The organism is Nitrososphaerota archaeon (genome assembly GCA_027887005.1).
Taxonomy (GTDB): domain Archaea; phylum Thermoproteota; class Nitrososphaeria; order Nitrososphaerales; family Gagatemarchaeaceae; genus UBA183.
Genome location: JAPCJI010000004.1, coordinates 1 through 57,671, shown reverse-complemented (window position 1 = coordinate 57,671; position 57,671 = coordinate 1). Strand labels below are relative to the sequence as shown.

Here is a 57,671-nt window from a genome sequence, read left to right as displayed (position 1 = left end):
TGAGCGATGGCAGGAACTGGAAGTTGCCGCTGATGCCGGTCATGTTCACCTGCCCTGATTGGAGAAGTTGTACCGCGGTGTTGGGTTGGGATACGAACTTGATGAAGACCTGGCTGAACTGGTTTGGCTGCCAGCCTCCCCAGTACTTGGTGTTTGCCCACAGGGTTATCCCGGTCGCAAAGGCGGACTCGTTTGTCACGATAATGTACGGCCCACTCCCATCGTCGTGGTACCTGCCGAACCAGAAGGACAGGCCTGTTTCGTTCCCTGCTTTGACGCCAGAGTAGGTCCAGATGTGCGGGCTGAAAATGAAAGCGGAGTAGCCGGCTCCCACTATGGCAGGGACGTTTGCAGGGAAAGTCCAGTTGATCTGGACGGTGTAGGGGTCGACGGCTGCAACGCTCGCCAGTCCGTTCCAGACGTCAGGTGCATCTCCCTGCCCCAGATGTGCCGTGTTGGTTATAGAGAAGACGACAGCGGTGGAGTTGAACGGAGTCCCGTCGTGGAAGGTGACCCCCTGCCTCAGCTTGAAGGTCCATTGCGTGTAGTTGTTGGCCGAAGTCCAGCTCAACGCGAGCTGTGGAACCACCGTCTGGTTCGGCTCAACTAGGGTGAGCCTGTCGTAGACGTTCTGGACCACGTCGATGCTCGAAGTTTCCCGCGGGTCCATGTCGCTTGTCTGGGCGTTCCTGATTGCGACCAGAACCTTCCCCTGGGGGTGATGGTTGCTGACTGTTGAGGGGGCGAAGATTTCGTAGGCGGCAACTGCCACTACTGCGATGAGCACAATAACAATGATCGTCAGAATCCGGGAAATCGCACGTCTTTGACGAGAATAGAAAATTCTCATCCAAGAAGAAATCCAGATGTGGCCGTTATAAGGTTTGGCGACGTTGAAGATAGAAAGACAACGGTCGGTTCGGGTGATAAAAGGGAGGGAGGAAGGAGAGCCTAGCTTGCCGGAGCCGGCATTGCCTTTGGCTTCCTTCTCATCATGTAGACTGCTGCGACTGCGATGATGACGATTGCTGCTGCGACCCCGCCAATGATGAGATAGGAGGTGTAGTTGGTGGGGACACTCTCAGCGGTCGTCCCCCAGTTGACAGCGTTCACGACGAACTTGTACCCATCGTAGGTGACGTTCTGTCCGAACTCCGTTGTGGCCGAGGTGATGTATGAGCCGATGAAGCCAGCGCCCCCGAGCACGACCTTGCTGTAGGTGCTCCCTTCGGGGACCTTCTCTGCTGCGGAGAGCGTCCACTGACCGGGCGCCCCACTCGGAGTCACTAGGGTGTTTGCGGCTCCCTGAGCCTGGAGAGTTCCCTGCGGACTGGTGCGGTAGAGCCAAGCCACAGTGTCTGTGGGGAGCTGGTCGAAGGAGACGTACTTGCCATTGAGGTAGCCGATGACGTTCGTGGTCCCGTGGAATCTGACCTTGGACGTGCCGCTGGTCAGGGTGGCCGCCCATCCCTGCGTGTTGATGCCGTTGTCGCCAGCGTTCGCGTATACCCTGAAGCCCGCCCCTGCAGCCCCGACTCCTGGCTGGTCCGTAACCTCGCCGTAGTCGAGACGCAGCGACGAACCTATGGCGCCCAGAAGCATGTTGGGGACGGCTAGTTGCAGGCTGAAGTTCGCGGTGGCGTTGCCGGAGGCGTAGTTGCTAGTCCCGCTGACCATGATGAGCTTGCCTCCGGTCTGGAACCAGCTCTTGATGGCCGCGACCTCGGACGGGGTGTAGTTCCAAATCGCATTGCCGTGATAGATCTGGCCGATGAACAGGACGCTGACTCCGCTCAGATCGCTCGAAGATATGGGAGTAGTCTTGTTGAGCAGCTGTGTGTTGACGGTGTAGCCCGCTGCAGTAAGGTTGCCCCACATGTTCTTCATGTCGGCCTGCTGGTCCGAGTACTGCGGGGGTATGCCGTCGGCTCTGTAGCTTGTCATGTTACCTACCGTGACATGATAGTAGTCGACTGCGACTACTCCGCTGCTTGCCTTCGCCACGCGGGGAGGGAAGAAGACGATGAACCCTGATGTGATGATGAGACTAATGAGTAGAATTACTGACAGATTGGACCTTTTCATATCCAATTGCAACCCGCGGCCAGATAGCCTGTTAAAAGTCTTCGGAATATCGCGCCGTGCACAATAGGTCACAGTATTCACCATAGCCGCGTGGCGTCCTTGGGTTGACTAGTTGAAGAACTCGAACATGCTCGGCGCGTTGACGTCGTTGGAAGTGAACGGGTGAAGGCCCCAGTTCTGCTCGATGGTGGCCAGGAACGAATATTGCGAATATTGGACCGAGGACCGGTACCCCGTCTTCACGTGCGGGCCGGCCCAGACTGCGTAGATCAAGTCGGACGGGTAGGGGTTGACCCCTTCGTCGAAGACGACAAACAGAGCTGCGTTCTGTGTTCTGAACAGGGTACTGTTCAGAATCTGAGGGACGACATTAGAGAGGTACTTGTTACCGAAGGCGGCCGTGGAATCGTGCATATCGTCGAGCAGGTTCGGGGTGAGCCACATGAAGTTCGAAGCGGTTGAGACCGAATTCAGATCCTTCAGGAACAAGTCGTCGGTCTCCTGGCTGGTGCTCATCACTGAATTGGCTGGGACGACCCTTGAGCAGCGTGCGGGGCTGTCTATGATGTCGTTGAAGTAGAGGAAGGGGACATGCCTGGCGATGAAGTTGCCAGGTCCCTCTTCTGCCAGGTAGCATCCCCCGGACGAACGGGCCTTCGTAACATTCGCAGGGTAGTCTTCCACGTAGGCCTTCCAGGTCAGGTGGTGGGCTTCAAGTCTGTCAACCAAATTCGTGGCGTTGTTGGCCGTGCACATGCCCGTGTCCCCGGTCGGTCCGCAGTCAGCGGTGGCCCAGTTGATGAAAGGTTGCCCGGACAGAAGAGCGAGGTAGTTGGGAAGGCTTGGATGGGCTACCCCAGTATAGTGGGTCGCCAGGGAGAAGTTGTTTGCGAGGCCTTTCATGAAGGGGGATGACGAGCCTTGCATGATCGAATTCAGGGCCTGGTTTTCCATCAGAATCACGACGACGTAGTCGAACTTGTGGTTCATGGGGGCGAACGCCACCACGTTCGCGTTGCTCGTGATTGCCAACGAAGACGTGGATGCAGATACGACTGAAGTAAGGAGCAGGACGATGACCACTGTGGGGAGTAGTCTCTTGATCAACTCTTCGCACCTACTGTTATGGTGAATGTCGAGACCGGCCCCGCCTGTACGCTCGAAGTGAGCCACAGATCCAGCTCAACTTCGATGATTCCTCTGCCGTTCAGGACCGTTCCGGAGTTGGGGGAGGTGACTCTGCCGACGGAGGGTGAGAGGGTCGAGCCGACGGTGATTGTGACAGGCGTGGTCCCGGTGTTCTCTAGACAGAGGTACTGGATTCCTTCGGTGGTTGGGGCGAGGTTCCCCCAGTTGATAGTAAGAGAGGAGTTGCTATAGGGTCGCCCGGCGCAGGCAGTCTGCGAAGTTGGCTCAATCGCTGCCATCAAATTCGCGGGCGTGCTGATGGTGCTGGTGGTCGATGACGTGCTGGACGGCCGGAAGGGAGACCAGACGAAGACGAAGTACCCCGCCATAAGGGCCACCAACACGACGACAACGGCCGCGACGAGGATCTTGGAGAATCCGCGACGTGTCCTCATCTTCGTCTGGCGATGTCGGTCCGTTATTTAACCCCCTTCGAGCCTTCTGATTTCAACTAGTCTCAACGCCGGTCCACCAATCCACATGAGACGAAGAACCCGGAGATCAAGTCAAAGCTGCTGAGCAGAATTGAGAGTTTCAAGAAATCGGCCGGCGATGGTCCTCATCAGTAATCCTTGACCTGGGTACTTCTCCGTCGGGTTCAACCCTTCGGGGGCTTGGAAACCAACCTTTGCATTTTAGCTTCAGAGAGCCGCCAGAGTGGACGGAGCGATGATTACAACCGTGCCAAGGGCGAAGAAAATCCCCGCCGAGAGCCACTTGAACCATGCGGCCTTGCCTACGAAGGCCTTCTCGACGATGATCAGGCCTGAGAGTAGGATCATGGAGACTAAGCTCATCGCCGCGACTGCCAGCATCACGAGCATGTACAGACAGCAGCACCCCACGCAGTAGACTCCGTGTTCCGCTCCCATCCGAAACGCCCCAGAGAGTCCCTTCTTCGTATGGGTTACGAAGAACCCCATCGGGGAGATGCACTGGCCCAGCATCTTCTCCTTCAGAGGGGTCAGCTGCCAGACCCCGGTGGCGAAAAGGACGGCCGCCACGCCGATGACTGATAACGGCGACAACCAGGGCAGGATAAGACTCAGCTGGAAGACTGCATAGACAGCGGCGAACAGGCCTGCCCCCAGCAAGAGGTAGAGCGAAAGATAGCCACTGAGGAATGCCGGAGGCCCCGCCAATCGAGAAAGCCTGGGCCTTTTCTCCTCCTTGGTTGTCAGCCGGGAATAGAACGACATGACTGGGACCATGGCAGGGAACATCATCGCTATCATCCCGACCAACCAAAGCACGAGGAAAGATGCGATTATGCCGGTGTCCGGGGCGGTGAACATGCTTGACATTGTGATGATTGGAATTGTAGGGGCCATGGAGGCCATCCCCAGGGGCGAAGAGGCCTGGTAGAGGATGGCTGAGAGGTACCATGCCCCGATGGCTACTACTAGCAAGGGTACGCCAATCGAGAGCTTGAAACCGAGATTAGAGGTGGCAGTCTTGGACATCGGCCCCAAATGGGAGCTATGGCAGGCTTAAATCCTAACCTGTTAGGGAAGAATGCGGTTGACGAAGTGGGAGCTGAAGGGAGATTACTTCGAGGCGTGCAACTGCGAGCTTACCTGCCCATGCATATTCCTCAGCCCTCCGACTGGAAGCGATTGCACGGTCCTTCTGGCGTGGCACATCGACAAGGGGAAGTTCGGTGACACCAAGCTGGACGGGCTGAACGCTGCCTTGGCTGTGTACTCTCCGGGCCATATGCAGAAAGTGAAATGGAAGGCGGGCCTGTATCTTGATTCAAACGCGAGCAAGGCCCAGGCTGAGGCTCTGGGAGGGATATACGGAGGAAAGCACGGAGGAAACCCTGCAGGCCTCGCACCGCTAATAGGCGAGATCCTGGGGGCGAAATCACTCCCAATCAGGTACAAGATTAGTGGCAACAAGCGGAGCCTGAACATATCCAACGTGTTGGACCTCGAGGTCGAAGATGTGATGGGGCCGAACGGCAAGGTCAGCGCGATTGAGAACTCGCCCTTCGCCGAGCCCCTGGTCTACGTAGCGAAGTCGAGGAAATTCACTTACGGCGATTACGGAATGAACTGGGAGATCTCCGACAAGAACGGCTTCCATTCTCCGTTCTCCTGGAAAGGCTCTTAGTACAGAACCCCTGTCCGATGCCCTGGACCTATGTTGAATCGAGTGGCCCAGCGGAGAAGGGGCTAGCGCCAAGTTCAAAACGAACCCTCTGCGATGACAAGGGAGATGTCTCATGGTTGAGGTCGGGAAGGTCATCAAAGTCGAAGGCCTGACGAAGTCATTCGGGGAGAACGTCAAAGCCGTGGACGGGGTCAGCTTCGATGTGAATGAAGGAGAGATTTACGGGTTCCTGGGTCCGAACGGGGCAGGGAAGAGCACCACAATCAACATGCTTACGACTCTGATTCCTCCAACCTCGGGGACGGCAACGGTGTGCGGCTTCGACCTTCACAAGGACGCGAACGAGGTGCGAAGGAGCGTCGGGGTCGTGCCTCAGGATTACACTGCCGACGAGGACATGACAGGCTATGAGAACATACTGCTCTGTGCGGACCTCTACGGCATCCCCCGGAGCGATTCCAAGCGCCATGCGGTCGAGCTCCTCCAGCTGGTCGAGCTGCAAGACGCAGCCAAGAGGAAGGTGAGCACCTTCTCAGGAGGGATGAGGAGGAGGCTGGAGCTAGCCTGCGGCCTAATCAACTACCCAAGACTCCTGTTCCTCGACGAGCCGACCCTCGGTCTTGACGTCCAGACTCGCGCGGCCGTCTGGAAGTACATCCGTCAGCTCAAGAAGGACTACAACATGACCCTGTTTGTGACGACCCATTACCTCGAAGAGGCCGATTCCCTCTGCGACAGAATCGCGATCATCGACCATGGACACATTGTCAAGATCGGCACCCCGGACGAGCTCAAGGCTGCGGTCGGGGGGGACGTGATAGTCGTCGGTGTGAGGGAGTCGGAGCCCGACATATCCTCAGACATCGCGAAGATCGGCCTGGTGAAGTCGGTCAGGAAGACGGACAACGAGTACCGTATCAAGGCGGAGGCGGGAGAGGAAGCGTCCCCGCAGATCATTGACGTGATTCGGTCGAAGGGACTGCATGTCTCTAAGATCTCTCTGACGAGGCCAAGCCTGGATGAGGCGTATCTAGAGCTGACGGGTCGCACTTTGAGGGAGGAGGAGACCAACAAGTGGGCGATGATGAACCAGAGGAGGACGATGCGGGTATCGAGGTCGTAGGGGAGAGAATTGGTGGATAAGGAACAGCTGGCAGTGAAGGAAGCGAGCGCCCAGACCCCTGTGTTGGAGCGCCCGACGCCGGTCGTAGAGGGCCAGAAGCTGGCGGCGATGCCGAGCCCCAAGCTCAACACGAGCCCGTTGCATGGGTTGTGGGCCCTGACCCATAGGGACCTGAGGAAGTGGTACACGAACCCGTACCAGCTGATAATCTCGCTCATCCAGCCGGTGATCTGGATGGGACTCTTCGGCAAGGCCCTGAACTTCAGCTCCTTCATCACGGCGGGGGCTCCGAGCGGGGTCAACGCCAACGCGATACTGCTGGGCTTCTTCGGGACCACCAGCTACTTCTCGTACCTGGTGTGCGGGATGCTCGTCTTCATCGTACTCTTCAGCTCCACCTTCGCAGGCATGTCGGTGGTTTGGGACAGGAGGTTCGGCTTCATGAACAAGGCGCTGAGCACCCCGGTTAACAGAGGGGCGATTGTGATGGGCAAAATCCTCCAGAGCGTGATAAGGTCGCTCATCCAGGCTGCGGTAGTCCTGGGGATTGGCATCGCCCTGGGAATGGATACGAGCAGCCTCACGGTGGTGGGGCTCGCCGGGACGTTCGTGGTCATATTCCTGGTCGCCATGGGCCTCTCCGGGCTCTTCGTCATGCTCTCGCTGAGGTCGAGTAACTGGCAGACGCAGATGGCGATAATCAACCTGCTCAACCTGCCTCTGCTCTTCGCGAGCAACGCCCTCTTCCCAGTGAAGATCATGCCGTTGTGGCTGCAGGACGTCGTGAGGGTCAACCCTGTGAGCTACGCCATCGATGGAATCCGGCAGCTGCTGATAGGAGCGACCGGATCCTATGCCCTCTGGCTCGACTTCACGGTAGTGCTGGGGTTCGCGACCTTCTTCTCCGCGGTGGGAATCGTGATGTCGTGGCGGTTGCTCAGCAAGTAGCGCGGCGTAGCCATCCCATGGAAGTCGCCACAAGTCTTCGGTTCAGCTAGAATCTCCGTCAAACCCTGTTTTTCCTTCTCGCCTTAAATACCCTCCAGGGGTCTCCCTAACCATGGATTCAGTAGTTCACTTCGAGCTACCTGCCAAGGACCCCAAGAGAGCGTCTGCTTTCTACAACAAGGCCTTCGGCTGGCAGTTCAACCAGTGGGAAAACATGGAGTACTGGATGGTCGGCACTACGATGTCAGACCAGAACGGTCAGCCCACCTCCCTAGGCGCCATCAACGGTGGCATGGGGAAGAAGGGCGGAGCACTCCAGGCACCAACGGTCACCATCAAGGTGGCCGACATCGACGCGACCATCATGAACGTGTCCAAGCTAGGCGGGAAGGCCGTCGGCAAGAAGAACGCAGTGGGAGACATGGGCTTCACCGCCTACTTCAAGGACACGGAAGGCAACGTCGTCGGTCTCTGGCAAGACAAGGCAAAGTAAGCTTCGGGTCGATTGACCCGGACCTCTCTTTTTTGCGATGGTTCTACTCTACTCACAGGCTCGAGCCCTGGGCGGCGATCTCGGCGAGCGAGCGGTTGCTGACGGCCGAGAAGTCATCGTCTTTGGCGTCGTAGCCTTCCTTTGAGAACTCGTCCCTGTGCTTGATCAGGAGCCACGACTCCCTCCCTCCAAGTAGATTTGTGCGGACGAGCGCGAACGAGCCCTTGAGCTTCTTCCCGTAGAGCCGGAACTTCAGATTCCCGTCCTTGAGGCTCTTCCGTGCGACCTCGTCGGCCTCCTTTCCCGTCACCTCCTTCCTGAGGCCCTTGCCAACCTCGAGCTCGGGGTTGTAGGTCCCCTCGTCCCATATCATGACGGGCCCTCCCCCCACTTGGCCCTTGGGGATGACCCCCTCGAAGTGGCGGTAATCCAAGGTGTGGTCTCCTGTCGGAAGGGCGAGCCTCCTGACCTTGCTGTCGAGGGTGGGGCCCTTGGGGACGGACCAGGAGGGCATCACACTTCCGATCTCGAGCCTCAGGTCGTAGTGGAGGGAGGTGGCCTTGTGCTTGTGGACGACGAAGGCGAGGCCGCTCAAACGGGGAGTCCTACCTTGCGGCAGAACTCTGGGAACCTTGGGTCCTTTCTCAGCTCCTCAAAGATGGCGGCAAGCCTTCTTTCTCCTGACACAGTGGTACCTTGCAATGCGAGGATGCCTACGAGATAAACCCGATGAGGGCCTGACTAGACCTGAATTTGTTCTCTACAGCGGAGTTTGGTACGGAGTTGCGACTAGGTCGGTTCGGGACCGGGGTTGCTTACGACGAATGAATTCTGACCGACCATAATACACCATCCATGGAATAGTCCCGATGCTAGCGGAGGCGTCAGGGCGCAGTTTCTGTCAGGAATGCTTGCGTTGTAGTAAGGGAACCATATGGTAAGATTGTAATTCCATTCTTGGTCGTACACGCTGACCACAGTCGTCCTGCATCCGGAGGGAGAAGCCGCTTCTCTCGCGCAGTTGAAAACGACCGCGTCTGAAAGAGCCCCGAAGCACAACTCGCCCGATGATTGGGTACCGTTGGAGACAGTGCATCTGCCCCATTGGTTCGCGGCGGGGACCAAATAAGCAGGATTACTGAACGGTGGAGCACTGGACTGGGGTTGAGATAGCGACGAAATGAGCCCCAGTGTAACTACGAGACCAGAGGCGAGGAGGACGAAGGCAACGTTTGGGCCTTTCGGCCCCGGAGGCTTGCGAGTTTCCACGATGCCATTGCGCAGAGGCGCCATATTTGACGCTACCCTAAGAGGCGGGCTTCAATCGGAAAGGTTCTTGTTCTGGCTGTCCAATTCGGAGGTGTAGGTAATGAATCCAGAGGACGTTGAGACGTGGAACCGAGCCCTCCTTAGGTTCCGGGAACAGAAGGACGAGCAGTTCAGGACGGACCATGACTCGCCCCTGGGGCATGAGGGCCAGGCCAATTTCCAGGGCCTGAAGTACTTCGACACGGACCCCAGTTTCAGGTTCGAGACCTCGCTCCGTCGGGACCCCCTGACCCGGAGTGTGATCATGACCACCAGCAAGGGGACGAGGCAGCTGTTCAACGACATAGGCCGATTCGAGCTTTCCGTCGGCGGACAGGCGGTGGTGCTCCATGCTTACCAGTCGGCAGAAAGACAGGACCAGAGCATCTTCATCCCGTTCAGAGATGGCACCTCAGGGAAGGAGAGCTACGGAGCCGCCCGTTACCTAGACCTAGAGGTGCAGCATGACGACAAGTACGCCGTAGACTTCAACTACGCCTACAACCCCTACTGCGCCTACAGCGACGCATACATCTGCCCGCTGCCGCCGGCCGAGAACTGGCTCAAGGTCCCGATTCCAGCGGGCGAGAAGAAGTATCACGACTGAACGTTCGCATTTCAGCGTCTAGCTCCATCAAGTTGATATGGCGATAGGCTTGGGTGGGCTCCAGGGTTTCTGATTTGTCGAGCCAGCTCTTTGAAACCAAGGCCAACCAGCCGGTCGGCGGAATCCACATTCTTGGAATCTCTGGGAGTGCCCGCAGAGGCTCCTTCAACACTGCCATCCTGCAGGCCGCGAAGGAATTGGTTCCTCCGGGCGTCGCACTGGAGATCTTCGACGTTTCAGGCTTCCCGATCTACAACCAGGACCTGGAAGCGGAGATGCCGGCCGAAGTGAGGCTGTTCAAGGAGAAGATCAAACAGTCGGACGCGGTGCTCTTCTCAACCCCGGAGTTCAACTACTCCATCTCAGCACTGCTCAAGAACGCCATCGAGTGGGGGAACAGGCCCTCGGACGACAATTCCTGGGAAGGGAAGCCAGCGGCAATCATCAGCGCCTCCGACGGCCCCAGGGGAGGGGCCAGGGCCCAGCTCCACCTCAGGCAGATCATGGTGGACCTGAACATGCATCCGATCAACAGTCCTCAGCTCTACGTGGCGAGGGCCCAGGACAAGCTGGACAAGGACCTGAAGCTAATCGATGAGAAGACCCGGGAGACGCTGAGGAAGCTGCTCGAGGCTCTGGTCGAGTGGGCCGGAAAGGTCTGAAGCAGGAATCAGGTGCCCGTCGGGGCCGGCGCTGAGGCCTGTTGGGATGACTTCCTTCGGCCCGGCCGTTCCTGGACCCAGATTCCCGCCAGGGTCAATACGACTGCCAGGACAATTGATCGAGTCGAGCCCAGGCCGTAGAGCGTCAGCACGTCGAAGAAGAGGAGGCCCCCTGCGACCGCGGTGATGAAGCCGAGTATCCTGTTATAGAAAGCTGCACCAATAATGAAGAAGACGAAGCCGACAATGAGGGGTATCGTGTTGCCTGAGACGAACGTCGTCGTGAGCACGTAGGCGGCGTAGCCAATGGCCAGTCCTATGCCCAATCGGATCAGGAGCAGCCCGATGAGGCCTCCGAGGAGGAAGCCGACGAGGGCCCCGATCGAAGTCCCCAGAGCGCCTGCGAGGTATTGTGCTGCTAGAATGCCGCCCACGGAAGCGCCTATCAGTCCCACCAGCAGGAATGCTAGAACCTTGACGACACGCCTGCCCGCGAAGGCCAGGGCCAAAGATACCAGCAGAAGAGAGAGGAGAAGAGCCCATTCCGGTACCGTGTTCAGGAACGGCTGCAGCTGGGTTGGTATCGACATCTAGTTTGTCCCCTACACTTCCGTTTCGGCGGACGAGGTCTGGCCCGAGGGAACTTAATAGTTCACCTTTGAACAGCAGTCGGCTGATCGTGGGGGAGGAACTGCCCTTCCACTCTAGTCCTCCTCCGACTGAAGCGACCCATCTCTTTCGTCTTCGATAGCTTGTCGTGATTGCTACCAGGAGAAGAACAGTCACGGTCAACGCTTCTGCGAAAGGAGTTGGGCGGCCACGGCCTCAGGAAGTGCCGTCGGTGGTCGCGGGAAAGGTCAATAAATCATGAGCCCTTTTTCCTCAAGCATCACGTGCAGGTTGTTCACTGCCCTGTAAACGTCACCCTCCCGCTTGGCTCCGGTGCAGACGAGCTTCCCGGAGGAGAAGAGAAGGATCACTGTCTTGGGGTCAGGCATCCTGTGGATCAGGCCGGGGAACTGTTCTGGCTCGTACATCGAGCCTGGTAGCGTTCTAGCCGCTTCCTCTAGGTGAATCTTCCCTCCAAGGTTCACCGATGCCACCATGTTCTGTATCTGTATCTTTGCCTCGTTCTTGATGGGAATGCCCTGCTTCTTCAACCTCCTGACGACCTCATGCACCGCCTTTCTTGCCTGCTGCTCCGATTTCGCACCCGTGCAGACCATCTTCCCGGAGCTGAAAATCAGGGTGGCCGTCTTTGGGTCCTTCAGCCGGAATACGAGTCCAGGGAACTGGTCGGGATGATACTCTACGTCGACAAATTTCTTGGTTATCAGGTTGAGGTCGACCCTCTGATCTATTGAGGCAGAAGCAACGACGTTCTCGATGCTCACTATCGCCTTCGTCTGGGGCATTGGCGATGCGTGGAGATTCGAAGGTAGTTAAGGGGTCAGATGGGGTCGGGGATGGTTCCGGTAGCTTTTCAGGTCATTCAACGCTCCATTGGCGCATATTGGACCTTTGTGACGGGTATCTGAAAGAGATATTATGACCCTGGGCCTTGGTTTCCGAAGTTGTCCGATTACGCCTTAGAAGAAGAGAAACTGAGGAAGCTATACGACCAGGCGCGCATACAGGGAAACAAGAAGAAGAAAAGGGAATACAAGGAAAAGATTGCCGAGCTAAACCGACTCCGCAAGTCCGTCCAGAGAGAAAGCAACAGGTCGAAGAGCTAGGGTTTCCCAAGGTGAGAAGGCTTCGGGAGACCAGAGCCTGGACTAGGCGGTCCAAGGACGACATCGATGGCCCTACTGGACGAGGTTGCAAAGCCACTGTAATCGGGGCGACGAGGTTATTGGGGGGTTCCGCCTGGGGTCAAATCGGGGAGGAGAATGGGGAGCAATTGACGAGCGCCATAGCTGTCGATTCACTCTCGAAGTCCTATGGGAACCTTCACGCCGTCGACGGCATCTCCTTCAACGTCGAACAGGGAGAAGTCTTTTCGATGCTCGGACCGAACGGGGCGGGCAAGACCACGACCATAGAGATCCTCGAAGGCCTCAGACAGAGGGACGCCGGACAGGTGAGCGTGCTGGGGCTCGACCCCTGGGCGAAGGGGTACGACCTCCACAAGAAGATCGGAGTGATTCCACAGGGTTTCAAGTTCTTCGACTATCCGACCCCCAGGGAAGCCATCAGGTACTACGCGGCGCTCTTCGGAGTGAAGGTGGACGCAGACGAGATACTGAAACAGGTGATACTCGAGGACGCCGGGAACGTCTACTTCATGCACCTCTCGGGGGGCCAGAAGCAGAAGATGGGGATGGCACTGTCGCTTGTCAACGACCCGGAGCTGGTCTTCCTGGACGAGCCGACCACGGGCCTGGACCCGGCGGCGAGGAGGGCGGTCTGGGAGGTCATACGGAACCTCAGGAAGGAGGGGAGGGGGGTCTTGCTGACCACCCACTACCTGGAAGAGGCGGAGGAGCTTGCTGACAGGGTCGCGATAATGGACCACGGGAAGATTATCACCCACGGCACCGTGGACGAGATAATCTCGAAGCACGGCTCGGGGGAGAGGCTGACGGTGCGCGCGGGGAAGGAGATGGCCGACTACCTGAGGCAGAACACGAAACTCAACGTGGAGTACACCTCAGGGAAGGTGTCGGTCAAGCTGGGCCAGAAGAACGACGCGCTCCTCGCCCTCGGCTCGATGTCCGAGTCGGGGATTCCATACTCTGAGATGACGACCAAGAGGGACAGCCTGGAGGACATTTTCCTCAGGATGGTGGGCGAACCGATGGGGGACAAGGCGAACGACGCAGTGGAGGCGAGAATCAATGGTTAGCATGAGGAGGACCCTGGCTGACCTTTCGGTCTTCGGAAAGGGATACATCCGCAGCAAGGTGGGAGTATTCTTCACCCTGATCTTCCCGGTGATACTTATCCTGCTCTTCGGGGCGATCTTTTCGGGGAGCGGCGGCTCGACCACGGTGTATGTTCAGAACCAGGACTCGGGACCGGTGGGGTCGGGGTTCATCTCCGCCCTGAACAGCACCTCTACACTGCATCTTGTCTCTGTGCCGACTGGCCAGAACTTCACCCAGTACCTCTCGTCCCACTCCGATTCTGACGGGATTGTGATTCCCTCGGGGTTCAGCGCGGACTACATCGCCAACAAACCGGTCAACGTGACCATCTATGGAAACCCCGCCTCGTCGACGAGCGCGGTGGTGTCAGGGATAACCAGGGAGTTCGTGAACGCCTTCAACCTCCACGGGGCGACCGGGGTCCACCTCATAGGAGTCACCGCCAGGTCCGCGACCTCCTCGTCCTACAAGTACATCGACTTCCTGGTTCCGGGGCTGATAGGGTTCTCGGTGCTGACGAGCCCGATGTTCGCCCTGGTCAACATAAGCTCGGAGTACAAGAAGGACAAGATCTTCAAGGCCCTTTCGCTGACGCCGCTGACCAAGACGGAATGGCTGATCTCGAAGGTGATCTGGTATGTCCTCATGACTCTGATTTCGTTCGTCCTGATGGTAGGCACCGGGGTCTTCCTCTTCGGGGCCCACATCACGCTCTCGCTGGGGATTCTGCCGTTCCTGCTCGTGGGGCCCCTTCTCTTCGTGTCCCTGGGGATGTTGGTCGGGACGTCCTCCACCACCCCTGAATCGGCGGCGGTGGTCGGCAACCTGGTGACCTTCCCCATGATGTTCCTCTCAGGGACGTTCTTCCCGGTCTCAGGGATGCCTGCGTACCTGCAGAGCATCGCCCATGTGCTCCCGCTCTACTACGTCATCGAGGGGTTCACGAATGTCATGATCTACGGGAACTACGGGGCGGCCCTGGTCGACCTCGGGGTCCTCGCGGTGCTGTCGGTCATCATATTCGCCCTGGCCGTGCGGTTCTTCAAGTGGCGGGAAGACTAACCAATCCTTCGAAAGGCTTAAGCGAGAACCGTTGTCCGCGGGTCTCGGTGCCGCGGTAGCTCAGCCTGACACATTGGGTTAAGGAGAGCACCCGGCTGAAGACCGGGTTGTCGCCGGCTCAAATCCGGCCCGCGGCACCTCGCTGCACATAGGGACGCGCGTTGGAGAAATTGAATCCTATCAAACCAGGTTCGAATTAATAGTGGACCAAGCCTGGTTTAGCAAGCATGGTACCAGAATCGGGTGCGACCGGGCTCCGGAAAGCATGATATTCTGAGATATTCCGTTAATCGCAGATTAACGAAGCCCGCTGTGCTCATGGAGTCCCCCTAATCGTTCAGCAATTGTTTCTGAAGGAAGGGTACGATTTCATTAGAGCATCCACAATTTTCTGAAGATCATCAACCAAAGTTCCATCCGCAAGTATGAATGCCATTTCTTGGTCCGTGTTCTGAAATTCTTTCTGGAATGATTCTAGGCTCTCTCTCACCTGTCCATAGTCAGGATACCGGGATTCCATGAATATCTCAGAATTCTGAGCTCCATGAAGGGGCTTGTAGACGTTCCTCCTCTTGTCTACTTGGTCAGTCCCGACTTCCAGGTAACCCGCGTCTTCCAAGGGCTCGAGAATCGTCTTGATCAGCCACGACCTCCCCACATTCTTGCCCTTGTCTTTGCAGTACTCCTGTATCTGCCTTACAGTAACTGGCTCTTCCCCTTCGAACTTCAATTCCGTCCCTGTTTTCATAGATAGTTTTGCATTGATGGTTATGTTCCCTTCGAAGCAGGGGACCACGTATTTCCGGTAGAAGTCTACCTTGAATCTCGGCACGGGTGCAGCTATCTCTGATAGGATCAGCCTCGCAGCTGTGTCAATGTCTTCATAATGGGTTATCAGAGCTCTTGCCTGTCCGCGGATGATTATCCTAGCCCTCCTATCTGCGTTCATCATGGTCAGGATGTTGGCGTAGTTCATCAGGTATCTGAACTGTCTCATTCTCACTCCAGTCTCCGCTGGGAATAGATCAGCGACCCACTTGTAGAATGGATTGAAGACGAAATTGTCGTGCCTAGAGCCTTTCCCTTCGACCTGGCCCAGAAGAGCGACCTTTTCCATCGCTTGTCTCGTCCTACTAACCTCGTCCTCGGCCGCCTTTCTCATTTCGTCGGGGAAAGCGTGTTCTAAGTGCGAAGCTCGGAAGACCAAGTAACTGTGCGGTCAACTCATTTGCCTGCTTGTATTTCACAGGGTCCATACTGGGGCTGACTATGATGAACCGGCTTTGAATCTCTGGCCACACCTCCCAGTGGTCTTCATTTCTAGCCGAGGCGAAGATACAGGCGGGCCACCCGACTAGGAGAACTTTCTTGGTCTTGATGCCGCCCACGCCTCGATTCACTGTCTGGTAGATGCTCTCATACGAATCGTGACTGAGGAGGGGCTTGAGCGAGTTCCAGAGGCCGGGATCAGGTGAGTCGAGAAAGACGAGTATCCTGCCATGGAGGCTTATCTTGGTTGCCGAATTGCGCCTCAGCTGCCCAATCTCTGCCCTAATCCTGCGCTTTTCAGTCAGCCCCTCCTGTGACCTCTCCCCTTTGAGCTCCTCAAGCCTCTGATTGAGTCGATCCAGGCGGGGCTGGATTTCTTCACGCGTCTCCAGGTTGATTTCTAGGCCCTCATCAAAGAAGAAAGACTTGGAGCTGGCGCCTAGGAACTTCGCGACGTTTGAAAAGAGCGAAGCGACCAGGTCGATAACGTAGGTTTTACCTTCACTGGAAGGAGCCATAACGCCCAAATTGAGAGGATTAGGCGAATAGGAAGAAAAACAGGTTATGAGTAGATGTTCGATAAACCCACTTTCACGTTTGGCGTAAAGTCCGAGGTAATCTCGAATTGGATCGTTCGTTGGCAAGCCATTTCTACAAGTCCACCCTGTTCCTCGCCAGCATGGCCTTGCTGATTCTGACGCGTCTTCGATACTCTTTGAGACTGATCTTTCGCCTCCTCCTCCGGTCGAAGTAATAGCGGGTTCTCCCAATCTTCACTTCCTCAAGGTAGGACAGGCGACTGCGTCTTGCATTCCGCCTTCTCTCAAACCAATCGAGCATTCTGGTAAACTCGATCATTGCTTCGTTCTGCTGTTGAGCTACTCTATGGAGGCGATCGAGTTCCCTCTCAATCTCGCGCTCTTCGAAGCGTTTGAGCTCTTCGGCGGTTGGGGGCACCAATGCGATGTGTTTTCCCATATGTCGCCTGATTTCCCCCGGAACCCATATTGCATTCTCAATTTTCTGGATGACCTCCTGAAGCGAAAATGTGTTTCTCTCAATCTTGCTTCTGTAATACATCTCGAAATCCTCCAGGAACGGAGATTGTTGTCCTGTCTCTAAGTCACGATGTTCTGCTTCCAACTCCTCCGTATTCCACCGAAACCATCGCAGCATGGAACGACGGGCTGCCTGAAGCACTCGTGTTAGATCCTCATCAAAGAGAGTGTTGGATGTCTCTGTGACCCTCATTTCAAGAGGAGCCTCGCGTATTCCGTGAAAGGGATCGCCTCTCCCTCTAGACCTCGACCGACCCATCTTCGGACGTGTAGATCATGGACTCGACACCGGTGATTCTTCCCATGATCGAATGAACAAGTCGCGCTCAGTGGGGCGACGGAATAGGCTCCTCCGACTCGGGGAAGGTCGAGCCCGGGGATAATCTCCCTCAGTTTTTGGAATAGCGGGTCGTCAAAGGGTTTGGTCAAGTAGATTTGCCATCCTCTTGCGGTTCGTTGCGTCAAACTGGCGGATGGGTCCAAGACATCAGGTGTTGAGTCAACGTCGATGTCAAGGACCACAAGCTTACTCGGCCCGCAGACGACACCCAAGTTACCTTGGTGCAGTATGTTCTGAAGGATCGAATCCCTACTGAACCTGTCTTGCAGCCAGTGCTCCTTGCTGAAGGGCCCCTTCGAGTAGGGCCTTATCGGAATTAGCGTCCATCCCCATTCAATGTATCGGTCGACATGTGCCTCCCACTCCGGGAAGGAAGCGAATGCGAAATCCATGGCGCCGGGAGTTCCCGGCGGTGCCTTGGCAACGCGTATTCCCTTCGTCATCTGCCCCTTGTACTCCACAGGCACGACTTCGAGCGAGATCCTCTTCCCGACGAGGTCAGCAAGGTTGGGGCCAAAGATCGTGCTCAAGACTTCGGCGTTCACCCGGTTCAGTATCAACCCGTTCTCAATCTCCTTGAAAGTCACTACGACTTTCATCTGGTCCCTGATCAATCTGCCTGCAGCTGATTCGATCGTCAGAGTCCTCTTTTCACCTAAGGACGCGCTGTTCAGGAACTTTGGTCTTCTCTCTGGGAAGAAGTCGAGTATCCTCTCAATCATTTGCTGTTGCCGTTAGATATCTAACTAATAAAGCCTTAGATATCTAAAACGCTTATGGAGGGGCGGCTAGCATCACCTGCTGTCATGCGACTACAGAAGCAGAGGAACCGAGAGGTAAGAGGTAAAGAATACTTCAGATGGACAGTGATTATCCCGCCAAAGGAAGTCAAGTCCTTGGGGTGGAAAGAAGGTGAATCGTTGACCTTGGCGAGAATTGGGACCAAATTAGTGATAAAGAAAGAACCTATTCCCAATTCTCGCGCTCGTGGGCGCGTTGAGGAATGAGTTTCGAGATGTTCGAGACGAGGCCCTCGTCCCGAACTAGTGAATCGATGAGTAGCTGTCACACAGGTTATCCCTGTCCACCGGCGTCTGATACCTGTTACAGAATCCAACGCTCCAGAACGAAACACACGTCTCGCACCGTCCCCCCAGCAAGCCTTCAGGCGTGTGGGAGGCCTTCCTGAACCTGGGCGGGTCTCCAGTCTCAATCATCGCAGTTCTTGCACCTCTTCGGGGGAAGGAAGACGTCGACGCCTATGCTGTCGTGGACGATCTCCCAGTCTGTGAGCATCTTCCTGACATCGGATTTTCTTTGGGTCATGGAGCATCGGATGGCCTTCTGGCAAATTAGGGCCAGCGTCGATTGCAAGGCTGTGTGACGGAGGGAGTCTGGTGAAGGTGCTGACTTGTGACTGCCTTCGACACCAGGAAGAAGGTTCAGAGACTACTGTGGGAACCCGACCGACGACTCGCTCGGATCCTCCAGTCCGCTAACTCATTTAGGTTTCGCAAATATCCGTCTTCGAAATGGACGGCAAATAGTCCCCAATTGACATGGGCTCATCATGGATTCTTCAAGGACGGCCACGGAGATTCTGGCATTCTCCCCGAATCTGAAAGTACACGTTGTCGCAGGATTCCAAACCAGATTCTTCCTTGTCCAGGCGCCCACTTGAACCGACTAAGACCTGCCACTGACTTCGAGCAGAGGCATCCCACTTGCCTTCGCCAAAGTTCTCCTGTGGCCTCTGATGAACCACTGCTCTGTATCCAGCGTTCATTGTGGATATATCCCGAGGCCAGGCCATTGCACTTCTGGTGGAAACCGAGACGTCAGTGACCAGCCTTTCGCGTGGAAGGGAAGAGTGCAGCGCTCATCCAGGAAACCGTCGAACCCTGGTGAGAGCCGGGAGAACTGCCTGGAGGACCTATTTCCTGACCCCAGAGCAACTTAGATTTTGGCGCGGACTAACTGGGGTTCGGCGAAGTTCACTCGCCCGGGGGCAGGATCGGCGGTGCTTCATCTGCTCGGTGCAGAAAGAAATCGAAAGGAGGAAACAGCTCGGGAACAGGTTGTATTCGGCCATGATGGGATCGCTCCTCGTCGCCGGTGGGCGAGCATGACCAGCGAAGCGAGCAGTGTTCATAGTCTCGTCCTGGATTCAATGACCTTTGGCAAGAGTTGCCGAAGATGCAACGTATACTACCTAACCATGAACAGAGCCGAGGTACTCTGCCCCTGGTGCATGCGGAACCAAGCCGGGCTGGACCAGCATTTCGCCATGCAGGCACCAGACGAGCAGAACTTCGAAGGCGTTTGAAAGTCCTCCGCACCCACCACAGACGACCGCAGACTGCACCAAGTTAGCCAGCATGGTGTCTGATGAATTCACTGATCAGATGATCTTGGCTTGCCTGGCGACAATTCGCGGTTCACCCGCAGCCTTGCCAACTTTGTGGAAACACCTGCTAGGGCCCCGGGACGTTCTTCAGCCAGACCGAGCCTTGAAAGACCCCTGACCAGCAGCATAGTAGTAGACCATGACTTCCTTGGCCACAGGGCGGGCGTCAAATGATGGGCTTCTCTCGCCCACCCTTGCGTGGCGCGGGCACATCTGACTAATTTCACCTGCCCAAAGGATTTGAATCCGGCTGAACCTGAGCTCGCAAACGGTTTTATCATCTGGCGAATCCGAGGAACTGAGACCACTTGGCTGAAGAAGAGCGCAGACTCGCGGCCATAATGTTCACCGACTTAGTCGGGTACACTGCCCTGACCCAGGAAAGCGAGTCGACCGCCCTTGCCCTCCTGCAGGAACACGCGTCGCTGCTCCGACCGGTCTTTGCGAAGCACGGAGGCCGGGAGGTCAAGATGATCGGGGACTCCTTCCTCGTCGAGTTCTCCAGCGCGCTCAGCGCGACGCTCTGCGCGGTCGAGATCCAGAGGGTCGCCTACGAGCGGAACGTGTCGAACCCCTCGTCCAAGATCCAGCTGAGGATAGGGATCCACGTCGGGGACGTCATCTACCGCGGGGCCGATGTCTTCGGGGATGCCGTCAACATAGCTTCGCGCATCGAGCCCCTCTCAACTCCCGGGAGCGTGTGCATTTCGCAGCAGGTCTATGACCAGGTCTGGAACAAGATAGACCACCCGTTGGTCGGGCTGGGCAAGCACGACCTGAAGAACGTCCAGGTCCCGATGGAGGTCTACAGGGTCGTCCTCCCCTGGGAAAAGGAGGCGATAGCTGGGGAGGCAAAGAAGATCATCCCGCTCGTCGACCGGGTCGCAGAACTCGCGCGGCTCAGGTCGGCCCTCGAAACCATGATACAGAGCGAGGGGAACCTCTTCTTCGTCGCTGGCGAGGCGGGGATAGGAAAGACTAGGATCGCGGAAGAGCTGTCGGCCACGGCCAGGGAGAGGCGCATCACCACGCTTTATGGGAGGTGCTCGAGGCGCGAGGGGAAGATCCCCTACGCCCCGTGGGTCGAGCAGATACGGGAGTTCGTCCGGACCAGTCCTCCTCAACTCCTCTTCAAGGTCATAGGGAACCACGCGGCTGAAGTGGCGAAACTCGTCCCGGAGATAACCGCCTCGGTCGGGCCCGTGAACGCCGGAAGCAGCGGGTCGGTCGACCAGGACAGGCTCAGCTTCATCGACGGGATATCCCAGCTCGTCGTCAACATCTCCAAGGAAGGTCCACTGCTCATCATCTTCGACGACATGAACTGGGCCGACGCTGGCTCGCTCGACCTCATCCTTTCCGCCGCGAGGCAGGCGCAGACCCACAGGATCCTCGTCCTCGGGATATACAGGGACGTCGAGGTCGAAGAAGATTCGGACCTCTTCGAGTTCCTGTACGAAGTCAAGAGGGAGAAGCTCGGAGAGACCCTGACCCTGAAGGGGTTCGGCCCGGAAGACACCGGGCTCATGATCGGAGAGATCCTCGGCCAGAAGACGGTCGATGTCGAGTTCAGGGACCTTGTATACGCCAAGACGGGGGGGAACCCGTTCTTCATCGAGGAGCTGGTGAGGTCGATGGTCGAGCAGGGAGTGCTCTTCAGGACTGCGAATGGGTGGGACAGGAAGCCCATCTCGGAGATTGAGATACCGAGTGGGGTCAGGACGGTCATCAAGCAGAGGCTTAGCAACTTGGACGAGGAGTGTATGGGGATCCTGTCGGTCGCCTCCGTGACGAGCTCGGAGTCGAAGGAGTTCTCGTTCGCCCTGCTGAAGGCGGTCACCGGGATGGATGAGAACCGGCTCGTGGACGCCATGGACAGGGTCCTTAGGACGAGGCTCATCAGGGAGACGAAGATGGCGAGCGGGAGGCCGGGCTTCGCGTTCACCGACACAAGAATCAGGGACGCCATCTACGAGGAGATGACACTGCTCCGGAGAGGGAGGTATCACGTCAAGGCGGCCCAGGCGGTGGAGGTGATCTACAAGGATAGGCTGGAGGACGTGTATGGGGTCCTCGTCTATCACTACATGAAAGGGAACGACCAGGCCAAGGCCCTTGAATATGCGCTGAAGGCTGCTGACAGGGCCTCCAAGGTCTACGCCCATGGCGAGGCTGCAAATTACCTCCGGATTGCGCTTGAAGCCCTGGAAGACACCCCCGACAAGGCGGCCCGAAGCAGGGTCCTAGAAAAGCTGGGAGAGGCAGACAGGTACTCTGGGCGCCAGGATTTCGCGAAGCGTCTCGAAGAAGCTGCCCGACTGGCGGCCGAGGTGAACGAGAACCAGAGGGCGGCCAAGATATACAGGAACCTCGCCTTCTGGTCTTTCGACCTGAACAGGGAGAACGTCACCGCCCCCAACGGATACTTCGAGAAGGCCAAGGCGGCCCTGGCAAAGGAGGGGGAGACCGAGGAGACGGCCCAGCTCTATCATACCTTGGCCCGGTTCTATTTCCTGACCGGCAGATTGCCCGAGTCCAAGGACCTTGCCACCAAGGCCCTGGCGCTGTCAGCTAAGCTGGGTCTCCCTGAGGTCGAGGCTCACGCCCACCTGACCCTGGCGATAGTCGCACCTGCCACTGAGAAGGAGGCGAAGTTTCAGAACATGAAGAAGGCCCTGGCCATAGGCCTGGAACACAACTTCTACGACGTTGTGATGAGAGCCTACAACAACCTCACGGTCGAGAGCGAATCAGTGGAGGAGGGGCTGAAGTACTCGAATGAGGCCCTTTCGTATTTCGACAGGGTCGGGTACAAATCGTACGTCGACTTTTCCAAGCTTTTGGTGGCCGGAGCCAGCATGTTCAATGGCGACCTGGAGCGGGCGAGGGCGATAGCCCAAGAATTCATTTCAGACCCGAGCGCGTCACCGTCGTCCAAGAGGGAAGCCATAGCTGAGATGGGAGAGGTCTTGACTTATCAGGGGCGTTACGACGAAGCGGAAGAGTACCTGCACAGGTTTCATGGGATTCTCGAAGGCGGCCAGGATTTCCAAGAGCTCCTCAGAGCCGGCAACGACTTCGGCGTTCTCTATGTAGAGATGGGGGACTACACCAAGGCGAGGAAACACCTTGAGGAGTACATGAACATGGTCCGCGAGAAGAATCTCTCCACCGCGCTCACCTATGCGCAGTTCATCGTGGGCACCCTTTGGTACCTTGTACAGGCGTCAATCGGAGTCGGGGACATGGACGCGGCTCGGGCCGCCTCCAAAGAGGCTGGTGACGTCTACGAAAAAGCTCGGACTGATCTGGTGCTGGGCGGCGTCCTTGCGATCGATGGGGCGATGAAGGCCGCGGAGAAGAAATTCCCCGAAGCGGTGGCTGCGTATGAGAAAGCCGTTGGAATGCTTGGAAAGGGAATTGCTGTCTTCTTCGAAGCAAGATTGTTCTACGAACTCGGAACTTCATGTGCCAAGAATGGCGACTGGGAGAAGGCCAGGAGTGCCTTCGGGGAGGCTAAGGCCATGTTCACCCGGATGGGGAACAAGGTCTACCTTGAAAGGGTGCAATCGGCGATTGCCGCTCTTCCCGCAGCGGCGTCGACTTGAAAGTAGTTTCCCCTCAAAGCGAACAGGGCCGAATTCGGCTCAACGACTTAGTGCAGACTAGAACTGAAAATGTCGAAGTGGACGAGGCATATCCACTCCCATAGTTGAAGGACCCACCCGCTAGCCTGGAATCCAGTACCCCGTAAACAGAGTTCTGAGATAGATTGACAGAGCCAGCGCGGCCAGGACGACGGCAACGGTCGCGTAGTCCATCCTGCCGAACCTTACGTCCCTGTACCACGTCCTTTGCTTCTTGACGCCGAAGGCCCTGAGCTCCATCGCGTCCGCGATGTCGTAGATCGAAAGCATGGCATTGACCGAAACCGGGACGATCAGGGGGACCGTGTTCACTATGCTCGACAGTATCCCTTTCCTGCTCCCCCTCGGCCTGTAGCCTCTCGCCATCTGCGCGTTCATGGTGGCTTCGAGGTCGTTGGCATAGGTGGGCACGTAACGGATGGCAAGGTCGAAGACGTAGCCTCCCCTGTATGGGACACCAAGTTTCGACATGGCGGGCCCATAGAGGCCAGGGTCCGTCGTCATGACCAGTGTGATCGAAACAATGGCCAGAGAGAGGAGCCTCATGGTGGCAGCCACGGCAAGGGAAAGGCCCTCCTGGGTGATCGTGAATATCCAGTAGCGGAAGACCACATGAGGTGCGACCACGGTCGTCCCCACCAGGGTGAAGAGGACGTTGATCGACGAGATGACGACTATCACCACGAGCAGGAACTTCCAGGTGCCCCTGACCTCCCTGTAGGGGATCTTCGCCGAGAAGTACATGATGACCGAGGCGAGGAAGGGGATTGCGACTATCCTGACGTCCCTGAAGGCGACCTCGACGAAGATGAAGAAGATCAGAAGCAGGAATTTTGATCTAGGGTCAAGCCTGTGAAGGAAGGTATTTCCCGGGAAATACCTTATCTGAAGCATGCCCGCGTCGCTACATTCTTCTTGCCCGGCCCTTCGTGGCCGAGACGTAGGCGTAGACGATGATGGGTGCGAGGATGGCTCCGTTGATTGCGTCGGTCACCGCGGCCGGAATGAATTCGGCTATGGCCGCGTCGGTGGTGCTCAGCCCTATCTGGAAGACGAGGTCGGTGAGCGCTGCGAACCCGATGCCTATGATCGACCCCACGATGGCCAGCGTCACCGTGGTGCCCAGGCCCTTTGCCTTCGCCCAGTCGGTCCTCTTGACCATATAGTACCCGGCGGCAGGGATGAGGCCGATGAGGCCGTTTCCGATGTCCCAGTTCCAGAAGAAGCCTCCGAAGGATATCTGGTCCGAAATGACGTTGCCGAGGAATCCGGAGAAGAATCCCGCGATGGGCCCGAAGAGGAAACCGAAGACGATCGGGATGGCCACCGTAGGCCTGACGGCGACCAGGTAGATTCCTGGGATCTGGAACACGTTGAAGGGGATCGTAAGGGCGGCATACAGGGCGATTCCGACTGCTATGGCGACCAGGTTCTTTGTCGAGAAGAGAGATTCTTTGGGGGTTGTTTGCGACGTAGGAGCTTGAGTTTCGGGGTTAGTCAAGCGACCACTAATCTCCCAATGTGATGTATTAAGCCTAGTCCTTTCCCTGCCTCTGGGGACCCGAAGCGAGCTCGACGAGCTCTCTCGTCCTGAGGACCCTCTCGCCGCCCGTGTACTTCCTCGACTGGGCCATCAAAGAAGTCTCCCGGATGGCAGCCTCATCGGTCACGTCTCTTTGTGCCAGAAGCTTCGTGGTCGGGCCATCTGCGATGACCCTTCCCTCATGGAGTATGATCGAACGGTCGGTGTAGTCTATTGCCAGGTCGGGGTCGTGGGTGATTATGATGAAGGACTTGACGCGTTCCAGCGAGGCGACGAAGTCCATGAACCGGGTGTAGCTCCGATAGTCTTGACCGGCGGTCGGCTCGTCCAAGATGATGCAGCTCGGCTGCATCGTCAGAACCGAGGCGACGCAGATCCTCTTCTTCTCCCCAAAGCTAGACGCGAAAGGCGAACCGTCAAGGAGATGTTCGATCCCGCACTCCTTCGCAACCACAGGCACTAGGGCATTAACCTCCTCGGGGGGCAGGCCGATGTTCATGGGCCCGAAACCGAGCTCGCTCCGGACCGTCTTGGAGAACAGCATCGAAAAAGGACTCTGGAAGACGATCGCCACCGACCTGGCTATCTCAGAGATAATGGCTTCCCGTGTGTCCTTTCCTCTTACCAGGACCCTTCCCGCCGTGGGTTTCAGCAGGCCGCAGACCGTGAGAGCCAGTGTGGACTTGCCGGCCCCGTTGTTGCCGAGAATCGCTATCCTCTCGCCTTCCTTGATCGTCAGCGAGGCATCGTCAAGCACCCTTCGGCCCTGGGAGTATTCAACGGCGACGTTCTCGCAGACGATCAGGTCGTCCGCCTTCGGTTGCTCGCGTGGGAGGGAAGCAGGCAGGAGCCTCTTCGGGCTGGCTTCGACGTAGTCCGCCGGCACCTTCAGGACGTCGGCGAAGTCGATCAGGCACCTTGGGTCTGTGCTATCCACCAGCAGGCTTCCGTTTCCGATGACCATGATCCTTGACGGGTTGGCCTTCAGGACCTCCTCCGTCCTGTGCTCGGACACGATGATGGTCTTCCCCTGGGCGCGAAGATGTTTGAAGACGTCCTGCATCAGCCGCACTCCGTTCGAATCAAGGTTCGCCAGCGGTTCGTCGAAGAGGACGATGCTTGTCTCCATTGCCGCGATATCGGCTATGGCTAGCCGCTGTTTCTCTCCCCCTGAGAGCGCATATGTGAAACGGTTGCGGAGCTCGATTATCCCGAGCGCGGCGAGGCTTTCTTGGACGCGCCTCTGAATCTCCGGCCGCGGGAGGGCCAGGTTGGACGGACCAAAGGATACTTCGTCCTCCACGATCGAAGAGACTATCTGCTTCTCGACTTCCTGGAGGACCGTGCCGACGTGAAGCGAAAGCCCTAGGAACTTGGAATTGGAGACCGGTTCGCCCGCGACGACAACCCTGCCAGAGTATTTCCCCACGTAGCGATGGGGAATCAGCCCATTGATGCACTTCAGGAGAGTGGACTTCCCCGAACCGCTGGGGCCGGCAATGAGAACGAACTCCTGCTTTTCCAGCTTGAAGCTGACGTCCTTGAGGGCCTCGGTGGAACGGTTCTCATAGGTGAAGGACAGGTTTTCGATTTCAATCTCTGGCAAGAAGAATTGGATTGGTTTCGCGATCCAGTCTTCTTAAGGTTGAAGCTGTGAGATTGCCAAAGAATGCTCAGTTGGTCCCCGACGAGGAAGATGGGGCGTGGCCACCCTCGGATTCAGATGACCCATTCTTCCCTTTCAACCTGTCTCCTGTCAAACCCAATCCGTGAAACATCGTACGGTCTGTCGCCGTGTAGGAGAGCCTGCTCCTCACCACGATAGAGCGCGTCGACAATTCTTCCTAGGGAGTCTCCCTTCATAATCCCGCTGCCGCTGTCTCCCCCGACCACCAACAGGTTGTTCTCTATGAACGCGAAGGGAAGGTAGTCTATGGTGTTGTATGAGTACAATCCTGCCCACATCGCCCGTATCTTTGACTTCGCGAACGCGGGGAAGTATGCGGCCAGGACGGGTTTGATCCCCCGTTCGAAATAACTTGACTCGGCCTGGTATTGGTCGAGGTCGTGTTCTGGGACGTCGATGAACGCCCTGTTGACCTCGTCTTCGCACGCAATCCAAAGTCCGTTTTCCTCGCTCACAGGCTTGAAGTGGACCCCCGACTTCGGAAGTATGACAAGTGGTATTAGGCCGAGGGGGCTGAACCCCCTCGAATGCAGCAGCTGCTCGAGCTCGGGGCTGCCTGCGGCTGACACGCTGAACAGCTGTCTCTTCTTGGCCTTGACATGACCGTCGATGCCGACCGGCTCCAAGAGCTCGTTCCCCCAAGCGCCACAGGCGAGTACGACGCTCTCGGCAGTCAAGTCGCCACTGACCGCCCCACCCACCTGGACGCCCTTTACCTCGGAGTCTTGCCATACGAACGGCTCTCCTTCGATTCCCAGCTGCTTGGATGGGCCTACCAGGAGCCTTTCCACATTGGTGTTGAAGCCCAATTTGCCCCCCATCTGGACGAATTTCTCAGCGTAGAACCTGACGAGTTTGTCAGGGTCGAGACGACCGCACTTCGGCCCGAAGATTCCTGCCCGGACCTCTGGGAGTTCCATCAATGCTGCCTCTCCATCCGACTCGAACGATGGAACCATTCCAGGGAGAAGTTGGCGGAGCTCGTTCAGCTCGTACCTTCTGGTCTCGATCCCGTTCGAGGCCATGTTTGCCAGGAAGGGCTCGCTCAGATGGAGTTGGTCTTCGCTCATGAGCCAAAGATATCCAATCTGCTGAAGGCCTATGTCCGCCTTCGATTCGTTCTGAGCCTCCAAGTAGAAGTCGATGGAGGCATCCGCGAGTACCTGGTTGTCCGTCGAAGAGAACGTGTTCCTGAACATCGCGTTGCTTCTACCCGTGTTCCCCTGCCCAGGTGCACCAAACCTATCCAGCACCAGGACCTCCTTGCTTCGGTTGTTCCGCTTGATGTGGTACGCAGATGCCATTCCCATTATGCCCGCCCCGACAACAATCACGTCGTAGGAGGCCAAGGATCTTCTGGCAGGGGTCGGTTCTCACTTAATTGTTTGGGCATCGGACTCTGCAACACTGGGAAATTAGGTAATTGGGAACGGGGTTGCCGCGATGACACTCGACACGAGCCTTACCACTCCGGAGGCTTATCTAATACGAGAAATCATTCTGCAGGAATGAACTACACCGAACCATAAATCCCCACTCCCGAAGACGTCATACCGAAGATGCTCACCCTGGCGTCCGTAAAGCCTGACGAGATGGTGTTCGACCTAGGCTCGGGTGACGGCAGGATGCTGATAACCGCAGCGAGAGACTTTCAAGCCAGAGTGGTGGGAATAGAGACACGAAGGCGCCTTGTGAAAGAGTGCCGCAGGAAGGTGAGAGAGCTAGGACTGTCCCACCGAGTCACGATATCACGCCGTAGCTTCAAGAAGGTAAGCTTGAGGAAAGCCGACGTTCTCGCTCTGTATCTTTCGGGCTACACGCTGAATCTGATGGCCCCCAAGTTCCTGAAAGAGCTGAGGCCCGGGGCGAGAATAGTGAATTTCGATTACGAGATTCCCGGTTGGACACCTGCGCGTGAGATTGCGGTCACGCCTACGGGTTGGAAGAAGTCCCATCCGGTATACCTGTACGTGATGTGAATCCAACGAACATGTGTCGGACCTCTAGAGCCAGATCAAGTCAGTACCTAGTGCCCGAGTGCCCCCGATTGAAAATGACCTCTCCGCGGGGCGTTTGATGCCAGGGTGAAAATCGCCTTCCTTTGGTGGCGCCCGAAGGCGTCCACGCTTCCTGAGCAAACAGAAAGGAACGCCACGAGGTCGATGTGGCTGCGAGACGCCAGCAGACAATTCCTAAATAACCTCCGCGAGTCTCGAGCAGTGTGAGGAATCCCTCACCGAGGAGGGCCCTGAGCCGGGTTCTCTCGGTAGTCATCGTTGTTGTAATTCTTCTTGCCGCCGTCGCGGGCGCATATTACTTCTCGGCCGGAGGCCCCTCCAAGAGCACCACCTCGCAAACGACTGGCAGCACCTCGCTGACGAGCCAGACAACGGCGGCCAGAGACACCTTGGTGGTGGAAGAGGGGTCGCAGCCCGACTCCGCCGACCCTGCGGCCGACTTCACTACGGCTGGGAACGAGTTGACCTTCAACGTCTATCAGGGCCTGGTCGCTCCGAACCTGGAGAGCGTCTCCTCGTTCGTAGGTGTCCTAGCCAGCAACTGGACAGAGTCGTCCGGAGGGATGACCTGGACCTTCAGCCTGAGGCACGGGGTCACCTTCAGCAACGGCGACCAGTTCAACGCGTATGTGATGTGGTATTCCTTGTACAGGTCGCTGGTGATGAACCAGGTGTCTGCTTTCATCCTGGCCCAGAACTTCGGGAAGACGAATGGAGGCGGGCCGAACATCACCGACTCCGTCCTCAATTCCATGGAATACACCTCTCCCTCGGCCGCGAACCTGACGTTGATGGAGACGCCGGGCCAGTCCTTCCAGGTGATCAGTCAGTATGAGATCGCGCTCAATCTCGGCTACGGATACAACGGGAACGTGACGTACTCGGCGTTCCTGGTCACCCTCACGGCACCCATCGCCTTCGCCGTGGACCCCAAGGTCGTCCTTGCCCATGGTGGTGTTAGCGCCAATCAGCCGAACGCCTGGATGCAGACCAACGCAGTGGGCACGAGCTTCTATGAGCTGTCCTCCTGGGTCCAGGGACAGTCGGTGAAGCTGGTGAAGAGCCCGAACTACTGGGGCAACTCCCTGTCGTCTTCAGAGCTCAACTATGCGCTTTCACCGGCGATCCTCAACACAATAATCATCTACTACAAGCCGACGAGCTCCAGGATAGTCGACCTGAAGTCAGGGACGGCGCAGATGATAGGAGCGCCGGACATAACCGAAGCCGCCAACCTGAACGACCTGAAGCAGACGTCGGGCGTGAACGTGACGAACTACCCGATTCAGTACGGCTCAGCCCTTTCGTCCTACTTCGTGTTCATGAACCCCTTCACCGTCCCGGCGTTCAAGAACATCCTTGTGAGGCAAGCCGTCGCCTCGGCCATAGATTACAAGGGCATAATATCGAATGTCTTCAAAGGCCTCGCCCAGCAGTGGGTCGGCCCAGTCCCGCCTGGCTATCCCCTCTACAATGAGACGACCAGCGGGATAACGCCGTACACCTTCAACGCCACGCGCGCCGCCCAGCTGCTCGCCCAGGCGGGCTACGTCTCAAAGCTCCCCAGCGGCGTGACCCTCAACCCGACCGGGACCGTCTTCCCCACCCTGAACTTCGTCTATTCGGGGGAGTCCACCTCTGAGACCCAGGTGTCGGCGATAATCCAGTCCGAACTGCAGGCGATTGGGATCAACACGAACCTGGTCTCCCTCCCCTTCGCGCAGTACACTTCCTTCCTGTTCAGCACGTCTGGGTCGAACAGCACAGGCGGCTTCGGTATCAGCTACTGGTCGGAGGATTACCCCGCCAGCCAGGACTACGTCACCGGGATCGCAGGTAGCAATTACACAGGAGCCCCCACGACCGACGCAAACGTCTCGAGCTTTTCAGCAGCCGCAGACTCTGCTACAGACAGCGGGACGATCCTCCAGGCGTTCAGGAACGTGACGACGACCATGTACAACGGCTACACGGACGTGTGGCTCTATGTGCCCGTGTTCATCGCAGTCAACGACAATAGTGTAGTCGGCATGGTCCCCAACCTGGATGGCCCGTGCGCCGGATACTTCATGTACTACAACACCGTCCACTTTTCTTCCTAGCGCCCTCGTACCGAGGGGACCCCGGCGAGGGACCTGGCGGCCAACACCGCCCTGATGACCGATTCTTGGACTACGACCGAGGCCATGTGACCAACCAGGGCGAGCTTCTCGTGGTCTATCTTCCGTGCCTTGACTTCTCCGGTAGATACGCAGAAGAGGGCGTCGCCGTCCGTGGGAGTGTGGACGGGCCTGATACACCGGGCCAAGCCGTCGTGGGCCATCTCCGCGACCTTGGCAGTTGCTTCGTGGGACAGCTCGAGGTTGGTGACCACGGCCCCTATGGTCGTCGCCTTCGTTCGGCTGGTGTGCCCCTCGGTCGGGGGATTCGCCGCCAACTCCTCCACTTCGAAGAAGGGTCCTCTGTTGCCCCGCCTTCGTGTCCCGGCGATGGTCGTCCCCCGCCCATCGAAAACGTTCCCCACGGCGTTGGTCACTATCAGTGCACCGACGAGTGTGCCGTCCGCGAGGCGAACGACGCTGCTTCCTACTCCTCCCTTCATCGCGTGCCCGACTCCTTTCAGTTTCCCTACGGTCGCCCCCAGGCCGGCCCCCTCGTTTCCCTCCCTGACCGGGTCGGAAATGGCGCTCGCGCAGGCCTGGTATCCCAGAGCTTCGTAATCCACCTTCTCCACCCCCCTGGCCAGGTCCATGTCGTAGATGTTCGCACCGACGACGCCGGGGAGCCGGCCCTCTGCTCTGGCGGAAGCAAGACGCCTCTCCAGCAGGAACTTCTGGATTCCGAAGGCGCATTTGAGCCCGAAGACGTCTCCCCCGGTTAGGAAGATCGCCTGTTTGCGGTAGTAGGTCTTGGTCAGTCCGACCGACTCCGTGTCGAACGTGCCGGGCCATCCACCCCTCGCATCGAACGCGGTCGTGCCGGGGGCGTCCAGCAGAAGGACGGTGCAACCAGTCAGCTCCGCCCTGCTGACGGCCTGCCCCACCCTCACTCCTGGGATGCGGGTCACCGTCGTGTTTTCCATCGGGCGTAGACGGCCCTGCTGGCTTGATAACCTATTTGACCGACCTCGCGAGTCCTCGGTCGAATCCGATAGGCCCTACGCGATGTGATTCACGTTTATCTTATGGCGCCTGCGCCCTAGCGGCAGTACACAGCAGTGCTCCTAAGAGAATTCCTCCGCTTTCTGGCCAAGAGGACTGTGGGGGCGATAGCCATCATGCTCGGCGTCGTGGTGACGGTCTTCCTAATCTCGCACGTCCTGAACCCTGACCCGGCTCACCTGTGGGCCGGCGCCAGGGCCCTCCCCTCGCAGGTCGAGGCAGTCCGCATAAGGTATCATCTGAACGAGCCGCTTCCTTCTCAGCTCTACTATTTCATAACCGACATCTTCAGCGGGAACTTCGGCGCAGACCCCGTGACGGGCCAGTCAATCGCTTCCGAAATCTGGTTTTACGGCCCGAACACGCTCGAACTGGTCCTTGCGTCGCTCGTCATCACCGTAGTCATCGGAGTTGGCCTGGGATATGTGGCCGCCATGCGGTTCTCCACGAAGCTGGACTCCCTGATTCGCATCACCTACCTGACCACCTGGGCGACCCCCTACTACCTGGGTGCGATAGGGGCGATCCTTCTCTTCTCCGAGTACATTCCCATCCTGCCTTCAGGAGGGATGTATTCCCTGACGCTGACCCCGCCGAACCCGGTCACCGGGGTCTTCGTGCTGGACTCTTTGCTGGCGCTGAACTTTCCGGCGATGGCTTCTGGGCTGCAGCACCTAATTCTCCCCGCTACGGTTCTAGCGATGCTCGATTTTGGCATCATCACCAGGGTGACGCGCTCCTCGATGCTCGACGTACGGTGGTCCGTTCACGTGAAGAGCGCAAGGGCCCGGGGCGTGCCAGAAGGCGAGGTGAACAGGCGCCACGTGCTCAGGAATGGCCTGATAGACGCGAACACGGTCAGCGCCCTGATGTTCGGTTGGCTCCTCTCTGGGACGGTCATTATCGAGGAGATCTTCGCGTGGCCTGGCATCGGGAACTTCGCCTACAGAGCGATATTGACGAGCGACTACCCCGCCCTTGTCCCAATCACCATATTCTTCGCCTTCGGCGTCGTCATCGCGAACTTCATCGCAGACGTTGTCTACTCCTTCCTCGACCCGAGGATCGCGCTGGGGGAGGCCAGTTGAGGGCGAGTTCGAGGGCGTCCACAGTCAGGAGGCTCCTCTTTCCGAACAAGTTGTCTTCGGCAGGGAGCATCCTTGTGATGGTCTTCGTCGTGCTCGCGGTATCCTACTGGGCGACGGGCGGAGCGATCGCCCCCTACAACCCGTCAACGCCCAATCTGGGAGCTTCGAACCTCCCCCCGAATTTGGTCCACCCGTTCGGCACTGACTTCCTCGGGCGTGACATCTTCTCAAGGGTCCTGGCCGCCCTCCCGACAGACCTCAGCATCGCGATTTTCGTCGTCATCCTTTCCGCCCTGATCGGGATCGTTCTTGGCACCGTGGCAGGATACGTGGGCGGCCTGGTGGAGGAAGTGATAATGCGCCTCTCTGACCTCTTCCTTGCGTTTCCTGGTCTCATAATGGCGCTGGCAGTCGCGGCCACGCTCGGGTCGAGCCTGCTGAACGCAGCCATCTCCCTGACCTTCGTCTGGTGGCCCTCCTACGTGAGATTGGTCCGGGGCGGGGTCCTGGCAATCAAGGCCGAGGACTTCGTGGCGGCTTCGAAGGCGCTCAACTCGTCCTTCCCCTACATCCTGCGCAAAGGAATATTTCCCAACGTGCTCCCTTCGATCCTTGTTTACGCCTCGCTCGACGTGGGGACCGCGCTGCTCAGCCTCTCCGCCCTGGGGTACCTTGGAGTCGGGATCCCGGCCGGCGCGCCTGAACTCGGCAACATGGTCTCCTCCATAGGCTACAACCTCTTCACGTACCCGTGGGAGGCGCTCCTCCCGTCCTTCGTCGTCCTGCTGATCGTCGCTGGGTTCAGTCTGTTTGGGGATGGGATCAGAGAGGCAGGGGACGTAAAGATCCAGTCGCACACCGTCATCAAACGAAGGCTACTTGGGGACAGGGTCGGGAGCCAGACGGAGGCCGCTCCCTAGTCGAACTGACTGTGGACTTCCCTGAAGGCTTCGCCGGAGATCTCGATGATCCTGTCGATGTCTTCGTCGGTGTGGGCCGTGGAGATGCATATCCTTTCGAAGGGGTCGGGATGTATGTAGACCCCCCTCTTCATCATCTCCTCGTGGAACGCCTTGAACCTCTCGTCGTTGGTCAGGAGCGCCTCCCGGTAGTTCGTTATCTCCTTGAGGCGGGTGAAGAAGACCTGGAAGACGGCTCCTACTCCCTGGACGATGACGTCCTGGTTCGCGGCGCGGGCCTGGTCATTGAGGCCCTTCATCAGACGCCTCCCTCTCCGGTCCAACTCTGGATAGGCCGCTCCGCCGTTCTCAGATAGCAGATCAAGGTTGGCGCTGGCGCCTGCCAGGGTCAGCGAGTTGGCGTTGTAGGTTCCTCCGAAGAGTATCTTCCCGGGGGCGACGAGTTCCAGGATGTCCTTCCTGCCGGTTATCGCGGCGATTGGGACGCCACCCCCGAGGGCCTTGCCGAACACGGCAAGGTCGGCGTTCACTCCATAGAGCTCCTGGGCTCCCCCCTCGGCGATCCTGAAACCTGTCACCACTTCGTCGAAGATCAGAAGCGCTTCGTACTTCTCCGCGATCTCCTTCAACTGCTTGAGGTAGTCCCTCTGGGGCAGGATTACGCCGCAGTTTGCCAGGATCGGCTCAGTGATGATCGCTGCGATGTCGTTCCTGTATCGTTTGATAATCTTCTCGAGCGTCTGAGGGTTGTTCCACGGGGCCACCGCCACGGTCCTTGAAATCTCCTCAGGGATTCCCGGGTCGTAGGGAACGATGTAGGGCCGGATCTCCAAGCCTGGTTCAGAGGGTTCGACGCTGAACATGACGTAGTCGTGCTGGCCGTGGTAGGCGCCCTCGAACTTCACGATCCTGTCCTTGCCAGTGACTGCCCTTGCCATCCTGATGGCGTGCATCGTGGCCTCCGTCCCAGAATTGCAGAAGAGCGCCATCTGAGCGTTCGGAACCATGCCGGTAACTTTCTTCGCCATCTCGAATTCCATTTCAGTGGGCGTCCCGGAAATCATCAAAGACTCGGCCTGGGACTTCAGCGCTTCGACGATGCGCGGGTGGCAGTGGCCGTTGATGAGGACCCCGAAGGCCATGAGCAGGTCGGTGTATTCGTTGCCGTCGGCATCCCACATATGGGAGCCCTTCGCCCTCTCGATGTAGATTGGGCTCGGCGAAAACCCCACCACTCTGATCAGGGATGACGAACCAGAGGGGATGACCTTCCTCGCCTCTGCGTGCAGGGCCTCCGACCTTGTGGTCTTCCTGACCACTTCGTTCTGAAGCATTATGCGCTCCCCTTGCGCTTGTTCCGAGGCTTCTTGTCCCGTCTGGAAATTACCTTCAGGTTGCAGAGGACGAAGAAACCTTCCTTGATTCCGAAGATTTCCCGGACCTCGTCAGGTATGGTAATCCGGCCCCCCTGTATCACTTCCGCGATGAAAGGTATTTCTTGGATGCTTTCTGCCAATCTATGTCATCTCTATACACTGGGTGGAGTATAACAGTTATTTACGTATTTCCCATACAATTAAGTACGAATTCTGGGCTGCGAGTTCAAGACCGGATGGTTCCGGCTCTGGGCAGAGGAGCTGGGTCAGGGGTTTTCGTAGAGGAAGCATGCGGCGGACCGGTCTTCTCCCACCGGGAACATTGGAGGCCGGCTCGTGCAGCGCGCGAAGACATCGGGACAGGCCCTCGAGTAGATGCAGCCCGTTGCCGAAGGCCCGGGGTCGGGGATGGAATCCTGCTTGGGGGCTCTTTTCAGGCTGATTATGTTCGCCATCAGTTTCTGGGTGTAGGGGTGCTTGGGCTCGGTGACCAAGCCACGGGTCCTGCCGAGCTCCACCAGCTTCCCGTAGTACAGGATCCCTAGGGAGTCGCTGACGTATTTCATCACGTTGATGTCGTGGGTGATGAAAAGGAACGCGAGCCCGAGCTCAGACTTCAGACGTCTGAGGGTGTTGAGGACCTGAGCCTGGACGGAGACGTCTAGGGAGCTGGTCGGCTCGTCGAGGATGAGCAGTTTCTTCGGGACGACCAGGGCCCTGGCAAGGCTCACCCTCTGCTTTTCGCCCCCGCTCAATTCTTTCGGATAGGAGTCGAGGGCGCTCTTTCTGAGCCCCACCATGTCGGGCATTGCTTCGACGTGCTCTTCGAACTCCGCAGAGGGGATGCTCTTCCCGGCGACCAGCGCTTCCCTGATGACCTCCCTGACTTTCAGCCGCGAGTTAAGGGAGCCGACGGGGTCCTGGAACACTATTCCTACGCTCCTCCGCAGTTTGGCTACGTCGCTCTTCCTGTGGAAATCTATCTTCTCCCCGAGGAGCTTCACAGTCCCCGAGGCCGGCCTGTGCAGGCCCACCAGGACGCGCGCGATCGTGGATTTCCCCGAGCCCGTCTCTCCGACGAGTCCGAAGGTCTCCCCCTCGGCAATGCTGAAGGATACGCCGTCGACCGCAACGACTCTCTTGCTCCTTTCGAAGAGGCCCGAACCGCCCGACCGGGATCTGAAGCTGACCCTGAGGTCCTCCACTTCAAGCACGGGTGTCATTTTGAACTGAGCCAACAGGCGTCGAGCCTTCCCGGGCTGACCTCGATCAGAGGTGGTTCTTTCTGACGGCACACTTCCATCACGTGGACGCAGCGTGTGTTGAACTTGCATCCCTGGGGAAGGTGCCTCAGGTCTGGCGGCTCTCCTTTTGCCACCGGGAGCGGGGGGGATTCCTTGAACCCAGAGGGGACGGCCGCCAACAAGGTCTGAGTGTAGGGGTTCTGAGGAGTCTCGAGGACGTCGGAAGTCCGGCCCGCCTCCATCAGCCTCCCGGCGTACATGACGTAGACTCGGTCGCAGATCTGAGCGGCGACGGCCAAGTCGTGCGTAATCAGGATCATGGAGGTGCCCGTCTCGTGGTTGAGCTCCCTGAGCAGAGCGAGAATCCTGTTCTGGACATAGACGTCGAGGCCGGTCGTCACCTCGTCTAGGATGAGAAGCTTCGGCTTCTCGACCAGGGCCATGGCTATGGCAACTCTCTGTCTCATCCCTCCTGACAGCTCGTGTGGATACTTCTTCAGGACAGCCTCTGGCTGGTCGATTCTGAAGTCCTCGAGGATGCGGACCATGAGTTTGTGACGCCCCTCGTCATCAAGGGTCAGTTTCCCCAGATTGGACATCACCTTGATCGACTCTCCCAGTTGGGATTCGGTCTTGTAGACCGGGTTCAGGGCCGCAATCGACTCCTGGAAGACCATCCCTATTCCCGTCCCTCTGACCTTGGAGAGGCTGTCCTGGTCGAGCTTGGGCAGGTCGAGTCCTTCGAACAGCACGGAACCCCTGACCAGCTCCGACGGGGGCGAATCCAGCAGGCCGATGATTGCGAGTCCGAGCGTCGATTTTCCGGATCCGCTCTCCCCGACGATTCCCACGACCTCGCCCTTGTCCACGTGAAGGGTGATATCTTCGAGTACTCTCAGTCGGCCGGAGCGCGTGTTGAGGTCGATGGTAAGGCCCTCGACGAGCAGGTAAGGCTCCCCGATTGCGGCTTCGATTGGGTGCGTTGGAGCGGAGACAGGTTGGTTGGGACTCACCTAGGACGACTCCCCGAGTCTCCCTGCGAGGATTTCATGGCGGGCATCCCGCTGGGATCAAGGTTGGCCTTTGCGCCCTTCAGCCGAGGCAAGCAGATTTCGTCGAAACCACTTCTCTTCATTTAAGCGTGTCGACAGTCGCTCCGGACTCTGGAGGTCAGAGCGCCTCGACCATCGGCATCCGCAGCTGAATGTTCCGTAGCGACGCGGCGACCTCCTTGAAAGTCTCGAGGTGCCGGACTACGTCTTCGCTGGTATGCTGTACCGAGACGGTCCATTGTTCGTCCTGGCCTGTCGCCTCGGGTATTACTCCTCTGTTCATCATGGCTATGAAATACGTCCACCATTGTCCGATGTTGCACCTCAGGAAGTCCCGCCAGTTCTTGACCTCCTTGTCGGTGAACAGTACGGCCCCGCTCAGACCCAGCCATTGGACCTTAGCCTCCAGCCTATGGTCCTGAATAATATCCTGGTATCCTCCCGCTAGCTCCTCCCCGAGTCTCGAAGCCCGGTGGAGGGCGGATTTCGTCATGACCTTGGACAAAGTGACCATGGCCGCGGTCACAGAAAGCGGGTTCGCGTTGAAAGTACCTGCGTGAGCAAGGACCCCAGGGACGATGGATTCCATTACGACCCTCTTGCCGCCGACGGCCGACAGAGGGAACCCCCCTGCGATTGCCTTTCCCATGACCATCAGGTCCGGCCTGACGCCGAACCGTCCTGAAGCGCCTCCGAAGAATTTCCCGCATGTCTTGACCTCGTCAAAGATCAAAAGTGCCCCCGTTTCGTCGCACAGCTTGCGCAACCCCTCGAGGAAGCCCGGCTGGGGAGGAATGAGGCCCATGTTCATGGGGACGGGCTCGAGAATGATTGCGGCCAGTTCTTGACGACTCCTGGCTGCTATTTCCTGGGCGGCCTCGAGGTCGTTGAAGGGCGCAACGAGAGTGCTCTCCACCAGATCCTGATTGAGGCCTGAAGACGAGGGGACCTGCTCTGGGTGCCTCGGATTCCCAGCCCTGCGCCTGGTGGGCTTTACGCTGACCAGGACCGCGTCGTGGGAACCATGGTAGCATCCTTCGAACTTCAGGATCTTCCTTCTTCCGGTGAAGGCCTTCGCCAACCTTACGGCGTGCATTGTTCCCTCCAGGCCAGTTGACGAGAACCTGACCATGTCCAGGCCGAACCTTAGTGAAATGAGCTTGCCCAGGTCGTAGGCCTCGTCGGTCTCGAACCCGAACAGGGTGCCGTTCTTCAACCTATGACCGATGGCTTCGACGAGCAAAGGGTGCGCGTGTCCGGTGACGAGCGCCCCGTACCCCATGTTGAAGTCGAGATACCGGTTGCCGTCAACGTCCCAGATCGAAGTCCCTCGTGCTCTGTTGCAGTAGATGGGGTAGGGATCATAGAACCTGTAGTTGCTGTGAACACCGTAGGGGGTAATCGTCTTGCTCCTGTTGGAGGCCCTTAGCGAGCGTCGGGTCCTACGTTCATACCTGATTCTTTCCTCGTCTGGGACCCCACGCAACGGGGGAAGAAACCCTGTGTGATATTTAGGAGTTGGAACGGAAGGCCTGGAGCAGCCGATGGTTCTGTTGAGAAATCGCCCGCGCAAGTTATTTTATCCCGTGCATAAGGTGCGCCATGTGGGGGGGAACTGCCTGAGCTTTGTCACGGCCTCTCAGGGTGGACGAGGTCGAGAATGAAGATCGCTGTCCTCGGTGGCGCTGGACTGACGGGGCGCTGTGCAGTCCGTGCGCTTGCGGAAAGTCAGGATGTTTCAGAGGGCCTTGTCGCCGACCTGGACGGGGCCGCCGCCCAGTCTGTTGCCGCCTCGGTTGGGAAGGGCAAGTTCAGGGGCGCCCGGGTGGACGTCAGGGACGTCGAAGAGACAGCCAGCCTCCTGCAGGGTTACGACGTTGTCATCAACGGAGTTCAGTACTACTTCAACCTGGACGTGATGAAGGCGGCGCTGAAGGCTGGGGTCAACTACCTGGACTTCGGCGGCCTCTATCACACGACCCTCAAGCAGCTGAAGCTCGACGGGAGGTTCAGGTCCAAGGGCCTGCTCGGCCTCGTGGGGATGGGAGGAATGCCGGGGATCACCAACGTCCTGGCAAGGCATGCCGTCGATGGGCTGGACGAGGTATCTGCGATACACATCAGGGACGGGGCCCGGGATCTGACGAAGGGGGTCCCGCCGTTCTTGGTGACGTGGTCTCTGGACACTTTCCTGGACGAATTGACGATGGACGCGCCGGTCTTCGAAGGGGGAAGAACAAAGAGTGTGCCAGCCCTGTCCCGGAAGGAGACGGTCGATTTCGGGAAGCCCATAGGGAGAATCGACACCTACGTCACCATACACTCCGAGGTTGCGACCTTTCCTGACTCCTTTGGGGCGAAGGGGTTGAGGGAGGTGGACTGGATGGAAGGCGTGCCCGGCCTCCAGGCCCTGAAACTCCTCGTGGACCTGGGCCTCGCGTCGAAAGAGGAAATCGAGGTCGGGGGGTTGAGGTTGTCTCCTCGGAAGTTCTTGCTCGGCCTGGTCAAGGCTAGGGGTCTAGTTGGATTCCCGGAAGGAGTGGTGCCCAACGACTGGGAGGCAACGCAGTTGACAGTCGAAGGGAAGAGGGAGCGGAGAAAAGCGACCAGGCGCTACCAGTTCACTGTCCCCCCGAGAAGGGACTGGAAGATGAGCTGCGCCCAGTACGGGGTTGGCATTCCTGCGTCGATTGCAGCGAGGATGATTGGGAGGGGGGAAGTCACGGCCAAGGGTGTGTTGCCCCCCGAGATGTGCGTCGACCCGACCAGCTTCATGAGGCAGTTGAGGGCCTACGGGTTCAGAATCAGAATAGCCTGATCTGCACCTCCAGGATGCGCCTGCGATAAATAGCTGGGGATGCAACCTAGCCTCCGAACTAGAATGTCAATTGAGACGTCTTACGATGTAGTCGTGGTCGGTTCGGGTGCGAGCGGCCTGACTGCCGCCCTCGCCGCGTCGTCCTCAGGCGCTTCGGTCGCAGTCCTGGAGAAGGGAAGGAAGTTCGGAGGCTCGTCATCGCTTTCCGGCGGGCAGCTCTGGATCCCAAACAACCGATACCAGCGGCGGGCGGGAATCGCGGATTCTGAAGTGATGGCGTCCAGGTACCTGACGAAGCTGGCTCGGGGAAGGGTGGATTCGTCGCTCATAGATTCGTTCGTCAGGAACTCCCCGAAGGTTCTCGATTTCATGCTGGGGGCGACGCCGCTTCGACCGACCCTCAGGGCGAACGAGCCGGACTACCATCCGGAATGGGACGGTGCCTTGAAGGGAGGGCGTACACTCGACCCGGGCCTCTTCGACGGAAGGTCGCTGAAGGAAGAGTACCGGACCATCCTCCACAACCCGCAGTACCATCTGCCAGGAGGACTGCACACGACCTCTCTCGAGTTCGAGATGCTCATGCGGGGAGAGGAGGTTCCAGGGCTGAAAGGAAGGGACCCGAGCATGCTGGCCCTGGGGGAGGCGCTTGTCGGAGGCCTCAGGAGGGGGCTGATGCTCTTGGACGTGCCAGTTTTCCTATCTCACCGGGCCCTCAGACTTCTCTTCGAAGGGCGGAGGGTCTCCGGTGTCGAGGTTCAGACAAGTCGGGGGAAGAGGAAGGTGAACGCGAAGCGAGGAGTGGTCCTGGCTGCGGGCGGATTCGAATGGAACCCCGCGATGAAGAAAACGTACCTGTCAGCTCCCTCGGAGAACTCGGCCGGCTGTTTGACGAACACCGGAGACGGAGTGTCCATGGGCATCCGGGCAGGGGCGTCCACGTCCCTGATGGACGAGGCCTGGTGGTTCACCCTGATTCTGAAGCCGGGTGAAAGGAGGGGGTGGCTGGTCACAGGCGAGCGGACGCTTCCAGGTTCGATCATGGTCAATTCGAAGGGTAGGCGATTCGCCAATGAGGCAATGAACTACCTCGACCTGGCGCGTGCGATGCTCGCTTCCGACCCGACGAGCTATTCATCCGAGAACGTGCCTTCGTACCTGATATTCGATTCCGCGTACCTCTCGAAGTACCCGGTGGCTGGGGAAAGGAGGGGGAAGGCCGCGCCCTGGCTCAAGAGGGGCGATAGCCTTGCGGGATTGGCGAAGGTCCTCGGCGTCGATGGCCCGACCCTCGCCATCACCGTGGCTGAGTTCAACGAGAGCGCGAAGGCAGGGTTAGATCCTCGGTACCACAGAGGCGAGAGCTTCTACGACAGGCACTGGGGGGACCCCTCGGCCCCTCATCCGACCCTCGGGCCGCTCACCAAACCTCCGTTCTACGGAGTGAGGGTGCTCGCGGGCGACATAGGGACGAAGGGAGGGATGGCCGCGGATTCAGTAGGAAGGGTCCTCGACGTCGAAGGGAGGGCCATCGCCGGCCTCTATGCTGTGGGGAACAACGCGGCGAGCGTCATGGGTCCCGGGTATGCGGGGTCGGGTGCGACGCTAGGCCCCTGCATCACCTTCGGCTACCTTGCAGGGGTCGATTGTGCTTCAAGAAGCTCTTGACGGGACGTCGGAAGGTTCCAGGCTCTGCCTCCCGAGAGATGCATCGAACTGATTAGCTTCATGAAACAGTCGAGGGCCTACAGATTCAAGACTAGGATAGCCTGATAATCAGAAAAAAGTCGGCAGCCTACGCCCAGATGGGCCTGTAGGCTAACAGCGTCTCGGACGACGTAACGCCCTGCATTCCGGCAATCTTCGAAACTGAGGAGAGAATTTCGTCGTTGTTCTTTCCGTATACAGTCGCTAGGATGTCGAATTCGCCTGGTACGACGGATGCATTGCGGATTTGTGAGTGCTGTTCTAGGGATTGGAGGACCTTCTGCGCATTCTCGTTGACTTTCAAACAGACAAGGGCGAGTGCGTCAGTCGCCTGAACGTTCTTGCCGTTGACAAAGCCTTCGAAAGGCGTGTAGGATCTTGTGGAGGTGACCCCTGCGATGGATCGGATCTTGTTGACCAATTCGTACGTCTGCTTCTGGTCTGCGGCCTTCAGCTCGATCGCTAGATCGAACCTGCCGGTGATTGGTGAGAAGTAGGTGATTCCCTGAGTGTTCTTTAGCTGCTCAGTTACTTGGCTGAGCATCCTCGGCTGAACAGATGCGATGATGGTGGTCGGATTCATGTTGGTAGTTATCATGGTATTTCAAATTGTCATGCCTGTGACACTATATAAGGATAGCTAATCCTGATGTTATGCTTATTACACGCGGCTTCTGAACAGATGGGTGGGCAGAATGGCTGTCTCATCCTCTCGAAAGAACGGTGTTCCGGTGAGCGAAGCCGTGTCGACGATCATCTCGGGGAACTACGTGGTGCTCGAGTCGCTGAAACTGAAGATTGTCAACTACCATGCGCTCGCGTCCAGAATCTCATCCGAGGTCGAGGAGCTGACCGGGAAGAAGGCCAAGTTGGCGACGGTTGTCGTGGCGATCAAGAGGTTCTCGGATGGCCTGGGCGAAGGGAGACTCGAAGGCATGTCGGCCGGATTAAAGGACTCCAAACTTGAGCTCGCGGGAGGGATGGTCGATATGACGGTCGCCGGGAAGGCCGCCGAGCATCATCGGATCTTGCAGGATTTCCTGAAATTGGAAGGAAAGTTCAGCGGCACGCCGTATGTCTTCCAGTTGCCCAACTCCGTCAAGATAATCGCAGAGGAGAAAGACGCGAAACTTCTCGAGGAGACGTTGTGGGGAAGCTACGAGACGTCGCTCAAGAGGAACGTAGCCAAGATCACGATTCGGTTGTCCCCCTCAGCGGAGAAAGTGCCTGGAATCGCGTCATTCATCACGGAACTCCTTTACCGGAACGGAGTGAGCATCCTCGACGCATTCCTGAGTTACGAAGACATCGTGTTGGTCATGCAGGAGAGGCTGGGGGCCAAGGCCTACCAGGTTCTCAGCGAAGAGATCTCAAGATAGTGAGGCCTTCATGACGTCCGCACGCTGGGACGATTACCGCTCGGTGACCTTCCTTCGAAGGTTCTCTGTGACCTGCTTGATGTAGCCGTCTGCGATGCCTTCGATGAGCCGGCCCGCAACGCTTGCGAGCAGACCCCCGACCTTCGCGTCCGCGGACCACCGCGCCCTGCTCCCACTCGGCGCATCTTCGAGGCTCATCGTCAATGTCAGGTCGACGACGCTCTGCATTCCTTCCCCGCGCCCGACGATCTTCGCCGATGTGTCTTTCTTCTTTCCGGTCGTTGTGAAGTTCATGCCTATCGAACCCCTTAGAGGGCCTGCCCCCACCCTAGCCTTCACGAAGAAGTGGTTCCGGTCAGTGACCCTCGACTGCTCCACCCCGGGCAGGATAGCGATTATCTGGGCTGGGTCAGTGACGAATTCGAAGAGTTCTTCCTTCGGGACGGAGGCGTCGAAGGTCCCCTCGTAGTGCATTACCAGCCTTCACCTGTGAACTCCGCGGCCGTCTCTTTCTTCTGGGTCCTCGGCTCCAATTTGAACGAGACCATCCCTTTCTTTTTCAGTTTTGCCGCATACTTGACCGACTCAATTATCTTGATGTAGCCTGTGCACCTGCAGAGGTTGCCTGAAAGTGCCGCTCTGATCTCATCTTCGCTGGGGTTCGGGTTCTTTTCGAGGAGCCCGTAGGAGGCCATTATCATCCCCGGTGTGCAGAACCCGCATTGAAGGCCGTGCTTCTCCCAGAAAGCGAACTGTATGGGGTGCAGCTCCGACGCGCTGCCGATGCCCTCGATGGTGGTGACCTTCCTGCCGTCGGCCTGGACTGCGAAGATGGTGCATGATTTGACGGGCCGTCCGTCGAGGAGCACCGCACAGGCGCCGCAGTTCGTCGTCTCGCATCCCTCGTGGGTGCCGGTCAGCCCAAGGTCGTCGCGGAGGAAACGCGAAAGGAGGAGGCGGGGCTCCACAATCGCGTCACGCCTGGCCCCGTTCAGTTCGACCGAGATAGGGGTTCTCATCTCGATCTGCTCCTGGCCCTCTTCAGGGCAAGAGACAGCGCCCTCTTGGCAAAAACCCTGACCATGTCCCGTTTGTATTCTTCGGACCCTCTCAGGTCGCTCGTGGGTTTGGAGTCTTCAGCCGCACGCTTGGCAGCTTCTTCGATTGCGACCCGTCCTGCTTTCGTGCCGACAAGAGCTTCCTCGGCCCTGCGGGCCTTGATGGCAGTAGGCCCCACCCCTGTGAGGCCGATCCCGCACCCGACGCAACGTCCGTCGTCTCCAATCCATAGGCCCGCCGCGACCCCCACGATCCCGTAGTCCCCCGCCTGCCTCTCCAGCTTCAGGTAGGCCCCGCCCATGCGCCTGACCAAAGGGAGGCTCAGTTCGGTCAGGATTTCATCCTCCGCCATGGCTGTCGTGAAGGTGTCGCGGAAAAAGTCCGAAGCAGGAACTTTCCTCCGGCCCCTCGGACCGACCACGACCATGTCTGCGCCCCAGGCTACCATCACCGCAGGCATGTCGTTCGTCGGGTCGGCGTGGGAGACGTTGCCGCCGATGGTCCCCAGGTTCCGGACGAGCGGGTCGGCGATCTGAGCCGCGCACTCTGTGAGGATAGGGCATTCCTTCCTGAGCAACTCTGAGCTTTCGATATCCGCCATCCTGGTCAGCGCACCGATGGAGACTGCCCCCTTCTCCTTCCTGATGTACTCCAGGCCCTTTACTCCGTTCAGGCTGACGAGGTGGGCAGGGGAGAGAATCCTGAGCTTCATCAGTGGGATGAGACTCTGGCCACCGGCGAGCACTTTGGCCTCTCCGCGGTGCTGCTTCAGCAGCGCCACGGCCTCCCGCACTGTCTTTGGCGCGTGGTACTCGAAGGGTCGGGGAATCAGTTGAAGGCCTCCGAGGCAGGAACCGCCGTCATGTGGCAATAAGACTTACTTACGGTGGCGGCGGTGACCTGGTCTCGTTGGCGTCAGCGGTGCAGACGTCCGTCAAGAGGGAACCGACTGTGGTGGGCCAGCCCCTGAAGAGGATGGAGGACCCGAAGTTCATCACTGGCTCAGCACACTTTCTAGATGACCTCGTCCTCCCGAAGATGCTTCGTGCCTGTTTCGTGAGGAGCGCCTACGCCCACGCGAGGATCAAGGGAATCGATGCCACGGAGGCCCTCAAGCATCCTTCGGTGAGACTGGTCTTTACGTCGAAGGACATCGTGAAAGACGTGACCGAGGTGGGCACCCTGGACTGGGGGGAGGAGGCGAAGGCGACCCATCGGTACCCGTTGGCTCTGGACGAGGTGAACTTCGCAGGGGAGGCAGTGGCCGTGGTCATAGCCGAAGACGCGGCCTCAGCCGAGGAAGCTGCCGAGCTTGTCCATGTGCAGTACGAACCCCTGACGCCGGTCGTGGACGCGGAGAAGGCCCTGCGGAGAGGGTCGCCGAAGGTCCACTCCTACCTCGCCGACAACCTGGCTTATCGCACGCAGGCTTCGGCGGGGAACGTGAAGAAGGCGTTCGCGGAGGCGGACCACGTCGTGAAACTCAAGCTGGAGTTCCCGAGGCTCAACGCGGCCCCCATGGAGCCCAGGGACGTAATTGCGTCCTATGATCCCGCCGCGGACTTTCTGACGGTGTGGGTGGCGAGCCAGTCCCCCCACGAGATGAGGGACGACCTGGCGTCGGCCCTGAAGCTTCAGGAGACGAGGGTGAGGGTGATCGTCCCCGACATGGGGGGTGGGTTCGGGCAGAAGGGGTACTACCCGGAGTATGCTGTAGTCTGTCTGGCTTCCATGAAGCTTGGAAGGCCGGTCAAGTGGATCGAGTCGAGGAGGGAGAATTTCCTTGCTGCGACCCACGGGAGGGGGCAGAAGCAGTGGGTGGAGGCCGCGGTCAGGAAGGACGGGAGGATCCTGGGGCTGAAGGTCAGGGTGCTCTGCGACGGGGGAGCCTACAGCGACTGGGCCACTACCATGCCTGAGACCACGGTCGCCATGGCCCCGGGGGTGTGCGATATCGCGAATTTCTACGGGGAGGGCCTGACCGCGTTCACCAACAAGACGCCCATCGGACCGTACAGGGGCGCGGCGAGGCCCGAGGCGACGTACCTGATCGAGAGGACGGTTGATGTAATCGCGAGGGAGCTGAAGCTCGACCCTGTCAAGGTGAGGCTGAAGAACTACGTGTCGAAGGGCAAGTTCCCGTACAAGTCGGCCGGGGACATGACCTACGACAGTGGCGACTACGAGGGGAACTTGCGGAAGGCGCTGGAGGTTTCCAAGTTCGACGAGCTGCGGAGCTTCCAAAGGGAGGCGAGGTCCCGCGGGAGGCTCGTGGGCATAGGGCTCGTGACCTACGTCGAGGTCTGCGGATTCGGCTCGAACTACCCTCAGACCGCTTCCGTGACAGTGACCCAGCATGGGAGGGTCATCGTGAACAGTGGGACGAATCCGCACGGCCAGGGACATTGGACCCCCTGGGCCCAGATTGTTTCGGACGAGCTCGGAGTGGAGGTAGACGACGTACTGGTGCAGTACGGAGACACGGCCTCTCTCCCATGGTCGACCGTGACGGCAGGGAGCAGGTCTGCGACCGTCGGAGGGACTGCAGTTCTGATGGCCACGAGGAAGGTGAAGGACAAGATGAGCAGGATTGCCGCGAAGATGCTAGGGACCGCCCCGGAGCGGGTAGTCTTCATGGACGGGAAGGTGTTCGCGGAAGGTCGACCGGGCAAGCGGCTCACATTCGCGACCGTGGCGGAGACCGCCTACTCACCGAAGAAGCTCCCGCCTGGGATGGAACCCTCGCTTTACGAATACAGCGCCTTCGCCCCAGCTGGGAACGTCTTCCCCTTCGGTACGCACGTTGTCATGGTGGAGGTCGACAGGGAGACAGGAGTCACGAAGGTGCTGAAGTATGTGGCGGTCGATGATGTCGGGAAGGTCCTCAATCCACTGATTGTAGAGGGTCAGGTCCAGGGAGGGGCGCTGCAGGGGATATCGCAGGCTCTCCTTGAACAGGTGGTGTACGACGAGAACGGCCAGCTCCTCACCTCGACCTTCTCCGAGTATCTGATACCATCGACGGACACCGCTCCGATGATCGAGTGCTTCCGGACGGAGACGCCGTCGCCTCTCAATCCTCTGGGGGTGAAAGGAGTTGGTGAAGCAGGCACTATCGCGGCTACGCCGGCGGTCGCGAACGCTGTGGAAGATGCGCTCTCTCCCTTTGGGGCGAGGGTGGAGAAACTGCCGCTAACGCCGTCCTACGTCTGGTCCCTGATGCGCGCCAAGTCCGAGGATTCCAGATAGCCCGACCTCAGGCTTTCTGGCCGACGAAGACATTCTCCGACTGGATGGGCTTCTTCCCGCCCTTCGTCAGGGTCCAGTCCTTGAAGACCTGCAGCTTGGCGAACCCCGCCTCTTTCATCACCCTGAGAATATCCTCCGGGGCGAAGAGCCCGAGGCGGTGGCGGTCGTTCCTCAGGACTATCGTCTTCTGCCCGTCCTTGATTAGGTAGCTGAAGGTGAGCTCCCCGATGTCGCCGAAGCGTTTGGAGGTGCTCAGGCGGGCCCCGATGACGTCCCCGTCGTCGAAAATGTCCTCTCCTCTGTAGCCGTCCCTGAACCCCTCTTTCGTGAAGTGCGTGTCGAGTATGGCGAGACCTCCTCTCTTGAGATGCGCGTGGAACCCTTCCAATGTTCTTCTCAGCTCCGCGAGATTGGTGTTGTAGGAGATTGCACTGAACAGGCAGACCACGGCATCGTACTCTCCCTGGACGACTTCGCTGAGGTTTCGCATGTCGCCCTGGAGGAACGTCGCTCCGCGCCTGACCTTTCGTCGTGCAATCCGGAGGACGTCCGCGCTCAGGTCCACCCCGGTGACTTCGTAGCCCCTCTTCGTGAGCAGCTTTGTATGGTTGCCTGTCCCGCAGGCCACCTCGAGGATTCGCTTGCCATGGACGCCGTATTTGCGGAAGGCCTCCATTAGGAACTCTACCTCCTGGTTGTAGTCTTTCCACCAGTAGATCTTGTCATAGTACTCGGCGAGCTGCGCGTAGAGCGCTTGCTTGTGCACGGGGACGAGAAGTTGGGCATGGATTTAACGTTGAAAGCCGCGCGCGACGTTGGGCCAGTGAAGCGTTCTCATGGTTGGTAATCGTCGGACGGTCTTAAGTGCCTTGGTCGCGGCGTGCAGAAGGCCATGAAGATGGGGCTCGTCATTTCCTCAAACGAACCGGAGCTGGTCTGGAATGCGTTCAGATATGGCGTCAAGGCAACAGGGAGTGGGCATTCCGTGAAGGTCTTCCTACTTGGAAAGGGAGTGGAGTCTGAACAGATTGATGATCCCAAATTCGACGTCAAGAAGATGATGAAGGAGTTTGTGGGCAAGGGCGGTACGATTCTTGCGTGCGGTACGTGCCTCTCAATCAGAAACAGGGACGGGAGCGTGCTCTGTCCCACCTCAACGATGCAGGACCTGGTGAACCTTACCGTAGACTCGGACAGAGTCCTCACTTTCGGATGAGAGGAGCCCCTGCCCACGGCGGCATGAAGACATGCCTGAGCCTAGTCTCGAGGCCACGTATGAAGTTGGCTAGCCCTCAACCCACTTCTGCCAGGCCTGTTTCGCCGTTCCGTTGACGTAGAAGAAGCCCATGGTGTTGAACGGCACGGTTGCCTTCTGGTCATACAGGAAGCTCCACACCACGAACGCCTTGTGCAGGCCGCTGCTCAGGTTGAAGAACGTCGTGACGAAACTTGCCTGCTCGACCTCGTTGCTTCCCCACCCTCCTGTAAGGTTGCCGCTGTGCCACCCTACCTCGGTGAACCCGATGCTCATGTTCGTGTGCGACGCAATCCGGGCGTAGTAGTCGGCGGGTATTTCGGACGGGCTGTGGTAGACGAGCCCGGGATAGGTCGTGAACGCTGCCACGTCATCCTTCGGGAAGAGCTGGAGCAGTTGCCACTCGGCCTTGCTTAGGTCGTTCGTCCCGCCGTACAGCCCGCCGTTCAGGCCGTTCAACTTCTCGAACTGGAAGACAGTGAAGACCTTCGTGTCTGGAGATGCCTCCTTCACTTGATCGTAAACCGAGCCATACAGAGAAACGAATTGCTGGAAGCTCGTGAGGTTCTTCTCGTACAACATGTTGACTTCGATCCCAATCCCGAAGTATGCAGGTTTGTACTCCTGGGCGAAGCGTACGGCGTCCGTCGTGTAGTTCTGTTCATTCGAAGTGTTGAGCGGCCGAAGAAGCTGCCCTGTCGTTTGGCTGAAGAATTGAACGACTATCATCGTTCGCAGGTTGTGCTGCGCGGCGAGTTGGGCGATTACCGAGGGTGCACCACTATTCCCGAGTTCCCGCCAATCTCCCGCCCACTCGACTAGACCTCCCGCCTGCTGCGCCTTTGAGAAGAAATCATTCATGCCGCTCTGGTCGAGACTCGCTGGCGAGAACGAGACTCCCTTCGGCGAACTGAGGCCCTGTGAAGATGACTTCGTTGTGGAGGAACCTGTCGAAAGGCTTGGCGTCCCCAGCGGAGTCCCCTGTCGCTCGCTTACGATTACTATGATTGCCGCGGCTGCCAGGACTAGGACTACCATGCCCGCCAAAACCTTGGACGAAACCAAACGAGCGTCTTGGTGGCATTCGATATATTGGGCTTGTGAGAGACGGATGCGGCTGCCTGTCCGCGGCTTGGGCACGCCTATATAGGCGCCAGAGACCGAATGAACATGGAAAATCCATCCCTAGCAGTAGAACTGGGCCATCTGAAGAATCACGTGAAGTACCCAGCGAACAGGTCGCAAGTCGTTGCCGCCTGCAACAACATGTCAGACCAGCTCCCCGGGAACGCAGAATGGTTCGCGAAGAGCCTCCCAGAGGGCAACTACAACAGCGCTCACGAAGTATTGGGCGCCCTTCTGAAGCAGGTCTAGACATAGGCCAAGTTCAGGCGTCGCAAGACGCACTGTCCTTTTTTCCGACCGCAGTTCGTTAAATAATCGTCCCTCTCTGAGCACCTGATGGCCTCTGTGCGTCAGGCACATCTTCCGGGAAACTACGAGCTCTACGACCCGGATTCGAGCAAGCCGGGCGAGGTCCTATGCAAGATGTGCTGGGAGGAGGGGCGCAAGATGAATGTGGATTCGCTTGACACAGTGTGGATTTCGTCCGACGGTTGGCTCGTGGTCTGGTGGCTCTGCCGGAACCACGGCGAAGCGATCAAGTCGAGGAGCTCGGGGTCGATACAGTTCCTGAAGATCGTTCGTGGCATTGTCAGGGCCCCCGGACTGGAGCTGGACAATTGACGGAGGAAGCGTCGCCCCCCGGCCAGGTGTGGGGGAAGAAGTTCGTTATCTACGCGGCCCTAGGCATACCGAGGATCGACGCAAACTCCTGGAGGCTGAAGGTCGACGGCCTAGTCAGCCTGCCGCTGGAGTACACATACGCCCAACTCACCTCGGTCCCGCAGACATCCTACGTCAAGTCTTTCCACTGCGTAACTCGATGGAGTATCAAGGATGCCGAGTGGGAGGGTCTTCCGATTCGAGGTCTAGTCGAGCCCGCTGAGCCCAGTTCCGAAGCGAGGTGGGCGATGTTTCACTGTGCGGACGGCTACACGGCACCGGTGCCGGTCGAAGATGCGCTGCGGGAGGACGCTCTGCTCGCCTTCAAGGTCAACGGCAAACCGCTCAGTGCGGAACAGGGATTCCCAGCCAGACCCTTCATGCCCCATCTCTACGGATGGAAGAGCGCAAAGTGGCTGAACCGAATCGAGTTCATCCGCGAATATGTCGATGGCTACTGGGAGATGTACGGCTATCACGAGCGAGCAAATGTCTGGGACGAGGAGCGATTCAAGGGGAACAAGGGCAAGGCAGTCCCTCGGAAGGCGTTCGGGACAGCATAATCTTCGCGCGAGACATCGGCGCGTTCTGTTAGTCATCTTCACGGGAGATTTGATTAGGAGGCCCTGAACGGGAAGAACATGGGCCCTACAGTGAAGTCAATCCATGTAGTTTCGGCCGAGTGGTGCCCTCACTGCGTCCCGACCACCGTGGAGCCGATGAAGAAGGCGGCGACCGAACTGGGGGCTCGCTTCCAGCTGCACGACATCGACACAGATGAAGTTGAAACGGCCGACGAGCTGGTGAAGAAGTACGGCGACTGGTCTTCTGACTATCTCATCCCACAGGTCTTCGTGGAATTCGATGATGGTTCATTCAAGCACGTTCTGACCGGTGATCCAAGAGGCGTTCCCTTCACCCGGCGAGCTGTCGAGGAATTCCTGGGGAGTGGATACTACTCGGAGCTGAAGTCAGCAAAGACAGGGAACCCGGACAGGAAACCCTGATCGCCTTGGGGGAACTTTTCTGCGAAGGCCTGACCAAAATCTACAGCGGCTCAAACGGCAAGAAGGCCCTGGACTCTGTGGACATTGCTGTGGCATCGAGGGGCATCTTTTCGCTCATCGGAATGAACGGCGCGGGGAAGACCACTCTTGTACGAATCCTCGCCACGAACCTCGAGCCTACGTCGGGGAGGGCCCTCATCGACGGCGTCGACGTGGTGCGGGAAGCGAAGAAGCTGAGGGAGAGGATAGCGATAGTACCGCAGGAGGCGCGGACCATCCCGTGGATGACGCCGAAACAGAGCATCTTCTCCTATCTCCTTTGGCGCGGGGTGGACTACGGGGCGGCCAGGAGCAGGGCGCTGGAGGCCCTGGCGAAGGTCGGGTTGGAGGAGAAGGCCGACGTGTTGAACCGGAAGCTCTCCGGGGGACAGAGGAGGAAAGTCCTCGTCGCCACGGTACTGGCGGCGGACGCTGAAATCACATTCTTGGACGAGCCTACCACCGGCCTCGATCCCATTTCCAGGAAGGAGCTCTGGGAGTCCATGAGGGAGGTCGCGAAGGACCGGTTCATGATTCTGACGACACATTATCTCGAAGAAGCGGAGCAGCTGGCTGAGACAATCGGCATTCTGGACAATGGGAAGCTCATCGGCATAGGGAGCCTCGATTCGTTGCGGAAGATGGTCAAGTATCAGTACAGCATACGGATTCCGTCGTCGACTAGAACCCCGCCCATGGAGGACGCGGTCGCGACGGTCGGGAAGGACGGGCAGACCCAGATTCTGACCAACGAAGGAGAGGCATATCGGATTTCAAAGGGCCTCCTCGAGGCGGGCTCCAGGTTCTCAGTCAACAGGATATCCCTGGACGACGTCTTCTTCCACCTGGTCAAGACAGGAGTTCAGGAGGCGGGAGAGGAGTGAGCGGAGGGTGGAGCAGGAAGCTGGTAGCCGCGGTGCTCGTCAACTCCTTCTACGCGATGAAGAACTACCCCGTCGTCCTGCTCAACACGATTCTTTCACCGATTTCCTTCCTGGTGGTGGTGAACTTCGTCAGCAAGGGCGTCCTCCTCAACCAGGCGATCGAGGGCGGATTCATCATGAGCATGTTCTCGAGCGGCATGGGGCTCCAGGCTGACCTCTCCCACCTGAAGAACGACTTCAAGCTACAGGACATGGTCGTCAGTTCCCCGACCACGCCTGGGCTGTACGTGCTTGGGATGGCGATTTCAGAGGTGGTCTACGCCATACCCGCCCTTGCGACTTTGGTGGTCCTTCTCGCAATATTCGTCCATCCGGGAGTCTTCCAGGCGATAGAACTCCTGGGGATCATGCTTCTCATGTTTTCGACCTCAGTGACCATCGGTTTCACCCTCTCGACCTTCTCGAGCGACATCGTCCAGAGCTTCGCGTTCTCGGCCCTGATCTCGACCCTTTTCTCGACTCTGCCGCCCGTCTACTACCCAATCACCTACATCCCCCTGCCGTTCAGGTATCTGGCCTACCTATCGCCGACGACCTTTGCCGCAGAGATTTCGCAGTCGACGACCGGCCTCCTGCAGCTGTCATCCCTCCACCTGGCGCTCGACTGGCTCGTCCTGGTATCCGTCATGGTGGCCCTCGCGCTGATAGCTGTGAAGAAGGCGAGGTGGAGAGATGTCTGAGGTTGTTCTCTCAAGGCGAGGATACCAGCGAAGTACCCGAAGGTGAGTTGGGCCGCATATCCGCGAGCTCGGGCGCCTAGGCCAATCACTGGGATTATTGCGTGGCCGGACGATGATTGGTGGGACGACTCTATATATTCGCCGTTGCTACATGACGGCGGTTTGATCAGGGTGAAGATTACGGGTCAGCTTTCGGACTACACCCGAGGGCGCAGGGAGATGCAGGTCAAAGCAGCCGACGACGTTCTGGAGATGGTCAGACGGCTGGACAGCGAGTTCCCCGGCATAGGGCGGAGGATCCTTACTGACCAGGATCAAATCAGACCATACGTCAACGTCTTCGTCAACAAGGACAATGCGAGGGATACCGAAGGGGTGCGGACAGGGCTGAGAGACGGCGATGTTGTTCATATAGTTCCGTCCGTGGCTGGAGGCTAGGCGCGGGAACATGAAGGGCACCAAGGAGAGAACGCTCCTTCTCGTCGGGACAGCCAAGGGGGCATTCGTCCTGTCGTCTGAAGACTCGAGAAGGACATGGAAGGTCTCGGGGCCTCACTTCAAGGGGAACGAAATCTATCATCTGTCGCATGACCCACGGAACGGTATGATTTTTGCTTCGGTCAATAGCAATCATTGGGGACCCAGCGTCGCGAGGTCTTTCGACGAGGGCCGCACGTGGAAGCTTTCGAAGACCCCGCCCAGGTTCCCCAAGGGCTCGGGCCTGTCGGTGGCGAGGGTATGGCACATCGAGCCGGGGCCCGAAGACGAGCCGAAAGTAATCTACGCCGGCGTAGCACCTGCCTGCCTCTTCAGGTCTGATGACGGCGGCGCAAGTTGGTCCCCCAACGTCGCCATGATGAAACATCCGACCCGCAAGAAGTGGCAGCCGGGGGCCGGAGGCCTGTGTCTCCACTCCGTGCTGGTCGACGAACGCGACTCGAAGAAGATGCACATCGCGATCTCGGCGGTCGGGACCATGTTCACCGAGGACGGAGGAGAGACGTGGGCCTTCCAGAACAAGCACGTCCTCGCTGACTTCCTTCCAGAGAAGTACCCCGTCTTCGGGCAGTGCGTCCACAAGATCGCGAGGAACTCCCAGAGGCCTAACGTAATCTTCCAGCAGAATCATTGCGGAGTCTACCGCAGCGACAATGGAGGGGAGGACTGGGTGGACATAAGAAACAACCTGCCTTCGAGGTTCGGCTTTCCGATAGCCGTCGACGCCAACGACCCGAGGCGCGTCTACGTGGCCCCGCTCGAGGAAGATTGGTCGAGGATTCCCCCGGACGGCCACTTCGCTGTGTGGGCTTCGGACAACAGCGGGAAGGAGTGGGAAAGGCTCGACGAAGGGTTCCCCAGGGTCTCCTACTTCACGGTGTTGAGGGAAGGGATGACGAATGACTCAGAAGACCCCTGCGGCCTTTACGTTGGAACGACCACGGGACAGCTCTTTGCCAGCAGAGACCAGGGGCTCCATTGGAAGAGGATCACTGACGGATTCCCCCCCATCCTCTCTGTCTCGGTATCTCGTACGTGAAGGATGCCTTGGCTGCAAATATCTGAATGGCTCAGTATCGTTGCATCTTGGGGTCAATCTGCCGGGCCCAGGAATCGATTCCTCCCTGCAGGTTCCGCGCGTTGGAGAATCCAGCTTGCCTGAGCAACGCGACGGCCTGAGTGCTCCTGATTCCGGTGTGGCAGTAGACGACCACCTCCTTCGCCCTGTCCAACTCGTTCATCCTGGCCTGAAGCTGCCCAAGAGGTATCAGCGTGGTCCCCTCGAGGTGGCAGAGTTCGTATTCCCAGGTCTCGCGTACGTCGAGCAGCACGGGTTTCTCGCCCCGGTCGATTGATGCCTTGAGGGCCTTCGGCGTCACGTCGAACTCGACGTGTTCCATCTTCTTCGTCCCACAGAACTCTTCGTAGTCGACTAGCTTCGTGACCGTCGGATTGGGTCCGCAGAGGGCGCAGTGGCTGTCCTTCTTGATCCTGACCTCGTCAAAGGACGTGTCCATCCCGCTGAAGATCAGGAGCCGGCCGACAAGAGGAGAGCCCCTGCCCAGCAGAATCTGAATGGCCTGGATGGCTTGGAGGCCTCCCATGACCCCGGGGAGGACCCCGAGGACCCCTGCAGTCTCGCAGGACTGCACCATCTCTGGCGGGGGAGGCTCAGGGTAGAGGCACCTGTAGCACGGTCCCTGCTTGCTCCAGAACACTGAGGCCTGCCCGTCGAAGCCGAGGACGCTCGCGTAAACGTCCGGCTTCCCCAGCATGACGCACGCGTCGTTGATCAGGTAGCGGCTCGGCAGGTTGTCTGTCGCGTCGACGACGACTTCGTAGTCCCGCATGATGTCCAGCGCGTTGGAGGAATCGAGCCTGCGGTCGGAGGTCACAATCTTCACGTTCGGGTTGACCTGCCTGAGCCTGGCCGCGGCCACTTCGACCTTCTTCTTCCCAAGGTCGGCCTCGTTGAAGAGGAACTGCCTCTGCAGGTTCGTCATCTCGACGACGTCGTTGTCGACAATCCCGATTTGCCCGACACCGGCCGAGGCGAGATAGACTGCAGCCGGAATCCCGAGTCCGCCCATCCCCACAACCAGCACCGACGAGCCCTTGAGCCTCCGCTGGCCTTCGATGCCGACTTCGGGGAGGACCAGATGCCGGCTGTAGCGCTGCCCCTCCGAGGCCGTGAGGAGGATGCTTGGATGTGACATCCCGTTGCTTGGGACAACCTTCATCTAGATAGAACCTTCGGCGACGTTTGAAACATGTGCTGACCCTTCGTGATGTCAGTTCGGGCTACGATGGCAATGAGATACTCCATTCAATCGCCCTTGAAATCGAAAGACCCGCCATCTACGTGGTCCTTGGGCCCAACGGCGCGGGGAAGACAACCCTGTTCCGGACGGTGGCGGGGGTCTTGAAGCCAACGACAGGAGGAGTAATGCTGGACGGAAACGACCTCTACGCGGCCAACGAGCTCAGACATGAGATCGGCTACCTCTCGCACTATCCGGCTCTCCCGGAGGAGATGACCGTGGCGAAGGCGCTCGGGTACTACGGGGCGATCGAGCAGGGTGACGTACAGGCGGCCATCGACAGCCTCGGCCTGAGGGATTTGGCCATGAAGAAGGTGAACGACCTTAGCCAAGGGCAGAAGAAGAGGGCCTCGATAGCTAAGCTCTTCCTGAAGGAGAGGAAGCTCTACCTGATGGACGAGCCGACGTCGAACCTGGACCCGGTGGTCGCCAAGGAGGTGAGGGACATACTGCTGAAGCTTAGCAAGGACAGGTTCGTGCTCTACTCTTCGCACAACCTCTACGAAGCGCAGGAAATCGGCGACTACATCATCCTCATCAAGGAAGGAAGGCTCGGCTTCTTCGGGACGAAGGACGAGCTCAAGGCCGGAGGGTACAGGATTGGCCTCAAGGCCTCGGCCAGCCTCTCAGGACTCTTCCCGAACGGAAAGATGGAGAAGGATTACTTTGTCGTGCCGGTCGCGGGGCCGAAGGACGTCGGGGAGGTCGTGAGGAAGGTGGTGGCGGCCGGGATCGCCGTCTATGAAGCCAAGGAGATGGGCAACCCCCTCGAGGACCTGTTCACCGGAGGCGCGACCTAGATGGACATCTCGAGGCAGGTCTTCTGGAGGAGCGCCAGGATGGGCCTCGGCTACGTCATCTTGGGCCTGATAATGGGGATCTTCCTGACGGTGGCGTTCAACATCGGCGCCAGGGTCGGGAACGTAATCGGTTCCAACGGAAACGCGGTGGACCTCAGCTCGGTCCTCAGCCAACTGGCCGTGCCGACCGGAGCGCTGGTGGGGCTGGTCATCACCACGCCCGTCTATCTCCTATTCGTGAACGACAAGAACGCGGGGGTGCTGGAGTACCTCTTGGCGGTCGGGATGGACCAGAGGGACATCTTCATGGGCTACCTCAGGGCCGCGGTCATGCTATCCCTCGTGGCGATGGTTCCTGTCGTCGTGATCAACATCGCATTCATGAACGGAGGCCTGCAGCTGGTGATACTCGGGGCCTTCCTCGCGCTGGCGACGGGAATCTCGGACGTGGCGCTCGTGACCATTCTCATGACTGGCTTCAGCTCGATGCAGAGGAGGCCCACGGGGATGAACTCGCCGCTGGGGATATCAATCGGCGTCGTTCTGCTGATACCCGAATTCTTCCTGATTTCTGTGCTGCAGGCTGCAATCGTCTGGGTGGAGGGCGCGCTGGCGGTCGGCCTCCTCGTGGCGGCCCTTCTCCTGCTCTTCTTCCTTGAAAGGTTCGTCAAACGAGAGAAGTTCCTTCCGTAGTCCTTAAACAGGCCCGCAGAGACGGAAAACCATCATGCCAGAAGTAGGGGAGAAGGCGCCGGATTTCGCACTGTACGACTACGACAAGAAGGTCCGTCATATGTCGGAGTTCCTGACCAAGGGGCACAAGACTGTCATCGCGTTCTTCCCCGGGGCGTTCACAGGG

Annotated in this window: 59 protein-coding genes and 1 tRNA gene (1 of these 60 running past the window's edge); 31 read left to right on the top strand and 29 right to left on the bottom strand. The window is 58.4% G+C overall.

What is annotated here, in order from left to right; all coding sequences use genetic code 11:
* From OK438_04790 to OK438_04770, 5 genes are all read right to left on the bottom strand, one after another.
* Positions 1–850, bottom strand: the start of a protein-coding gene (locus OK438_04790) for an ABC transporter substrate-binding protein (protein ID MDA4124753.1). It extends 863 nt beyond the left edge of the window; only the first 850 of its 1,713 coding nucleotides appear in the window; the start codon lies at positions 848–850; its stop codon lies beyond the left edge, outside the window.
* A 101-nt stretch (positions 851–951) separates the two neighbouring features.
* On the bottom strand, positions 952–2,091 hold the full coding sequence (locus tag OK438_04785) for a hypothetical protein (protein MDA4124752.1): 1,140 nt from the start codon (positions 2,089–2,091) through the stop codon (positions 952–954).
* Between the two features lie 102 nt (positions 2,092–2,193).
* A complete protein-coding gene (locus tag OK438_04780; protein MDA4124751.1) occupies positions 2,194–3,192 on the bottom strand; it encodes an alkaline phosphatase family protein in 999 nt (332 codons plus the stop codon).
* Positions 3,189–3,668, bottom strand: a complete 480-nt coding sequence (locus OK438_04775; protein ID MDA4124750.1) for a hypothetical protein — start codon at positions 3,666–3,668, stop codon at positions 3,189–3,191. The genes OK438_04780 and OK438_04775 overlap by 4 nt, the downstream gene beginning before the upstream one ends.
* A gap of 246 nt (positions 3,669–3,914) precedes the next feature.
* The gene (locus tag OK438_04770) at positions 3,915–4,736 is read right to left on the bottom strand and encodes a DUF2182 domain-containing protein (protein MDA4124749.1); all 822 of its coding nucleotides are present in this window, start codon (positions 4,734–4,736) and stop codon (positions 3,915–3,917) included.
* A 58-nt stretch (positions 4,737–4,794) separates the two neighbouring features.
* Here OK438_04770 and OK438_04765 point away from each other — a divergent pair, with 58 nt between their 5' ends.
* The 4 genes from OK438_04765 (at position 4,795) to OK438_04750 (ending at position 7,952) form a co-directional block, all read left to right on the top strand.
* Positions 4,795–5,388, top strand: a complete 594-nt coding sequence (locus OK438_04765; GenBank protein ID MDA4124748.1) for a DUF1326 domain-containing protein — start codon at positions 4,795–4,797, stop codon at positions 5,386–5,388.
* Positions 5,389–5,500: 112 nt separating this feature from the next.
* A complete protein-coding gene (locus OK438_04760; protein MDA4124747.1) occupies positions 5,501–6,511 on the top strand; it encodes an ATP-binding cassette domain-containing protein in 1,011 nt (336 codons plus the stop codon).
* 108 nt (positions 6,512–6,619) lie between these two features.
* A complete protein-coding gene (locus OK438_04755; protein ID MDA4124746.1) occupies positions 6,620–7,459 on the top strand; it encodes an ABC transporter permease in 840 nt (279 codons plus the stop codon).
* Positions 7,460–7,571: 112 nt separating this feature from the next.
* A complete protein-coding gene (locus tag OK438_04750; protein MDA4124745.1) occupies positions 7,572–7,952 on the top strand; it encodes a VOC family protein in 381 nt (126 codons plus the stop codon).
* Between the two features lie 52 nt (positions 7,953–8,004).
* Here OK438_04750 and OK438_04745 read toward each other — a convergent pair whose 3' ends face one another.
* Positions 8,005–8,547, bottom strand: a complete 543-nt coding sequence (locus OK438_04745) for a DNA ligase (protein MDA4124744.1) — start codon at positions 8,545–8,547, stop codon at positions 8,005–8,007.
* Between the two features lie 774 nt (positions 8,548–9,321).
* Here OK438_04745 and OK438_04740 point away from each other — a divergent pair.
* Complete coding sequence (locus tag OK438_04740) at positions 9,322–9,867, top strand: DUF1684 domain-containing protein (GenBank protein ID MDA4124743.1); 546 nt, start codon at positions 9,322–9,324, stop codon at positions 9,865–9,867.
* 74 nt (positions 9,868–9,941) lie between these two features.
* The gene (locus OK438_04735; GenBank protein MDA4124742.1) at positions 9,942–10,529 is read left to right on the top strand and encodes an NAD(P)H-dependent oxidoreductase; all 588 of its coding nucleotides are present in this window, start codon (positions 9,942–9,944) and stop codon (positions 10,527–10,529) included.
* 8 nt (positions 10,530–10,537) lie between these two features.
* On the opposite strand, the gene OK438_04730 is transcribed toward OK438_04735, so the two are convergent.
* On the bottom strand, positions 10,538–11,119 hold the full coding sequence (locus tag OK438_04730; protein MDA4124741.1) for a hypothetical protein: 582 nt from the start codon (positions 11,117–11,119) through the stop codon (positions 10,538–10,540).
* A gap of 267 nt (positions 11,120–11,386) precedes the next feature.
* Positions 11,387–11,944 (bottom strand): TATA-box-binding protein, encoded by a 558-nt coding sequence (locus tag OK438_04725; protein ID MDA4124740.1) that lies wholly within the window; start codon positions 11,942–11,944, stop codon positions 11,387–11,389.
* Between the two features lie 159 nt (positions 11,945–12,103).
* On the opposite strand from OK438_04725, the gene OK438_04720 reads away from it, so the two are divergent.
* The 4 genes from OK438_04720 to OK438_04705 all read left to right on the top strand — a co-directional run bounded on the left by OK438_04720 (position 12,104) and on the right by OK438_04705 (position 14,598).
* Complete coding sequence (locus OK438_04720) at positions 12,104–12,265, top strand: hypothetical protein (GenBank protein ID MDA4124739.1); 162 nt, start codon at positions 12,104–12,106, stop codon at positions 12,263–12,265.
* Between the two features lie 167 nt (positions 12,266–12,432).
* On the top strand, positions 12,433–13,377 hold the full coding sequence (locus OK438_04715) for an ABC transporter ATP-binding protein (GenBank protein MDA4124738.1): 945 nt from the start codon (positions 12,433–12,435) through the stop codon (positions 13,375–13,377).
* The gene (locus OK438_04710; protein ID MDA4124737.1) at positions 13,370–14,461 is read left to right on the top strand and encodes an ABC transporter permease; all 1,092 of its coding nucleotides are present in this window, start codon (positions 13,370–13,372) and stop codon (positions 14,459–14,461) included. Before OK438_04715 ends, OK438_04710 begins: the two co-directional genes overlap by 8 nt.
* A gap of 49 nt (positions 14,462–14,510) precedes the next feature.
* Positions 14,511–14,598: transfer RNA gene (locus OK438_04705), tRNA-Phe, on the top strand.
* 200 nt (positions 14,599–14,798) lie between these two features.
* Here OK438_04705 and OK438_04700 read toward each other — a convergent pair.
* The 4 genes from OK438_04700 to OK438_04685 form a co-directional block, all read right to left on the bottom strand.
* Entirely contained in the window at positions 14,799–15,578 is a 780-nt protein-coding gene (locus OK438_04700) for a hypothetical protein (protein MDA4124736.1), read from the bottom strand.
* Between the two features lie 16 nt (positions 15,579–15,594).
* Positions 15,595–16,248, bottom strand: coding sequence for a hypothetical protein (locus OK438_04695; GenBank protein MDA4124735.1), 654 nt, complete (start codon positions 16,246–16,248; stop codon positions 15,595–15,597).
* Positions 16,249–16,381: 133 nt separating this feature from the next.
* Positions 16,382–16,981, bottom strand: coding sequence for a hypothetical protein (locus OK438_04690; protein MDA4124734.1), 600 nt, complete (start codon positions 16,979–16,981; stop codon positions 16,382–16,384).
* Positions 16,978–17,850: a bifunctional DNA primase/polymerase gene (locus OK438_04685; GenBank protein ID MDA4124733.1), complete on the bottom strand. Its 873-nt coding sequence runs from the start codon at positions 17,848–17,850 to the stop codon at positions 16,978–16,980. Before OK438_04685 ends, OK438_04690 begins: the two co-directional genes overlap by 4 nt.
* A 1,993-nt stretch (positions 17,851–19,843) precedes the next feature.
* Here OK438_04685 and OK438_04680 point away from each other — a divergent pair.
* Positions 19,844–23,143 carry an AAA family ATPase gene (locus OK438_04680; protein ID MDA4124732.1) on the top strand — a complete coding sequence of 1,100 codons (3,300 nt, stop codon included), beginning with the start codon at positions 19,844–19,846 and terminating at the stop codon, positions 23,141–23,143.
* A gap of 120 nt (positions 23,144–23,263) precedes the next feature.
* Here OK438_04680 and OK438_04675 read toward each other — a convergent pair whose 3' ends face one another.
* The 4 genes from OK438_04675 to OK438_04660 all read right to left on the bottom strand — a co-directional run bounded on the left by OK438_04675 (position 23,264) and on the right by OK438_04660 (position 27,761).
* Positions 23,264–24,076: an energy-coupling factor transporter transmembrane protein EcfT gene (locus OK438_04675; protein ID MDA4124731.1), complete on the bottom strand. Its 813-nt coding sequence runs from the start codon at positions 24,074–24,076 to the stop codon at positions 23,264–23,266.
* Between the two features lie 10 nt (positions 24,077–24,086).
* Positions 24,087–24,683, bottom strand: a complete 597-nt coding sequence (locus OK438_04670) for an ECF transporter S component (GenBank protein ID MDA4124730.1) — start codon at positions 24,681–24,683, stop codon at positions 24,087–24,089.
* Positions 24,684–24,717: 34 nt separating this feature from the next.
* Positions 24,718–26,331, bottom strand: a complete 1,614-nt coding sequence (locus OK438_04665) for an energy-coupling factor ABC transporter ATP-binding protein (GenBank protein ID MDA4124729.1) — start codon at positions 26,329–26,331, stop codon at positions 24,718–24,720.
* Between the two features lie 113 nt (positions 26,332–26,444).
* Entirely contained in the window at positions 26,445–27,761 is a 1,317-nt protein-coding gene (locus OK438_04660; GenBank protein ID MDA4124728.1) for an FAD-binding oxidoreductase, read from the bottom strand.
* Between the two features lie 210 nt (positions 27,762–27,971).
* Between OK438_04660 and OK438_04655 the strand changes: the two genes are divergently transcribed.
* Together OK438_04655 and OK438_04650 are read left to right on the top strand one after the other, a co-directional pair.
* Complete coding sequence (locus tag OK438_04655; protein ID MDA4124727.1) at positions 27,972–28,391, top strand: methyltransferase domain-containing protein; 420 nt, start codon at positions 27,972–27,974, stop codon at positions 28,389–28,391.
* A 242-nt stretch (positions 28,392–28,633) separates the two neighbouring features.
* Positions 28,634–30,532: an ABC transporter substrate-binding protein gene (locus OK438_04650; GenBank protein ID MDA4124726.1), complete on the top strand. Its 1,899-nt coding sequence runs from the start codon at positions 28,634–28,636 to the stop codon at positions 30,530–30,532.
* On the opposite strand, the gene OK438_04645 is transcribed toward OK438_04650, so the two are convergent.
* Entirely contained in the window at positions 30,529–31,512 is a 984-nt protein-coding gene (locus tag OK438_04645) for a P1 family peptidase (protein MDA4124725.1), read from the bottom strand. The genes OK438_04650 and OK438_04645 overlap by 4 nt on opposite strands.
* A 135-nt stretch (positions 31,513–31,647) precedes the next feature.
* On the opposite strand from OK438_04645, the gene OK438_04640 reads away from it, so the two are divergent.
* Together OK438_04640 and OK438_04635 are read left to right on the top strand one after the other, a co-directional pair.
* On the top strand, positions 31,648–32,679 hold the full coding sequence (locus OK438_04640; protein MDA4124724.1) for an ABC transporter permease: 1,032 nt from the start codon (positions 31,648–31,650) through the stop codon (positions 32,677–32,679).
* Positions 32,676–33,599, top strand: coding sequence for an ABC transporter permease (locus OK438_04635; GenBank protein MDA4124723.1), 924 nt, complete (start codon positions 32,676–32,678; stop codon positions 33,597–33,599). Before OK438_04640 ends, OK438_04635 begins: the two co-directional genes overlap by 4 nt.
* Here OK438_04635 and OK438_04630 read toward each other — a convergent pair.
* From OK438_04630 to OK438_04610, 5 genes are all read right to left on the bottom strand, one after another.
* Positions 33,596–34,933, bottom strand: coding sequence for a glutamate-1-semialdehyde 2,1-aminomutase (locus OK438_04630; GenBank protein ID MDA4124722.1), 1,338 nt, complete (start codon positions 34,931–34,933; stop codon positions 33,596–33,598). The two genes, OK438_04635 and OK438_04630, sit on opposite strands and share 4 nt — an antisense overlap.
* Positions 34,933–35,115, bottom strand: a complete 183-nt coding sequence (locus OK438_04625) for a hypothetical protein (GenBank protein MDA4124721.1) — start codon at positions 35,113–35,115, stop codon at positions 34,933–34,935. The genes OK438_04630 and OK438_04625 overlap by 1 nt, the downstream gene beginning before the upstream one ends.
* Before the next feature lie 126 nt (positions 35,116–35,241).
* The gene (locus OK438_04620) at positions 35,242–36,213 is read right to left on the bottom strand and encodes an ABC transporter ATP-binding protein (GenBank protein MDA4124720.1); all 972 of its coding nucleotides are present in this window, start codon (positions 36,211–36,213) and stop codon (positions 35,242–35,244) included.
* Entirely contained in the window at positions 36,195–37,232 is a 1,038-nt protein-coding gene (locus OK438_04615) for an ABC transporter ATP-binding protein (GenBank protein MDA4124719.1), read from the bottom strand. The genes OK438_04620 and OK438_04615 overlap by 19 nt, the downstream gene beginning before the upstream one ends.
* Positions 37,233–37,389: 157 nt before the next feature.
* Positions 37,390–38,757, bottom strand: coding sequence for an aspartate aminotransferase family protein (locus OK438_04610; protein MDA4124718.1), 1,368 nt, complete (start codon positions 38,755–38,757; stop codon positions 37,390–37,392).
* A gap of 174 nt (positions 38,758–38,931) precedes the next feature.
* Between OK438_04610 and OK438_04605 the strand changes: the two genes are divergently transcribed.
* A complete protein-coding gene (locus OK438_04605) occupies positions 38,932–40,089 on the top strand; it encodes a saccharopine dehydrogenase NADP-binding domain-containing protein (protein MDA4124717.1) in 1,158 nt (385 codons plus the stop codon).
* A 63-nt stretch (positions 40,090–40,152) separates the two neighbouring features.
* Positions 40,153–41,757, top strand: coding sequence for an FAD-dependent oxidoreductase (locus OK438_04600; protein ID MDA4124716.1), 1,605 nt, complete (start codon positions 40,153–40,155; stop codon positions 41,755–41,757).
* A 127-nt stretch (positions 41,758–41,884) separates the two neighbouring features.
* Here the strand turns inward: OK438_04600 and OK438_04595 are convergent, their stop codons facing one another.
* Positions 41,885–42,394, bottom strand: coding sequence for an Lrp/AsnC ligand binding domain-containing protein (locus OK438_04595; GenBank protein MDA4124715.1), 510 nt, complete (start codon positions 42,392–42,394; stop codon positions 41,885–41,887).
* Between the two features lie 133 nt (positions 42,395–42,527).
* Between OK438_04595 and OK438_04590 the strand changes: the two genes are divergently transcribed.
* A complete protein-coding gene (locus tag OK438_04590) occupies positions 42,528–43,175 on the top strand; it encodes an ACT domain-containing protein (protein MDA4124714.1) in 648 nt (215 codons plus the stop codon).
* 33 nt (positions 43,176–43,208) lie between these two features.
* On the opposite strand, the gene OK438_04585 is transcribed toward OK438_04590, so the two are convergent.
* Genes OK438_04585 through OK438_04575 form a run of 3 tightly spaced genes read right to left on the bottom strand, consistent with a single transcriptional unit; the run spans position 43,209 to position 45,105 of the window.
* Positions 43,209–43,649 (bottom strand): carbon monoxide dehydrogenase subunit G, encoded by a 441-nt coding sequence (locus OK438_04585; GenBank protein ID MDA4124713.1) that lies wholly within the window; start codon positions 43,647–43,649, stop codon positions 43,209–43,211.
* Positions 43,649–44,194, bottom strand: a complete 546-nt coding sequence (locus OK438_04580; GenBank protein ID MDA4124712.1) for a (2Fe-2S)-binding protein — start codon at positions 44,192–44,194, stop codon at positions 43,649–43,651. Before OK438_04580 ends, OK438_04585 begins: the two co-directional genes overlap by 1 nt.
* Complete coding sequence (locus OK438_04575; GenBank protein ID MDA4124711.1) at positions 44,191–45,105, bottom strand: xanthine dehydrogenase family protein subunit M; 915 nt, start codon at positions 45,103–45,105, stop codon at positions 44,191–44,193. Before OK438_04575 ends, OK438_04580 begins: the two co-directional genes overlap by 4 nt.
* A gap of 38 nt (positions 45,106–45,143) precedes the next feature.
* Between OK438_04575 and OK438_04570 the strand changes: the two genes are divergently transcribed.
* Positions 45,144–47,483 (top strand): xanthine dehydrogenase family protein molybdopterin-binding subunit, encoded by a 2,340-nt coding sequence (locus OK438_04570; GenBank protein ID MDA4124710.1) that lies wholly within the window; start codon positions 45,144–45,146, stop codon positions 47,481–47,483.
* A 7-nt stretch (positions 47,484–47,490) separates the two neighbouring features.
* On the opposite strand, the gene OK438_04565 is transcribed toward OK438_04570, so the two are convergent.
* Positions 47,491–48,249 (bottom strand): methyltransferase domain-containing protein, encoded by a 759-nt coding sequence (locus OK438_04565; GenBank protein ID MDA4124709.1) that lies wholly within the window; start codon positions 48,247–48,249, stop codon positions 47,491–47,493.
* 126 nt (positions 48,250–48,375) lie between these two features.
* Here OK438_04565 and OK438_04560 point away from each other — a divergent pair, with 126 nt between their 5' ends.
* Positions 48,376–48,699, top strand: coding sequence for a DsrE family protein (locus OK438_04560; protein MDA4124708.1), 324 nt, complete (start codon positions 48,376–48,378; stop codon positions 48,697–48,699).
* Between the two features lie 69 nt (positions 48,700–48,768).
* Here the strand turns inward: OK438_04560 and OK438_04555 are convergent, their stop codons facing one another.
* Positions 48,769–49,776, bottom strand: coding sequence for a hypothetical protein (locus OK438_04555; GenBank protein MDA4124707.1), 1,008 nt, complete (start codon positions 49,774–49,776; stop codon positions 48,769–48,771).
* A gap of 132 nt (positions 49,777–49,908) precedes the next feature.
* Here OK438_04555 and OK438_04550 point away from each other — a divergent pair, with 132 nt between their 5' ends.
* From OK438_04550 to OK438_04515, 8 genes are all read left to right on the top strand, one after another.
* The gene (locus tag OK438_04550) at positions 49,909–50,112 is read left to right on the top strand and encodes a hypothetical protein (GenBank protein MDA4124706.1); all 204 of its coding nucleotides are present in this window, start codon (positions 49,909–49,911) and stop codon (positions 50,110–50,112) included.
* A gap of 87 nt (positions 50,113–50,199) precedes the next feature.
* Complete coding sequence (locus OK438_04545; protein ID MDA4124705.1) at positions 50,200–50,484, top strand: hypothetical protein; 285 nt, start codon at positions 50,200–50,202, stop codon at positions 50,482–50,484.
* The gene (locus tag OK438_04540) at positions 50,481–51,086 is read left to right on the top strand and encodes a sulfite oxidase-like oxidoreductase (GenBank protein ID MDA4124704.1); all 606 of its coding nucleotides are present in this window, start codon (positions 50,481–50,483) and stop codon (positions 51,084–51,086) included. The genes OK438_04545 and OK438_04540 overlap by 4 nt, the downstream gene beginning before the upstream one ends.
* A gap of 78 nt (positions 51,087–51,164) precedes the next feature.
* Positions 51,165–51,530, top strand: a complete 366-nt coding sequence (locus OK438_04535; GenBank protein ID MDA4124703.1) for a glutaredoxin — start codon at positions 51,165–51,167, stop codon at positions 51,528–51,530.
* Positions 51,531–51,535: 5 nt separating this feature from the next.
* On the top strand, positions 51,536–52,453 hold the full coding sequence (locus tag OK438_04530; protein ID MDA4124702.1) for an ABC transporter ATP-binding protein: 918 nt from the start codon (positions 51,536–51,538) through the stop codon (positions 52,451–52,453).
* A complete protein-coding gene (locus tag OK438_04525) occupies positions 52,450–53,193 on the top strand; it encodes an ABC transporter permease (GenBank protein ID MDA4124701.1) in 744 nt (247 codons plus the stop codon). The genes OK438_04530 and OK438_04525 overlap by 4 nt, the downstream gene beginning before the upstream one ends.
* A gap of 171 nt (positions 53,194–53,364) precedes the next feature.
* Entirely contained in the window at positions 53,365–53,631 is a 267-nt protein-coding gene (locus tag OK438_04520; GenBank protein MDA4124700.1) for a MoaD/ThiS family protein, read from the top strand.
* 10 nt (positions 53,632–53,641) lie between these two features.
* Positions 53,642–54,730, top strand: a complete 1,089-nt coding sequence (locus OK438_04515) for an exo-alpha-sialidase (protein ID MDA4124699.1) — start codon at positions 53,642–53,644, stop codon at positions 54,728–54,730.
* Positions 54,731–54,761: 31 nt separating this feature from the next.
* Here the strand turns inward: OK438_04515 and moeB are convergent, their stop codons facing one another.
* Positions 54,762–55,931 (bottom strand): molybdopterin-synthase adenylyltransferase MoeB, encoded by a 1,170-nt coding sequence (moeB, locus tag OK438_04510; protein MDA4124698.1) that lies wholly within the window; start codon positions 55,929–55,931, stop codon positions 54,762–54,764.
* 32 nt (positions 55,932–55,963) lie between these two features.
* Here moeB and OK438_04505 point away from each other — a divergent pair, with 32 nt between their 5' ends.
* From OK438_04505 to OK438_04495, 3 genes are all read left to right on the top strand, one after another.
* The gene (locus OK438_04505; GenBank protein ID MDA4124697.1) at positions 55,964–56,812 is read left to right on the top strand and encodes an ABC transporter ATP-binding protein; all 849 of its coding nucleotides are present in this window, start codon (positions 55,964–55,966) and stop codon (positions 56,810–56,812) included.
* On the top strand, positions 56,813–57,505 hold the full coding sequence (locus OK438_04500; protein MDA4124696.1) for a hypothetical protein: 693 nt from the start codon (positions 56,813–56,815) through the stop codon (positions 57,503–57,505).
* Positions 57,506–57,539: 34 nt separating this feature from the next.
* Positions 57,540–57,671, top strand: a 132-nt coding sequence (locus OK438_04495; protein ID MDA4124695.1) for a redoxin domain-containing protein, incomplete at its 3' end; no start/stop codon positions are given.

Bases quoted from the DNA above. Each gene is read 5' to 3' on its own strand.
- OK438_04775 (MDA4124750.1), bottom strand. From the start codon at position 3,668: ATGAGGACACGTCGCGGATTCTCCAAGATCCTCGTCGCGGCCGTTGTC.
- OK438_04770 (MDA4124749.1), bottom strand. From the start codon at position 4,736: ATGTCCAAGACTGCCACCTCTAATCTCGGTTTCAAGCTCTCGATTGGC.
- OK438_04760 (MDA4124747.1), top strand. From the start codon at position 5,501: ATGGTTGAGGTCGGGAAGGTCATCAAAGTCGAAGGCCTGACGAAGTCA.
- OK438_04755 (MDA4124746.1), top strand. From the start codon at position 6,620: ATGCCGAGCCCCAAGCTCAACACGAGCCCGTTGCATGGGTTGTGGGCC.
- OK438_04750 (MDA4124745.1), top strand. From the start codon at position 7,572: ATGGATTCAGTAGTTCACTTCGAGCTACCTGCCAAGGACCCCAAGAGA.
- OK438_04740 (MDA4124743.1), top strand. From the start codon at position 9,322: ATGAATCCAGAGGACGTTGAGACGTGGAACCGAGCCCTCCTTAGGTTC.
- OK438_04730 (MDA4124741.1), bottom strand. From the start codon at position 11,119: ATGTCGATACCAACCCAGCTGCAGCCGTTCCTGAACACGGTACCGGAA.
- OK438_04725 (MDA4124740.1), bottom strand. From the start codon at position 11,944: ATGCCCCAGACGAAGGCGATAGTGAGCATCGAGAACGTCGTTGCTTCT.
- OK438_04710 (MDA4124737.1), top strand. From the start codon at position 13,370: ATGGTTAGCATGAGGAGGACCCTGGCTGACCTTTCGGTCTTCGGAAAG.
- OK438_04700 (MDA4124736.1), bottom strand. From the start codon at position 15,578: ATGGAAAAGGTCGCTCTTCTGGGCCAGGTCGAAGGGAAAGGCTCTAGG.
- OK438_04695 (MDA4124735.1), bottom strand. From the start codon at position 16,248: ATGGCTCCTTCCAGTGAAGGTAAAACCTACGTTATCGACCTGGTCGCT.
- OK438_04690 (MDA4124734.1), bottom strand. From the start codon at position 16,981: ATGAGGGTCACAGAGACATCCAACACTCTCTTTGATGAGGATCTAACA.
- OK438_04685 (MDA4124733.1), bottom strand. From the start codon at position 17,850: ATGATTGAGAGGATACTCGACTTCTTCCCAGAGAGAAGACCAAAGTTC.
- OK438_04675 (MDA4124731.1), bottom strand. From the start codon at position 24,076: ATGCTTCAGATAAGGTATTTCCCGGGAAATACCTTCCTTCACAGGCTT.
- OK438_04655 (MDA4124727.1), top strand. From the start codon at position 27,972: ATGCTCACCCTGGCGTCCGTAAAGCCTGACGAGATGGTGTTCGACCTA.
- OK438_04645 (MDA4124725.1), bottom strand. From the start codon at position 31,512: ATGGAAAACACGACGGTGACCCGCATCCCAGGAGTGAGGGTGGGGCAG.
- OK438_04630 (MDA4124722.1), bottom strand. From the start codon at position 34,933: ATGCTTCAGAACGAAGTGGTCAGGAAGACCACAAGGTCGGAGGCCCTG.
- OK438_04605 (MDA4124717.1), top strand. From the start codon at position 38,932: ATGAAGATCGCTGTCCTCGGTGGCGCTGGACTGACGGGGCGCTGTGCA.
- OK438_04600 (MDA4124716.1), top strand. From the start codon at position 40,153: ATGTCAATTGAGACGTCTTACGATGTAGTCGTGGTCGGTTCGGGTGCG.
- OK438_04595 (MDA4124715.1), bottom strand. From the start codon at position 42,394: ATGATAACTACCAACATGAATCCGACCACCATCATCGCATCTGTTCAG.
- OK438_04585 (MDA4124713.1), bottom strand. From the start codon at position 43,649: ATGCACTACGAGGGGACCTTCGACGCCTCCGTCCCGAAGGAAGAACTC.
- OK438_04580 (MDA4124712.1), bottom strand. From the start codon at position 44,194: ATGAGAACCCCTATCTCGGTCGAACTGAACGGGGCCAGGCGTGACGCG.
- OK438_04560 (MDA4124708.1), top strand. From the start codon at position 48,376: ATGAAGATGGGGCTCGTCATTTCCTCAAACGAACCGGAGCTGGTCTGG.
- OK438_04555 (MDA4124707.1), bottom strand. From the start codon at position 49,776: ATGGTAGTCCTAGTCCTGGCAGCCGCGGCAATCATAGTAATCGTAAGC.
- OK438_04550 (MDA4124706.1), top strand. From the start codon at position 49,909: ATGGAAAATCCATCCCTAGCAGTAGAACTGGGCCATCTGAAGAATCAC.
- OK438_04545 (MDA4124705.1), top strand. From the start codon at position 50,200: ATGGCCTCTGTGCGTCAGGCACATCTTCCGGGAAACTACGAGCTCTAC.
- OK438_04535 (MDA4124703.1), top strand. From the start codon at position 51,165: ATGGGCCCTACAGTGAAGTCAATCCATGTAGTTTCGGCCGAGTGGTGC.
- OK438_04515 (MDA4124699.1), top strand. From the start codon at position 53,642: ATGAAGGGCACCAAGGAGAGAACGCTCCTTCTCGTCGGGACAGCCAAG.
- moeB (MDA4124698.1), bottom strand. From the start codon at position 55,931: ATGAAGGTTGTCCCAAGCAACGGGATGTCACATCCAAGCATCCTCCTC.
- OK438_04500 (MDA4124696.1), top strand. From the start codon at position 56,813: ATGGACATCTCGAGGCAGGTCTTCTGGAGGAGCGCCAGGATGGGCCTC.